Raw genomic sequence first — 55,727 nt, forward strand, 5'->3', positions numbered from 1 at the left:
AAACGCCCGGTTACATTCCGAACCCGGAAGCTAAGCCTTACAGCGCCGATGGTACTGCAGGGGGGACCCTGTGGGAGAGTAGGACACCGCCGAACTCCTTTTATAGCTCCGGTTCCTGGGCACTAGCCCAGGAACCGGAGCTTTTTTGTGTTGAGGTAGGGTCAGGGGGCATCGTTGGAACGTTCCCACAGGAGGCCCCCGGGTGGAGGTCCAAGAGACCCGTGTCCAGACGGAACGGGTGCTCACCATCCCCAACATCCTCAGCATGGCGCGGCTCGCCGGTGTGCCGCTCTTCCTGTGGCTGATCCTGAGGCCCGAGTTCGGTGGTCCGCAGAGCGACGTCTGGGCCCTGCTGGTCCTGATGCTGAGCGGGATCAGCGACTATCTGGACGGCAAGCTGGCACGGCGTTGGAACCAGATCAGCAGCCTTGGCCGGCTGCTCGATCCCGCGGCCGACCGGCTCTACATTCTCTCGACTCTGGTCGGTCTCACCTGGCGTGAGATTCTGCCAATCTGGTTGACCGCCGCACTGCTGGCGCGCGAGTTGGTTCTCCTGGTGATGGTGGGCGTCCTCAGGCGGCACGGCTATCCGCCGCCGCAGGTGAACTTCCTGGGGAAGGCCGCCACCTTCAACCTGATGTACGCCTTCCCGTTGCTCCTGCTCAGTGACGGAAGTGGATGGATCTCGTCACTCGGTGCTATTTTCGGATGGGCGTTCGCAGGATGGGGTACAACGCTGTATTGGTGGGCAGGAGTCCTCTACGTGGTACAAGTCCGCCGTCTGATCCGTGCGGACACCATGGCCGACTGACCCCGCCGTTTGGTGCTGCTCGTCGCTCGATGGCCCCCGGCGGAAAAGTGCGGGACAATCTGACGGGTGAAGTCGGCTAGACCGTCGTCTCTTCGAGGAGGACGCTTCCGACATGAAGGCCGTCGTGATGGCCGGAGGTGAAGGCACACGCCTTCGCCCCATGACCTCAAGCATGCCCAAGCCACTCCTGCCAGTGGTCAACCGCCCGATCATGGAGCATGTGCTGAGGCTGCTCAAAAGGCACGGGCTGAACGAGACCGTCGTGACTGTCCAGTTCCTGGCGTCCCTGGTCAAGAACTACTTCGGTGACGGCGAAGAGCTCGGAATGGAGCTCTCCTATGCCAACGAGGAGAAGCCACTCGGTACCGCCGGAAGCGTCAAGAACGCGGAAGAAGCGTTGAAGGACGACGCCTTCGTCGTCATCTCCGGTGATGCCCTGACCGACTTCGACCTCACCGAGCTCATCAATTTCCACAAGGAAAAGGGTGCGCTCGTCACCGTGTGTCTGACTCGCGTACCGAATCCACTGGAATTCGGAATCACGATCGTCGACGAAGAAGGCAAGGTCGAGCGCTTCCTGGAGAAGCCGACCTGGGGACAGGTCTTCTCCGACACCGTGAACACGGGCATCTATGTGATGGAGCCCGAAGTCTTCGACTATGTCGAACCCGATGTCTCGGTCGACTGGTCCGGCGATGTCTTCCCGCAGTTGATGAAGGAAGGCAAGCCGATCTACGGCTATATCGCCGAGGGCTACTGGGAGGACGTCGGCACGCACGAGAGCTATGTGAAGGCCCAGGCCGATGTCCTCGAGGGCAAGGTCGACGTCGAGATCGACGGGTTCGAGCTCTCGCCGGGTGTCTGGGTGGCCGAGGGTGCCGAGGTGCATCCCGATGCCGTTCTCCGCGGGCCGCTCTACATCGGCGACTACGCCAAGGTCGAGGCCGGTGCCGAAATCCGTGAGCACAGCGTCGTCGGCTCCAACGTCGTCGTGAAATCCGGGGCCTTTCTGCACAAGGCCGTCGTGCACGACAACGTCTACGTCGGGCAGCACAGCAATCTGCGTGGCTGTGTCATCGGAAAGAACACCGACATCATGCGGGCCGCGCGGATCGAGGACGGCGCGGTCATCGGTGACGAGTGCTTGATCGGTGAAGAATCGATCATCCAGGGGAATGTGCGGGTCTACCCGTTCAAGACCATCGAGGCCGGCGCCTTCGTCAACACCTCCGTCATCTGGGAGTCCAGAGGACAGGCGCATCTCTTCGGGGCGCGCGGTGTCTCCGGAATCCTGAACGTGGAGATCACGCCCGAACTCGCCGTGCGTCTCGCCGGCGCCTACGCGACGACTCTGAAGAAGGGTTCGACCGTCACCACAGCACGCGATCACTCGCGTGGTGCGCGTGCGCTCAAGCGGGCGGTCATTTCCGCGCTGCAGGCCAGCGCCATCGACGTACGCGACCTGGAGAACGTACCGCTGCCCGTGGCTCGGCAGCAGACCGCTCGGGGTAGTGCCGGCGGGATCATGATCCGGACCACTCCTGGAGTGCCGGACTCCGTGGACATCATGTTCTTCGACGGGCGGGGCGCCGACCTGTCGCAGGGCAGTCAGCGGAAGCTGGACCGGGTGTTCGCGCGGCAGGAGTACCGGCGCGCGTTCCCCGGTGAGATCGGGGACCTGTACTTTCCCGGCAGCGTCTTCGACTCGTACACGGGTTCGTTGTTGCGGAACGTCGACACCACCGGGGTCGCCGATTCCGGGCTGAAGGTCGTGGTCGACGCCTCGAACGGCAGTGCCGGGCTCGTGCTGCCCAGCCTGTTGGGCAAGTTGGGTGTGGACTCGCTGACCATCAACCCTGGCCTGGACGAGTCCAGGCCTACGGAGACCGGGGATGTGCGGCGGTCGGGGCTGGTGCGGCTCGGTGAGATCGTCGCGTCCTCGCGGGCCGCGTTCGGAGTGCGCTTCGACCCCGTCGGTGAGCGGCTTTCGCTGGTCGACGAGAAGGGCCGGATTGTCGAGGACGACCGCGCGCTGCTCGTCATGCTCGACCTGGTGGCCGCGGAGCGGCGCAGTGGGCGGGTGGCGCTGCCGGTGACCACGACGAGGATCGCCGAGCAGGTGGGGGCGTACCACGGCACTCAGGTGGAGTGGACGACGACCTCGCCCGACGACCTGACCCGGGTGGGCCGTGACGAGACGACCATCTTCGGCGGCGACGGCAAGGGCGGCTTCATCGTCCCGGAGTTCAGCAGCGTCTTCGACGGTACGGCGGCTTTCGTACGGTTGATCGGGCTGGTGGCGCGGACGCAGCTCACGCTCAGCCAGATCGACGCGCGGATTCCGCGGGCGCATGTCCTGAAGCGGGATCTGGCGACTCCGTGGGCGGTCAAGGGACTTGTGATGCGCCGAGTCGTCGAGGCGGCCGGAGAGCGCTTCGTGGACACCACCGACGGTGTGCGTGTGGTGGAGACCGACGGGCGCTGGGTGATGGTGCTGCCGGACCCGGCCGAGGCGGTCACCCACCTGTGGGCCGAGGGGCCGGACGACGCGTCCGCCCAGGCCCTGCTCGACGAGTGGTCGGCGGTCGTGGACAGCGCCGGTCGCTGAAAGACGAAGCACGCGTGCGTGCCGGACAAGTGTCCCCAAGGGGGCCTGTCCGGCACGCCGGTGGGGCCATTCGGAGGTAGTGGCCACGACGTGCGACGATGTGCGGCATGCCGCAGCAGCCCCCCATTCGGAGGACACCCACGCGCCCTTCCCGGCCGGACGCGTCCATGTCGCTGCTCACCAACGTCATGGATCACAGCCTCGACGACGGCTATGCCGAGGCGGCCGACCGGAAGAAGGCCGCGGGGGCCGGCGGTATGCCCAAGACCCTCCGCGCCAGGCTCGGTCTCGCCGCCGGGCTGGTGCTCGCGGCGCTCGTCGTCACCGTGGGTGCGGCGCAGGCGCGCGTGGCGGCTCCCGTCGTCGCCAAGGAGCGCGAGGAACTGATCGACCGTATCGACCGTGAGACCGACGCGACCGACAAGTTGGAGGGCTCCGTCGACAAGCTGCGCGACGACGTGGGCGACCGGCAGCGCGAGGCTCTCAAGAAGAGCGGCGGCGAGGACCAGTCGGAGCTCGTGGGCATCCTGTCGGGTGCCGTCGCCGTCCACGGCCCGGGCGTGAAGCTCGTCGTGAACGACGCCAAGGAAGCGACCACCGGCGGTGACGGCAACCCGCGGGAGACCAACGGCTTCTCCGATACCGGGCGGGTGCGCGACCGGGACATGCAGCGCGTGATCAACGGGCTGTGGGAGTCCGGGGCCGAGGCCGTCTCCATCAACGGACAGCGGCTGACGGCACTGTCGGCGATCAGGGCCGCGGGTGACGCGATACTGGTCGACAACAAGCCATTGGTTCCGCCGTATACGGTGCTCGCCGTGGGGGACCGAAAGCGGTTGAGCACCAGGTTCCAGAACAGTGCCGACGGGCTGTATCTGCATGCGCTTCAGGAGAACTACGGCATCAGGACCGCCATCTCCACCGAGGACGACGTCCGGTTGGCCGCCGCACCGAGTGTGATCGTACGTACCGCACAGCCGAACACCGAGAAAAATGAGAAGGGCACATCGTGATCGCCGTACTGGGCCTCGTCGTGGGAGTCGTGGCCGGCCTCTTGGTCCGGCCCGAGGTTCCGGCGGTCGTCGAGCCTTATCTGCCGATCGCCGTCGTGGCGGCGCTGGACGCCGTCTTCGGCGGTCTGCGGGCCATGCTCGACGGCATCTTCGACGACAAGGTCTTCGTGGTGTCGTTCCTGTCCAACGTGGTCGTGGCCGCGCTGATCGTCTTCCTGGGCGACAAGTTGGGCGTGGGCGCCCAGCTGTCGACCGGTGTCGTCGTCGTCCTGGGGATCCGCATCTTCTCGAACGCCGCGGCGATCCGTCGGCACGTCTTCCGGGCGTGAGGCCGATGAGCGAGAACGAAGAGACACCCGAGACAACGCCTGAGCACAGGTTGCGCAAGGAACTGCCCGAAGAGGTGCCCGCGACGGCCCCCGAGGCCGCGGAGTCCTCGAAGGCCGCGGAGACGCCCTCCGAGCCGGCGCCCGGCCTCACCGGGCGGCAGCGACTGGCGAAGGGCGTCTGGCCGCCGCGCGTCACCCGGGCCCAACTCATCGTCGCCGTCCTGCTGTTCGGGCTCGGCTTCGGCTTGGCCGTGCAGGTCGCCTCGAACAGCGACAGCGACAGTGCCCTGCGCGGAGCACGCCAGGAGGATCTCGTTCGCATCCTCGATGAACTGGACGACCGCACACAGCGTCTTGAGGACGAGAAGCAAGGACTGGAGAAGCAGCGCGACGAGCTGGAGAACAGCTCCGACCAGGCCGAGGAGGCCCGCAAGCAGACCGTCGAGAAAGAGGGGCAACTCGGCATTCTGGCGGGCACCGTGGCCGCGCAGGGTCCTGGCATCACGATGACCATCGACGACACGAAGGGAACGGTCGAGGCGGACATGCTGCTCGACGCGATCCAGGAGTTGCGCGCGGCCGGCGCGGAGGCGATCCAGGTGAACGGCGTACGGGTCGTCGCGGGGACCTACCTCACGGACTCCGACAAGAGCGTGAGCGTCGACGGGAACAAGATCAACGCGCCCTATCGTTTCAAGGTCATCGGCAAGCCGGAGGACCTGGAGCCGGCGCTCAACATCCCTGGAGGCGTGGTGCAGACTCTCGAGAAGGAGCAGGCCACCGTTACCGTCGAGCGGTCGACCAAGATCGTCGTGGACGCCTTGCGAGCGGCGAAGCAGCCTGACTACGCTCGGTCGTCCTCTCAGTGAACCGGCGGTGCATGGGGGCCGTCCGGCAGGGGCATGAGGTTGCGGGGGGTCGGCGCACCGAATGGGTGGTGCGTGGTGGAAACTGTCTGGTGGATACGGACGTTGTGAGGATGTCCGGGTCGGCCGGTGTATGCAATCAGGGTTCGTCCTGCCCCACGGGCGGGTCTGTTTCGGTCAAGGGGAATCGCCCGTGAAGTTGTTTGCGAAGTTGTTCGGCAAGAGCGCGCGAGAGGGTAGCGACAATGCGAACGCGACCGCTCGTCATCGCGCACAGCCAGACGCGGAAGGCGAGCGTCCGCTGTTCCGGGACCAGGTGGGCGGTCAGGGTGGTGACGTTCCCGGAGGTCAGGGCGCGCCGTCTGTTGACCCTGCGCAGTCCGGCGGCATAGGTTTCGGGCAGCCGTCAACCTCAAGTACGGGTGGAGGGTTTTCCCCTATGTCGGCCCTGGTGTGTACGAGGTGCGGCAACCGCAACGCGGAGAACAGTCGCTTCTGTTCCAACTGCGGCGCGCCGTTGCGGGGCGGTGCCGAGCGGCCGTCCGAGACGACTTCGACGATCTCCATCTCCGGTCTCGAGGCGTACGACGCCGAGGTGACCGGGCAGACCCAGATCCCGGCGCTCTCTCCCGAGGCACAGGCCGCGGTGGACGCGCTGCCGCTGGGTTCCGCGCTCCTCGTGGTGCGCAGGGGGCCGAACTCGGGCAGTCGCTTCCTGCTGGACGGCGATCTGACCACGGCCGGGCGTCACCCGCAGAGCGACATCTTCCTGGACGACGTGACGGTCTCGCGCCGGCACGTGGAGTTCCGCCGCGCCGCGGACGGTTCGTTCACAGTGGCCGACGTGGGCAGTCTGAACGGCACGTACGTCAACCGCGAGCGGATCGACTCGGTCGCGCTGAACAACGGCGACGAGGTGCAGATCGGCAAGTACCGGCTGGTGTTCTACGCGAGCCAGCGAGGCTACTGACCCTCCACGGAGAAGGTCCATGCTTCATACACCGAGCGGCGGGGCCGGACACGGCGCCGCCGCCGCGGACAGTGGACTGATGAGCATCGGCACGGTGCTGAACGTGCTGCGCGACGAGTTCCCCGAAGTCACCATCTCCAAGATCCGTTTCCTGGAGTCGGAGGGGCTCATCGAGCCGCAGCGGACCCCCTCGGGGTACCGCAAGTTCAGCCCCGGTGACGTCGAGCGCCTCGGCCACGTCCTGAGGATGCAGCGGGACCACTATCTGCCGCTCAAGGTCATCCGGGAGCACCTGGACGCCATGGAGCGCGGTGAGGCCGTACTGCTGCCCGCCGTGGGGCGTCAGAGGGACGGCGAGACCGCCCTGGAGGTCCCCGAGGGTCCCACGGCGGCCCGGATCGGCCGGGACGAGCTGCTGGCGGCGGCCGGCATCGGGGAGCAGGAGCTCGAGGAGTGGGAGTCGTACGGGCTCGTCGGGCCGTTGCCGGACGGGGCGTACGACGCCGAGGCGGCCACCGTGGCCGTGCTCGTCGTGGAGCTGGGCCGGTTCGGGATCGAGCCGCGCCACCTTCGGGTGATGAAAGCGGCGGCCGATCGCGAGGCCGGGCTCGTGGACCAGGTGGTCGCCCCGCTGAAACGCCATCGCAATCCGCAGACCAGGGCCCACGCGGAGGCCCGTACGAAGGAGCTGGCGGCGCTCACCGTACGGCTGCACGCCGCGCTCGTGCAGACCGCGCTGGGCGTGCGCCTGCCCTGAGCCGGGCGCCACGCGGCGGCCGGATCATCCCCCCGTTCCCTGCCCGACTACCCAAACGTCCCGGGCACGTCCTAGGGTTGCTGTGTGAACGAGCTCGATGTCGTAGGTGTCCGGGTCGAAATGCCCTCCAACCAACCGATCGTGCTCCTGCGTGAAGTGGGAGGCGACCGTTACCTCCCCATCTGGATCGGGCCGGGCGAGGCTACGGCGATCGCCTTCGCCCAGCAGGGCATGGCCCCCGCACGACCGCTGACCCACGACCTGTTCAAGGACGTGCTGGAGGCCGTCGGCCAGGAGCTCACCGAAGTGCGCATCACCGACCTGCGCGAGGGCGTCTTCTACGCCGAACTGGTCTTCGCCAGCGGGGTCGAGGTGAGCGCGCGCCCGTCCGACGCCATAGCGCTGGCGCTGCGCACGGGCACGCCGATCTACGGCAGCGACGGCGTGCTGGACGACGCCGGCATCGCGATCCCGGACGAGCAGGAGGACGAGGTGGAGAAGTTCCGCGAGTTCCTCGACCAGATCTCACCCGAGGATTTCGGCACCAGCAGCCAGTGAGGCGCGGGGCGCGGAGGAAATGCCGGCAATTGCCGGAGGCCACTGCGAGCGTCCTGGGCCTTGCTCCGGGCACATTCGGCTAGCCTTTCCCCGCGGTTGGGTGCGGGAAACCACTCCTAGGGTGATTATCACCCGGCGTGCCGAGTGTGGCGATCGTTGACGCACCCCTGGTGACTGCCTACCGTCGTGAAGGCAGGTCAAGGACGGAGGTCGGCGTGAGAAGCAGCGGCGACGGTACGGCTGGGGGTGCCCCGGGACACGGTCTCGGGGAGAGCGGTCCGTACCCTCCCCCAAGCTCTCAACTGCGTTCGGGTTGGGGGGATCCCCATCACAGCAGCGCGCCCGGTCACGTCCCGCAGCGGCCGGCGGCCGTGCCGAGCAGCGGAGGGGCGGCGTCCATGGCGTCCGAGCAGATCGGCTACCGAGGTCCTACGGCCTGTGCGGCCGCCGGGATCACCTACCGCCAACTGGACTACTGGGCGCGCACCGGGCTCGTGGAGCCGAGCGTGCGGCCCGCCCACGGGTCGGGCACGCAGCGGCTGTACAGCTTCCGGGACGTCGTCGTCCTGAAGATCGTCAAGCGGTTCCTGGACACGGGTGTGTCCCTTCAGAACATCCGCACCGCGGTCCAGCACCTGCGGGCATGCGGGTTCCGCGATCTGGAGCGCATGACGCTGATGAGCGACGGCGCCACGGTCTACGAGTGCACCTCGCCGGACGAGGTCCACGCGCTGCTCCAGGGCGGCCAGGGCATCTTCGGGATCGCCGTCGGAGTGGTGTGGCGGGACGTCGAGAGCGCGCTCTCGCAGCTGCACGGCGAGCGCGTCGACACGGGCGAGACGCTGGTCGGGAACAATCCCGCGGACGAGCTGGCGCGGCGCCGCAACCGGGCCGTCTGAGCGGCTCGGGGCGGCACCCGGCGGTCGTACGGGTGCGTTGTCAGTGGCGTAGTGCAGCATCGGAGATGTGAGAAACGCGCCCACGATCCTGCATCTCGACATGGATGCCTTCTACGCCTCGGCGGAGCAGGCGTCCAAGCCGAGTCTGCGCGGGAAAGCCGTCGTGGTGGGCGGGCTCGGGCCGCGTGGGGTGGTCGCGACCGCCTCGTACGAGGCTCGGGTGTTCGGGGTCAGGTCGGCGATGCCGATGGCCCAGGCGCGGCGGCTCGCGCCGAACGCCGCGTATCTGGTGCCGCGCTTCGGGTTCTACCGGGCGATCAGCGAGCAGGTGATGGGGCTCCTGCACCTGTTGTCGCCGCTGGTGGAGCCGCTGAGCCTGGACGAGGCGTTCGTGGACCTGGAGACCGACGGGGCGGCCTGGGACAGGGCGTCGGCGCGGTTGGTCGGGGAGAAGCTGCGCGCGGACATACGGGCGGTCACGGGGCTGACCGGGTCCGTCGGCCTGGCCGCGTCCAAGATGCTCGCCAAGATCGCCTCCGAGGAGGCCAAGCCGGACGGGCTGGTGCTCATCGAGCCGGGGACCGAGCGGGCGATGCTCGGGCCGATGCCGGTGCGGATCCTGCCGGGGGTGGGGCCGGCGACGGGGGACCATCTGCGGCGGGCCGGGATCACCACGGTCGACGATCTGGCCGAGGCGGGGGAGGACGAGCTGGTGCGGCTGTTGGGGAAGGCGCACGGGCACGGTCTCTACGCGATGGCGTTGGCGCGTGATGATCGGCCTGTCGTCGCTGAGCGGGAGACCAAGTCGGTGTCGGTCGAGGACACGTACGACGTGGACATTCATGACCGGGTGCGGGTGGGGTTGGAGGTGCAGCGGCTGGCGGATCGGTGTGTGGGGCGGTTGCGGTCGGCGGGGTTGTCCGGGCGGACCATCGTGTTGAAGGTGCGGCGGTACGACTTCTCCACGTTGACTCGGTCCGAGACCTTGCGGGGGCCTACGGATGACCCTGGGGTGGTGCGGGAGGCTGCCTTGCGGTTGTTGGAGGCTGTGGATACGACGGGTGGGGTGCGGTTGTTGGGGGTGGGGGTTAGTGGGCTTGCCGACTTCACGCAGGAGGATCTTTTTGCGCAGGCGGCGGAGGCGGAAGCGGAAGCGGGGGCGGTTGTTGGGGGTGGGGTGGGTGTGGAGTACTCGGATGTGGAGGTTGAGGTGGGGGAGGGGGACGCGGAGGCGGTTGAGGAGCAGGTGATTGTTGCTGCTGAGCGGCGGTGGCCTTCGGGGCATGATGTGCGGCATGCCGAATTTGGGCATGGGTGGGTGCAGGGGAGTGGGCTTGGGCGGGTGACTGTGCGGTTTGAGACGCCGGGGTCTGAGCCGGGGAGGGTGCGGACGTTTCGGGTCGATGACCTTGAGTTGGAGCCGGCGGATCCGTTGCCGTTGGTTTCGGGAGGCGGAGGCGGAGGGGCCGGGGTTTCCGTGGACGGGGTTCGGACGTGACCGTCGGTGGGGCTGGGCGGGGGTGGGTCGCGCAGCCCGGCGCTGACGGGGTGCCGCCTGCGCCCACCCGTGCCGCCCCAGCGGCACGACTGCCCGCAGGCTAGGTGGGTTTGGGGGCGCGGCGCGCCGCCGCCTGCCGCGAGGCTGGTGGGTGGGGCCGTCTGGCTGTGGGGTGGGTGGCGCCTCAGCGGCACGACTGCGCGCAAGTTGAGCAAGGAGTGGGTAGATGTCGGCAGACGGCTCAGGCGTCTGCGTCTTCTGTGCCTGCCAGCTTGCCGAAGTTTCTGTCTGGGAACGTTGGTGGGGGTGCTGTGTCGAGGCCGTAGTGGTGGTAGAGCTGGAGTTCTTGTTGGGGGGAGAGGTGGCGGCCTACGCCGAAGTCGGGGGCGTCTTTGATGAGGGCGCGTTCGAAGGGGACGTGGAGGGTGCCTTCGACCAGTTCGCTGGGTTCCAGGGGGACGAAGGCGTCGCGGGAGAAGAGGCCGGTGCGTATGGCGGCCCACTCCGGCACGCCGGTCGCGTCGTCGAGGTAGATCTCGTCGATCGTGCCGATCTTGGTGCCGTTGCGGTCGAACGCCTTGCGGCCGATCAGGTTGCGTGGATCGATGTCGGTCTGCACGGGGCCTCCACGTGGTCGCGACGCACTCGTAAACACTACAAAAGAGCACATTGGTGATGGTGGCCACTCGAAGGCCCGTGCGGTGTGCCCGCTGGTAGGCTGGCAGCGGCTGCTGACCCCGTGCGGGAGAGTCCTCCAGACATCATCGGAGGCGCCGAAGGAGCAAATCCTCCCCGGAATCTCTCAGGCCCACGTACCGCACGGACGAGGTCACTCTGGAAAGCAGGGCGGGTGTCGAAGGCCTCCGCTCTCACCGACGGTGAAAGTCGGGCCCCTTCGGGATGCCCGGTGAAGCTCTCAGGTTGAGATGACAGAGGGGGAGGCCGTCGGGGTACCCGTGCCGTGGTGCCCCTCGAAGGTCGTGACCGACCAGGAGGCCTCCGCAATGACCGCCCATCGCACTCCGCTCTCCGAGCTCGAAGCGGGAATCCCGTTCGAGCAGCGCCACATCGGGCCCGACCAGGAGGCGCGGGCCAAGATGCTCGCGCAGGTCGGCTACGGCTCGCTGGACGAGCTCACCGCCGCCGCGGTGCCGGATGTGATCAAGAACGCCGATGACCTGGACCTGCCCGGTGCGCGCACCGAGGCCGAGGTGCTGGCCGAGCTGCGGTCGCTCGCCGATCAGAACCAGGTGCTCGACTCCATGGTCGGCCTCGGGTACTACGGGACCTTCACGCCGCCCGTCATCCTGCGCAACGTGATGGAGAACCCGGCCTGGTACACGGCCTACACGCCGTACCAGCCGGAGATCTCGCAGGGTCGCCTTGAGGCTCTGCTCAACTTCCAGACCATGGTCGCCGACCTGACCGGGCTGCCCACCTCCGGTGCCTCGCTGCTCGACGAGGGCACCGCCGCCGCCGAGGCCGTGGCGCTGTCCCGGCGGATGGGCAAGAACAAGAAGGGTCTGTTCCTGGTCGACGCGGACGCGTTGCCGCAGACCATCGCCGTGATCCAGACGCGGGCCGAGCCGGCCGGCGTGGAGGTCGTGGTCGCCGACCTCGCCGACGGCATCCCGGCCGAGGTCGCGGAGCGGGAGATCAACGGCGTTCTCGTCCAGTACCCCGGCGCCTCCGGTGTCGTACGGGACATCAAGCCGTTGATCGACCAGGCGCACGGGCTCGGTGCGCTCGTCACCGTCGCCGCCGATCTGCTGGCGCTGACACTGCTGAAGTCGCCCGGTGAGCTGGGAGCGGACATCGCCGTCGGTACGACGCAGCGGTTCGGTGTGCCGATGGGCTTCGGCGGGCCGCACGCGGGCTACATGGCCGTGCACGAGAAGTTCGCGCGGAGCCTGCCCGGGCGGCTCGTGGGTGTGTCCGTGGACGCCGACGGGCACAAGGCCTACCGGCTCGCGCTGCAGACGCGTGAGCAGCACATCCGTCGGGAGAAGGCCACCAGCAACATCTGTACCGCGCAGGTGCTGCTCGCCGTCATGGCCGGTATGTACGCCGTCTACCACGGGCCTGAGGGCCTGCGGGTGATCGCGCGGCGCACGCATCGGTACGCCACGATCCTGGCCGAGGGGCTCAGGGCCGGTGGTGTCGAGGTCGTGCACGGGGCTTACTTCGACACCCTTACCGTGCGCGTGGAAGGGCGGGCCGCCGAGGTCGTCGCCGCCGCGCGGGACAACGGGGTCAACCTGTACCCGGTCGACGCCGATCACGTGTCGATCGCCTGTGACGAGACAACCGCGCGGGCCCAACTGCGTTCCGTGTGGGCCGCGTTCGGGGTCGCGGGGGACGTGGACGCGCTGGACGCGGTCGCCGGGGAGACCATTCCGCAGGCGCTTCTGCGGAGCGACGAGTTCCTGGTCCACCCCGTCTTCCAGGAGCACCGTTCCGAGACGGCGATGCTGCGCTACCTGCGCAAGCTGGCCGACCGTGACTACGCGCTCGACCGCGGCATGATCCCGCTGGGCTCCTGCACGATGAAGCTCAACGCCACCACGGAGATGGAGCCGGTCACCTGGCCCGAGTTCGGGCAGTTGCATCCCTTCGCGCCCGCCGAGCAGGCGCAGGGCTATCTGACGCTCATCCGTGAGCTGGAAGAGCGGCTCGCCGAGGTCACCGGGTACGACAAGGTGTCGCTGCAGCCCAACGCCGGGTCGCAGGGGGAGCTGGCCGGGCTGCTCGCCGTACGTGGATATCACCGTGCCAACGGGGACGAGCAGCGGACCGTGTGTCTGATTCCGTCGTCCGCGCACGGGACCAACGCCGCGAGCGCCGTGATGGCGGGCATGAAGGTCGTCGTCGTGAAGACCGCCGGGGACGGCGAGATCGACGTCGAGGATCTGCGGGCGAAGATCGAGCAGTACCGGGACGAGCTGTCGGTGCTGATGATCACGTACCCGTCCACGCACGGTGTGTTCGAGGAGCATGTCGCGGACATCTGCGCGCAGGTCCACGAAGTCGGTGGGCAGGTGTACGTCGATGGCGCCAACCTCAACGCCCTTGTGGGGCTTGCCAAGCCGGGGCACTTCGGCGGGGACGTCTCGCACCTGAATCTCCACAAGACGTTCTGCATTCCGCACGGTGGCGGCGGTCCGGGTGTCGGGCCGGTCGGTGTGCGCGAGCACCTTGCGCCGTACCTGCCGAACCACCCGCTGCAGCCGGCGGCCGGGCCCGAGACGGGTGTGGGGCCGATCTCGGCCGCGCCCTGGGGGTCGGCCGGCATTCTGCCGATCTCGTGGGCGTACGTCCGGCTCATGGGCGGCGAGGGGCTGAAGCGGGCCACGCAGGTGGCGGTGCTCAGCGCCAACTACATCGCCAAGCGCCTGGAGCCGCACTTCCCCGTGCTCTACACCGGGCCCGGCGGGCTGGTCGCGCACGAGTGCATCATCGATCTGCGGCCGCTGACCAAGGCGACCGGTGTGAGCGTCGACGACGTCGCCAAGCGGCTGATCGACTACGGGTTCCACGCGCCGACGATGTCCTTCCCGGTGGCCGGCACGCTGATGATCGAGCCGACGGAGTCCGAGGACCTGATCGAACTGGATCGGTTCTGCGAGGCGATGATCGCCATTCGCGCGGAGATCGAGAAGGTGGGGGCGGGCGAGTGGCCCGCCGACGACAACCCGCTGCGGAACGCTCCGCACACGGCACGCGCGCTGGGCGGCGCGTGGGAGCACGCGTACACGCGTGAGGAGGCCGTGTTCCCGGGCGGGGTCTCGGTGGCCGACAAGTACTGGCCGCCGGTGCGGCGGATCGACCAGGCCTTCGGTGACCGCAACCTGGTGTGCTCCTGCCCGCCGTTGGACGCGTACGAGGACTGACAGCGCTGAGCGGACGGAAGGGCTCCTGCCGGATGGATGTCGGCGGGAGCCCTTCTGTTTCTGCGTCAGGTCGTCGACAGCGAGACTTCCGTCGACTTGATCAACGCGACGGCCGGGTCGCCGGTCTTGAGGGCGAGGTCGTCCACGGCCTCGCGGGTGATGGCGGCGGTCAGGGCGCCGCCCTCGACGTCGAGTTTGACCGAGGCCATCGCCTCTCCGGTGGTGATCTCCGTGATCGTGCCGGGGAGTTGGTTGCGGACCGAGAGGCCCTCGACCGGGCCGGTGGAGAGGGAGACCTCGGTCGACTTCACCAGGGCGCGGACGGGGGTGCCCGGGGCGAGGGAGAGGTCGGTGACGGCTTCGCGGGTGATCGCTGCGGTGAGGTTCTGGCCGCCGGTGAGGCGGATGCCTACGGTCGCCATCACCTCGCCGGGGGTGACGGTGGTGACGGTGCCGGGGAGCTGGTTGCGGATGCTGAGGGTCATGGCCATCACCGTAGGCCGTGTGGGGCCTTGTGAGGCTTTATGCCGGGTACGCGTGCGTCTGCGTCGCCTTGACCGTCGCCCAGACCGAGGCGCCGGGGTGCAGGTCGAGTTCGGCCGCGGCGACGGTGGTGAGGTCGGCGGCGAGGGGGAGTTCGCCGGTGAGGTCCGCGCGGATCTGGTCGCCGTGGGTTTCCAGGCCGGCGACCTCGCAGTGCCAGAGGTTGCGGGCGCTGGTGGAGGTGGGGCGGGTGCGGTGGAGGGTGACGGCGCTGGGTGGGAACGCGACGAAGGCCTCGCCGGTGAGGTGTTCCGCGGTGGTGATCTCCGGGCCCGTGGCGAGGGTGACCGTGTGGCCTTCGGCCTCGCCCTTGTAGAGGTTGAGGCCTACGAGTTGGGCGATGTAGTCCGTGCGGGGGTGGCGGGCGATGTCGGTGGGGGTGCCTTCCTGGACCACTCGGCCGTCCTCGATGACCACCAAGCGGTCGGCCAGGACCATGGCGTCCAAGGGGTCGTGGGTGACGAGGACCGCTACTGCCTCGAAGTCGGCCAGGTGGTGGCGGAGTTGGGTGCGGATGTCGAGGCGGGTGCGGGCGTCCAGGGCGGCGAGGGGTTCGTCCAGGAGGAGTAGACGGGGGTTGGTGGCCAGGGCTCTTGCCAGGGCTACGCGTTGGGCTTGGCCGCCGGAGAGGTGGCGGGGTTTGGTGGTGGTGTGGGCCTTCAGACCCATACGGGTCAGCCAGGTTGTTGCTTGGGCTCTGGCTTCTTTTTTTGTTGCGCCGTGGCAGCGGGGGCCGAAGGCGACGTTGTCCAGGGCCGTGAGGTGGGGGAAGAGGAGGTAGTCCTGGAATACGACGCCTACGGGGCGGGATTCGGGGGGTGTGCGGTGTAGGGGGGTGCCGTCGAGGTGGAGGTGGCCGGAGGTGAGGGGGGTGAGGCCGGCGAGGGTTCGTAGGGCGGTTGTTTTGCCTGCGCCGTTCGGGCCTAGGAGGGCTACTACGTCGCCGGGGGCGGCGGTGAGTTTGATGTCCAGGCGGAAGGTGTTGAGGTCTACGACGAGGTGGGCGTCCAGGCCGGGGGGCTGGTGCGGGTGCGTGGAGGGTGCCCGGCCTTCGGCCGGGAAAGAGTTCCCACCCGCACCACCCGTGCTGGTTTCGTTGTTGGGTGCGGGTGGCCCCTGTGGGGGCTTCGCGCCGTCGGCGGCTGCGGGAGGAGTGTTCGTCATCAGGCGGTCATCCAGCGGGTGTTCGTCATCAGGCTGTCGTCCAGCGGGTGTTCGTCGAGGCGCCGGCGACCTCAGAGGTGTCTCGGTATGCGTCGGTCCAGCCCGCGGTTGAGCGCGTTCCTGTCGACACACCGGCTAGCCAGCGCCCGGTCCTCGAGGTTCCGCCGCTCCAACCCATCCCCCTCACGCCGGGCTCACCCACCGTTCCCGTAGTGCCGCCAGGACTGTGATCGAGACGGCGAGGAGGACCAGGCTCAGGGCGATGGCGGCTTCCGGGTTGTTCTGGAGGGCCAAGTAGACCGCCAGGGGCATCGTTTGGGTGCGGCCGGGGAAGTTGCCGGCGAAAGTGATCGTCGCTCCGAATTCGCCCAGCGCCCGGGCCCAGGCCAGGACCGCGCCCGCCGCGATGCCCGGGGCGATCAAGGGGAGGGTTACTCGGCGGAACGCCGTGAAGCGGGAGGCGCCCAAAGTCGTGGCCGCCTCCTCGTAGCGGGGGTCCGCCGCGCGCAACGTGCCTTCCACGCTGATGACCAGGAACGGCATCGCCACGAAGGTCTCCGCCACGATGACGCCCGTGGTGGTGAACGGGAGCGTGATGCCGAACCAGGAGTCGAGCCACTGCCCGACGATGCCGTTGCGGCCCAGGGCCAGGAGGAGGGCCACGCCGCCGACGACGGGGGGCAGGACCAGGGGGAGGGTCACCAAGGCCCGTACCAAGCCGCGGCCCGGGAACTCCGTGCGGGCCAGCAGCCAGGCCAGGGGGACGCCGATCACCAGGCTTGCCGCCGTCGCCGCTGTGGCGCAGAGGAGGGACAGGCGGAGTGCCTGCCATACCTCCGTGCTCGTGAGTTGGGTGGGGAGAGTGCTCCACGGTGCTCGGACCAGCAACGCGAGCAGGGGGAGCAGGAGGAAGGCCAGGCCCAGGAGGGCGGGCAGGAGCAACGGGAGGGGGACGCCCCTGTTCAGGCCCTTGCGGACACGCCTTCGCCGCGGGCCGGACTCCAGGGTCTCGGCCGCGGCGTCGGGCGTGTCGCTCGGGGTCACGGCTTGAGGAATCCGGCCTCGGTCAGCACCTTCTGGCCCTCGGCGGACTGCACCAGGGCGATGAAGGCCTTGGCCGCCGCCGCGTTGGGCGCGTCCTTGAGGAGGGTGATCGGGTAGTCGTTGATGGCGTCGGCCGATTCGGGGAAGTCCACGCCCTCCACCTTGTCACCCGCGGCCTTCACGTCCGTCTTGTAGACGACCGCGGCGTCGGCCTCCTTCAGGACCACCTTGTTGAGGGCGGACTTGACGTCTTCCTCGTAGGAGACCGGGGTGAGCTTCAGCTTGCTGGCGTCCAGGGCCTTCTGGGCGGCCGCGCCGCAGGGCACCGTCTTGTCGCACAGGACGACCTTGAGGCCCGACTTGGTGAGGTCCTTGAGGGAGGCGACCTTGTCGGGGTTGCCCGGCAGGGTGGCGATCTCCAGCTGGTTGCGGACGAAGGTGGCGGGCGTGCCGACCCCGTCGCCCTTGTCCGTCACGATCGCCATCGTCTTGGGGCTGGCCGAGGCGAACACGTCGGCCGGGGCACCGCCCGTGATGCTCGCGGCGAGCGAGTCGCTGCCGCCGAAGCTGAAGGTGACCTTGGTGCCCGGGTGCTGCTTCTCGAACTCCTTGCCCAGGGCCGAGAAGCTCTCCTGCAGCGAGGCGGCGGCGAACACGGTGACCGTGCCGGACAGCTTCGGAGACGAGGACGTCGACGCTGAGGAGTCGGACTTGGCGGAGTCGGAGTCCGAGTCGGAGGAGCACGCGCTCAGGGCCAGCAGTGCGGCGGCTCCGGCACCTGCCACTTGCAGGGTCCGGCGGGTCCTGCGCGCGGAACGGGTCATCACGGGTCCACTCCCTCTGTCTTCTCGTGGAGGAACCCGTCGGGTGCCTCCCGTGCGCCGATCATACTGGCGCATTTGCGAGGCATAAGTCTCCTGTCGCATCGCATGAGCTGGAGCGATGTCGGTGTGGGGTGGCATGTGCGTTCGTACGGGAACGATGTGCCGGGTGGGTCCTCTGCGTCACGTGCGGTCGATGTGGACGTTTGTCGACTTGACCCGGGCCGTGGCCTCCATGCCCACCTCCAGGCCGAGGTCCTCGACGGCCTCGCGCGTCAGCAGCGAGACGAGGCGGTGCGGGCCGGCCTGGATCTCCACCTGGGCCGCCACGTCCCCGAGCTTGATCGCGGTGACGATCCCGGGGAAGGCGTTGCGCACGGAAGTGTGGGACGGGGCCTCCTCCTCGCCGTCCGCCTTCGCGAGTTCGACCGAGAAGGCCGCCAGGTCGCGCCCCTCGATGAGCCGGCGTCCGCTGTCGTCGCGGTGGGTGGTCACCCGGCCTGCGTCGGCCCAGCGGCGCGCGGTGTCGGGGCTCACGCCGAGCAGCCGTGCTGCCTGGCCGATTGTGTAGGACTGCATGCGGATCACGATAGGGCCGTGAACGCGCTTTGGCGGACGTGGGGTTGAGCGTCGGGTGTATCGCGATATAGCGTTAGTGGGGTGACTGTGATCGGAGCGGGTGAGGGTATGGCGGACGAGCTGCGGGCCTCGCACATGGACCGGGACCGGGTCGTGGACGTGCTGCGCGTCGCCGCCGGAGACGGGCGGCTGACCTCGGAGGAGCTCGACGAGCGCGTGGAGGCCGCCCTGACCGCCCGCACGCTGGGTGAGCTCGCCGTCCTGACGACGGATCTGCCGGCCGAGGCCCGGGCGGTCGTGCCCGAGGTGAAGGACGTCGTACGCATCGAGCAGCAGGGTGGATCCGTCCGGCGCGGGGACCGGTGGCTGGTTCCCCGGGTGCTGGAGATCGAGTCCGCCTGGGGCGACGTGACGCTCGACTTCACCCAGGCCGTGATCACGCACGAGACCCTGCGCGTCGACCTCGACATGCGGGGTGGCACGCTGCGGCTCGTGACCCGGCCGGGGGTCGTGGTGGACACCGATTCCCTGGTGACCGAGTTCGCCAAGATCAAGGTGCGCGCGGCGGGGGACGCGGAGACTCCGGTCGAACTGCGGGTCGAGATCGGCGGGCGCAAGAGCTATGGCCGGGTGGTGGTACGGCCGCAACGGCGTGGGTTCGCCAGGCGGACTCCGGGGTCCTGACCGGCGTAGCGGAGCAGCATGAGGGCGAGCCCTCAGCCCGTGTGCACCCGCGGTCGGCGGTCCCGGTTCGGTTCCGCCTCGCGGAGGACCTCTCGGGTGACCGGGGCGACCTCGCCCTGGCCGAAGAGGAAGAAGCGCAGGAAGTTGGCGAAGGGGCTGCCCTCGGTCCACTCGAAGTAGATGTGCGGGGTGCAGCCGGTCTCGTCGCGGACGTGCAGGAGCAGGGCGGCCAGGGCGTTGGAGACGGACGACGACTCCAGGGTCAGCACCCGGTAGCGGTTGTGCAGGACCTCGCCGCGGACCGTCAGGCCCGACTCGAACTCGGACGGGTCCGTCACCGTGACCTCGACGAAGACGAAGTCCTCCTGCTCCGGCATGTCGTTGTCGTTGCGGATCTGCTCGATCTTGTCGCGGTACTCGGCCTTGTCGCGCTGGTCGGGCTCGTTGGCGATGAAGCGGATCTTGCGGCTGGCCATGTCCCGGATGAATCGTTCCGCCATCACGTCCAGCTCGACATGGGTGACGCGCAGCTCGAAGGCGCGGGCCAGTCGGGACAGCAGGGAGACGAGGATGATGCCGGCGATGAAGCAGGCGCCGATCTTGACGCCGTCGGGCCGCTCGATGACGTTCACGACGGTGACGTAGAGCATGACCGCCGAGACGGCGGCGAAGGCGATGGTCCAGTTGCGCTGGCCGGCGCGGCGGGCGGCGATGGTCACCGCGATCGCCGCCGAGGACATCAGGACCAGTACGCCGGTGGCGTAGGCGCCGCCCTGGGCGTCGACGCTCGCGTCGAAGATCCAGGTGACCAGGAAGGCGACCAGGGTGAAGACGATGACCATCGGGCGCACGGCGCGGGCCCAGTGCGGTGCCATGCCGTAGCGGGGCAGATAGCGCGGCATCAGGTTGAGCAGGCCCGCCATCGCGGAGGCGCCGGCGAACCAGAGGATGGCGATGGTCGAGACGTCGTAGACCGTGCCGAAGGCGTTGCCCAGGTACTCGTGGGCCAGGAAGGCGAGGGCGCGGCCGTTGGCCTGGCCGCCGGCCTCGAACTCCTTCTCCGGGATCAGCACCGTGGTGATGAAGCTGGTCGCGATCAGGAAGACGCTCATGATCAGGGCGGCGGCCGTGAGGAGCTTCTTCGTGTCGCGGATGCGGCCCTGGGGGTTCTCCTCGGTGTCCTCCGGGTCGCCCTGGACGTGCGGCATGACCGCGACGCCGGTCTCGAAGCCGGACAGGCCGAGCGCGAGCTTGGGGAAGACCACCAGGGACACGCCGATCATGGCGAAGACGTTGCCATGCTCGGCGGTCAGGGCGCTGGACCAGTCGGTGACCACGTGACCGGCCGTGGCGACGTGCCAGATGCCGACGATCACCACGACGACGTTCAGCCCGAGATAGATCACGACGAGTGCGACCGCGACGCCGATCGCCTCCAGGAAGCCCTTGAGGAACACCGCGCCGAGCAGGGCGACCAGGACGAGGGTGATCAGCATCCGGTGGTCGTGCAGGGCGTCGGTGAGGTGCGGGTTCTCCACCAGGTGGGTGGAGGCGTCCGCCGCCGAGAGCGTGATGGTGATCAGGAAGTCGGTCGCGGCGAAGCCCAGCAGGGTCAGGACGAACAGTTTGCCCTTCCAGAAGGACAGCAGCCGCTCCAGCATGGCGATCGAGCCCTCGCCGTGCGGGCTCTCCTCGGCCACCCGCCGGTAGACGGGCAGGGCGCCGGCGAGCGTGACGACGACCAGCACGATGGTCGCCACCGGCGAGAGCAGACCGGCGGCCAGGGCGGCGATGCCGGGCTGGTAGCCGAGCGTGGAGAAGTAGTCGACGCCCGTCAGGCACATCACGCGGTACCAGCGTTGTCCCTGATGGGCGGGGGTGGCCTCGGCGGCCGGACGTTGGCGGCCGGCCTTCCCCATGTCGGACAGTCCCTCCAGCATCCACTCGCGCAGACGACTGGGAGGGTGCTCGGTGGTGGCCATGGGGGTGCTCCTGATGCGTCTCAGCGTGTGGGTTCTGGCCATCACGCGGACGGCCGAACCAGCGTAAGCGGAGAGTGACGTCAGGGCCCGTGCAGGACCGGGGCGCAGGCGTCAAGCTTCCGTTAAGACTGGCTGCGCCGCGGGCCGGGCCGTCTGAGCTGCCGAAACATTCGCCATATCGCGCGAATATTACGAAGCGCCGTCACCAGATCCAGGGCGCATATGGATTCCCCATGTCCAAGGGGTTGCCACCCTTTGGGAGCTGTCTCTAGGGTGCGGCAACAACGCATCTTTCTGGATCTTCTTCGAAACTTTCGGTCACGATGGACGGTCGTGGACGCGCCGTCCCGTACCCCCAAGGAGCGCATGATGGGCGACCGGGCACTGTCCCGCCGCGGCTTTCTCGCGGCCTCCGCCGCGACCGGTCTGGGCGTGACGGCACTGAGCGGATGCGGCGGGGACTCGGACGGAGGGTCGTCCTCGGGGACGACCACCGTCGAGTGGTGGAACATCTCCACCACCCAGCCGACCAAGAGCGTCTGGGCCGCCCTGGCCAAGAAGTTCGAGGCGCAGAACCCCAAGGTGAAGCTGAAGATCGTCCAGCTGGAGAACGACGCCTACAAGTCGAAGATGACGGCCCTCACCGCCTCGGGGAAGCTCCCGGACGTCTTCCACACCTGGGGCGGCGGTGTCCTCAAGCAGCAGATCGATGCCGGGCTCGTCGAGGACCTCACCGACCGGACCAAGCCGTGGGCCGACGGACTGCTGCCGGTGGCGAAGCAGCCGTACCTCATCGACGACAAGGTGTACGGGATCCCGTTCGATATCGGCATGATCGGGTTCTGGTACAACAAGGCGCTGTTCAAGCAGGCCGGCATCGGCGAACCCCCCACCACCTGGGGCGGTTTCCTCGACGCCGTGAACAAGCTCAAGGCCAAGAACATCACCCCCCTCGCCCTCGCGGGCAAGGAGACGTGGACCGGCATGTACTACTGGGCCTACCTCGCCATGCGCACCGCGGGCATCGACGCCCTGCAAAAGGCCGACGAGGACAAGGACTTCACCGGAGCCGGGTTCGTCGAGGCCGGGCAGCACTTCAAGGACCTCATCCAACTCCAGCCGTTCCAGAAGGGGTTCCTCGGGGCCGCGTACTCCACACCGACCGGACAGGCCGCCACGGTCGGTAACGGCAAGGCGGCCATGGAACTCATGGGCCAGTGGGCCCCGGTGGTCGAGGCGGACGCGGGCAAGGGGCTCGGCGCGAACCTCGGGTTCTTCCCGTTCCCCGCGGTCGAGGGCGGAAAGGGCGTCATCACCGAGGTGTTCGGCGGAGGCGGCGGACATGCCCTGCGCAAGGGCGCCCCACAGGCGGCCGTCGACTTCCTGAAGTTCTTCGCCTCCGAGGCCACCGACCTCGAACTCGTCAAGAAGACCGGCGCCCTGCCCGTGGTGCCCGCCGCCGCGAGCGCCCTCTCCGACCCCAACACCAAGGCCGTACAAGCCCAGTTGACGAGCGCGACCGGCTTCCAGCTCTACCTGGACCAGGCCTACGCCCCCGCCGTCGGCCAGGAGGTCAACGACAGCGTCGGCGCGCTCATCGCCGGCTCCAAGTCCCCCGAGCAGGTCGCGCAGTCGATCACCAAGGTCGCGAAGGAAGAGCAGTAGCCGACGATGACCTCCACATCCCTCCCGGACCGCCGATGACCTCCACTTTCCTCCGGGACAAGCGGACCGGTCCCGATCTCGCCCTCCCGCCCCCGACCAAGGCCTCGGCCCGGGGGCGGGCCCGGCGGCGCACGCTGAACTGGCTCACCGCGGTCGGCTTCCAACTGCCCGCGCTGATCCTGTTCGTGGGCCTGGTGCTGCTGCCGATGCTGTTCGCGGTGTACGCGGCCTTCTTCCGCTGGGGCGGCTTCGGCATGCCCTCCGACTACACCGGCACGGACAACTTCACCCGGCTCTTCCAGGACCCGGTGTTCCTCGGCGACCTGTGGCGCTGTTTGGTCCTGGTGCTGCTGTCGCTCGTGCTCCAACTGCCGTTCGCACTCGCCATGGCGGTGCTGCTCAACCAGCGGCTGCGCGGACGGGCCGTGTACCGGATGCTGTTCTTCGCGCCGTACGTCCTGTCCGAGGCCATCACCGGCGTGCTGTTCAGCATGGTCTTCGCGCCGGACGCCGGGCTCGCCGACCATGTCCTCGGCGGGATCGGCCTGGACGGTCTGGGCGGGGAGTGGTTCGCCGACCCCTCCTCCGTCATGGCGACCCTCTTCCTGGTCATGACGTGGAAGTACTTCGGCTTCCACATGATGCTCTACCTCGCCGGACTCCAGTCCATCCCGGCCGAGTTGACCGAGGCGGCGCTGATCGACGGCGCCAACGCGTGGCAGCGGTTCCGCAACGTCACCCTGCCGCTTCTCGCGCCCACCCTGCGCATCAGCGTCTTCCTGTCCGTCATCGGGTCGATCCAACTCTTCGACCTGGTCTGGGTGGTGACCCAGGGCGGCCCCGACCACCACTCCGAGACGATGGCCGTGACCATGTTCCAGTACGGCTTCAAGCGCTACCAGGTCGGCTACGCCAGCGCGATCAGCGTGGTCATGTTCGGCATCTGTCTCGTCTTCGCCCTCGCCTACCAGCGGTTCGTGCTCCGCCGCGACCTCGAAGGGGCGACCACCACGATGAGGGGAGACGGCAAGTGACCCGCAAAGCAGGCGCGGTACGGACCCTGCCGCTGCACGTGATCCTCCTCGCGGTCGGCGCGGTGATGGTCGTCCCCCTCGTGTACGCGGCCCTGTCCGGCTTCAAGTCCACCGACGAGCTCTCCCGCAACCCCTTCGGACTGCCCGAGCACTGGCTGACCGGCAACTACACCGACATCCTCGGCTCGGGCGACTTCTGGCGCCTGGTCGGCAACAGCACGCTGATCGCGGTGGGTACGACCGTGCTGGTGGTCGCCGTGTCGGCGCTCGCCGCGTTCTCCTTCGCCCGATTCGCCTTCCGCGGGCGGGAGGTGCTGTTCACCGTGTTCACGATGGGGCTGATGTTCCCCTTCGCGGTGGCGGTCCTGCCGCTGTTCCTGCTGCTGCGCTCGCTCGGTCTGCTCGACAACCCGCTCGGCGTGATCCTTCCGCAGGCCGCCTTCGCGCTGCCGATGACGATCATCATCCTGCGCGCCTTCTTCCGGCAGATCCCGGGCGAGTTGGAGGAGGCGGCCACGCTCGACGGGTGCAGCGCCTTCGGGTTCTTCTGGCGGATCCTGCTGCCCATGGCGCGGCCCGCGCTCGGCACGGTCTCCGTGCTGGCCGTCGTCACCAGCTGGAACAACTTCTTCCTGCCGCTGCTGGTGTTCACCGACGCCAAGTGGTGGACCCTACCCATCGGCGTCCAGCAGTTCCAGGGCCAGTACTCGGCGGAGTACGCCCGCGTCTTCGCCTATCTGGTCCTCGCGATGGTCCCCGCCCTCGCCTTCTACTCGGTCGCCGAGCGCCAGCTCGTCGGCGGCCTCACCGCCGGCGCGACGAAGGGATGACCCGCGCCGACGGACGTACGGCTCACCCACACCCCCGCACGTGAGGAGTCGCACCATGCGCAAGAACCGGCTCGGACCGGCCGTAGCCCTCACGGTTGCGCTGATCGCGGTCACGGCCCCGGGAGTTCAGGCTCACGAGAAGCCGCTCACCCTCGCCGACCTGGCCCAGCGCCACGGCCGCTACTTCGGCAGCGCCACCGACAACCCCGAACTCACCGACACCGCCTACAAGGCCCTGCTCGGCAGCGAGTTCGACATGATCACCCCCGGCAACGGCATGAAGTGGTACGCCACCGAACCCCAACAGGGCGTCTTCGACTGGACCAACGGGGACGAGATCGTCGACCTCGCCCGCAGCAGGCACCAGCGGGTCCGCGCCCACACCCTGGTCTGGCACAGCCAGTTGCCGAGCTGGCTCACCGACCGAGAGTGGAGCGCCGACGAGCTGCGGGCCGTACTGAAGAAGCACATCCAGACGGAGGTACGGCACTACCGCGGCAAGGTCTACGCGTGGGACGTCGTCAACGAGGCGTTCAACGAGGACGGCACCTACCGCGAGACCCTCTGGTACAAGACGCTCGGGCCCGGTTACATCGCGGACGCGCTGCGCTGGGCCCACCAGGCGGACCCGCACGCGAAGTTGTACCTCAACGACTACAACATCGAGGCGGTCGGCCCGAAGAGCGATGCCTACTACGTCCTCGCCAAGGAGCTGAAAGCCCGGCACGTCCCGCTCGACGGCATCGGTCTCCAGGCCCATCTCGCGCTCCAGTACGGCTATCCCGCGAACCTTGAGGACAACCTCCGCCGCTTCTCCCGGCTGGGCCTCGACACCGCGCTCACCGAGGTCGACGTACGGATGATCCTCCCCGCGACCGACGAGAAGCTCGCCCAACAGGCCGACTGGTACCGGGATCTCACCGAGGCGTGCCTCGCGGTGCGCCGGTGTGTCGGAATCACTGTCTGGGATTTCACAGACAAATATTCGTGGATCCCGGCGTTCTTCCCTGGTGAGGGCGCGGCGCTGCCGTGGGACGAGCAACTCCAGCCCAAGCCCGCGTACTTCGCGATCAGGGACGCGTTGAGGTAGCACCCACGCGCACGCGTCGCTACCCGGAGTGATCGACCCCGGACATGCGTCGGGGCCGGCTCGCAGTGTTCCTGCGACCGGCCCCTCAAGTCTCCGGGCGATGCGCCATACCACCCGGTGGCGCTCAGGCGGCGGTCATCACCGGGTTGGTGCCCTCAGGGCGGTGCGGGGCGATGATCTGCCCGTCCGGCAGGAGCTCACCGGTGTCCTCGAAGAGCAGGACACCGTTGCACAGCAGGCTCCAGCCCTGTTCCGGGTGGTGCGCCATGAGGCGGGCGGACTCCCGGTCGGCTGAGTCGGCTGAGGGGCACGGTGACTGGTGCTGGCACATTGGTGGGATCTTTCGCTGTGTCGTGAGGTGTGTGGTGGCTGTCGTGTCTGTCTCGCGGCTGGATGTCTCGTCCATGGCCGCCCCCCGTTGTGATAAGTCGGTCAGAACCCAGTGTTGCCCCACGGGCGTCAATCCGCAGGGATTTAGCGGCACCGCTTCCTCACAGGTTGATGACGCATCACCCGGCCGGACGGTTCATTCCAACTGCACTGTCATTTCGGATGGTTCCGGGTGGCCGGATGGGGCTAGTCCGTCCAGGTCAGACGATACTTCAGGCTCGTACGAGCGATGAATTGCTCGTACGAGCAGAATGTGGTCCGGAAATGCGACGTACCCCGCTGCCGGGAATTCCGGGGCGGGGTACGGGCGCCGTCGCGAAAGCGGAACGTCAGGCGGGCGAGCCCAGGAGAGGTGCGGGAGTCACCCGATGGGTCAGCACCGGGAGCAGTTCGGCGACCCGGTGCGGACGGTGGGCCGCGATGCCGGGCGGGGCGGGCGCCAGCGGGACGAGCAGGTCGGTGGCCGCGGGGTGGCCGGTGGCGCCGTCCGCGCCGCAGTCGCCGTGCAGCCACAGGGTGAGCATGTACAGGGCGGGCACGGAGAGCAGGCGGGGCTGGTAGTGCTGGTTCATGGTGTCGGCCTGGCGCAGGGCGCGCTCGGTGGCGGCGATGTAGGGCCCCTCGAAGAAGTGCGAGAAGGCCCAGCCGTCCGGGGTCAGCCGGGTCTCGGCCGCGGCCACCGCGCGCTCGCCGCAGCGGATCAGGAAACGCCATCCGGCGAGCCGGGTGGCGGATGCGCCTGCCGGGGTGATCTCGTCCAACACGTGCACGGGCAGAGGGAGTTCGGGTGTGGCGGGCCCCTGGGAGCACAGCAGGGCGGGGGTCCTGGCCTCGCGGACCGCGGTGGGCGAGGCGAGTGCGGTGAGAACGGTGCGAAGGGCGGGCGCGGGAGCCGGGGGGACATGCAGCGGCATGGTGGGTCGCCTCTCATTTGGCAGGCACGGTGGCGCGAGGGCGGGGGCGGACGGCGCTGTCTGCTCGCGGGGCAGAGAGGCGAGGCCGGGTCTGGGAACGAGGAGTGTGGGTGAGGCCTGCCGCACGTCACCTCGACGGCAGGTTCCAGGACCGCGGGCGCCACCCCTCTGCCTTGTTCGCGGAGTTTATACGAGGTGTGTTCTGACGATGTTTCGTCTAGCCGCTTCCGGTGTACCCGGCAAGAGTGCATTCGGCCGGAGATTCGCGGGAAACCTCCCGTTTCCGATCGGGCCCTACGGCGGTGACCTCGGAGAATGCGGGAGAAGCGGTCGGCCCATTCTCGTCGGCGTTTTTCACGAGTCTGTCGGGAACTCGAAACTGCGCGCTGCCCCATGCCCGGTGAATGTGCCGCCGGTCACATCTGGCCAGAGTAGCGGGCGGCGGGCCGGTACGGGGACGTTATCGATCGGCTCGGCTGGGCATCATCCCACGTGACCCGGCACGCCGGCGGCCGATCTTCGGCCCGTCCGTGAGAGGAGGGATGCTCCGATGGGGGAGAAGGTCGTCGCAGGTGGGTTCGATCTGTCCGATCGGCAGCGTTACCGCGCCAAGCTCCGACGGTGTCTGACGGGGCTGGAGCGATTGCTGGAACAGAAGCTGTTCGACCGACCCCAGAACCTCATGGGGGTCGAGATCGAATTGAATCTGGCCGGCCCCGACGGCATGCCGAGAATGCTCAATGCGCAGGTGCTCGAACGGATCGCGAGCCGAGATTTCCAAACAGAACTCGCCATGTTCAATCTGGAAGTCAACATAGCCCCACACAGGTTGGGCGGCCGGGTATTCGACCAGCTCGCCGAGGAACTCCGTACGTCACTGGCATATGCTCACCGTAAAGCGGGGGAACTCGACGCCGGAATCATCATGATCGGTATTCTGCCGACCCTCGACCGGGACGATCTGATCTCCTCCAATCTCTCCGACGTCGACCGCTACACCCTGCTCAACGACCAGATCGTGGCCGCCCGGGGCGAGGACTTCGTCCTCGACATCGACGGTGTGGAACGCCTCACCTGCACCTCGAAGTCCATAGCCCCGGAGGCGGCCTGCACCTCTGTGCAGCTGCACCTCCAGGTCACGCCCGGCCGCTTCGCCGACGTGTGGAACGCCGCGCAGGCCGTCGCCGCCGTGCAGGTCGCCGTCGGCGCCAACTCGCCCTTCCTGTTCGGCCGTGAGCTGTGGCGCGAGTCCCGGCCGCCGCTCTTCCAGCAGTCCACCGACACCCGGCCGCCCGAACTGCAGGCCCAGGGGGTGCGCCCGCGCACGTGGTTCGGGGAGCGGTGGATCGACTCCGCCTACGACCTCTTCGAGGAGAACCTGCGCTTCTTCCCCGCGCTGCTGCCGATCCACGACGACGAGGAGCCCCTCGACGTCCTCGACGCCGGCGGCATCCCGAGTCTGGCCGAACTCGTCCTGCACAACGGCACGGTGTACCGCTGGAACCGCCCGGTCTACGGCATCGCGGACGGCGTCCCGCACCTGCGCGTCGAGAACCGCGTACTGCCCGCGGGCCCCACCGTCACCGACATCATCGCCAACGCGGCCTTCTACTACGGCGTCGTCCGCGCCCTCGCCGAGGAGTCCCGGCCGGTGTGGAGCAGGCTGCCCTTCGAGGCCGCCGCCGCCAACTTCGACGAGGCGTGCCGGCACGGCATCGACGCCCGTCTGGAGTGGCCCCGCGGCCGGTACGGCGGCACCGCGCAGATCGACGCGGTGACCCTCGTACGCGATGAACTGCTGCCGCTGGCCGAGGTCGGGCTGGACGCGTGGGGGGTGGAGCCGGCCGACCGGGATCTGTATCTGGGGGTCATCGAGGAGCGCTGCCGGCGCCGGGTCAACGGCGCGTCCTGGCAGGCGGCGACCTTCCACGAGGCGCTGGAGGCGGGGCTCGCGCGGGATGCCGCGTTCGCCGCGACGACCCGGCGCTACAGCGAGCTCATGCATCAGGGAGAGCCCGTGCACACCTGGCCGGTGGGTCTTCCGGAGCCGGTGCCGCTGGGGTGAGACGCAGGTCAGTCGCCGGTGTCGCCCTGGGCGCCCGCCGCCACGATCGCCTTGAGGATGACCGTGTGGATCTGGGCCGGGTTGCTGACCGACTGGCCCGAGCCTCCGGTGGCCTCGGCGATCTCCTGGGCCTCCTCCTTGTCGGCGTCGGGGCCCACGGCGATCACGATGAGCGGCACCGGGCGCTCGGGGTTGGTGAGCTTCTGCAACTCCGCGATCAGGCTGGTGCGGGAGATGCTGCCGGGGTCCTGGTTGACGCCGTCGGTGAGGATGACCAGGGCGTTGAACTTCCCGGGGGAGTACGACTCGGTGGCCGCCCTGTACGCGGCGAGCGTGGTGTCGTAGAGACCCGTGGCCCCGTCCGGGACCGGCTTCAGGGCGCTGAACGCGGCCGACAGCTTGTCGCGCTGGGTGCCGGCGGCCTTCTGGTCGCCGAGCCGCTCGGTCGGCACCAGGATGCGGTAGTCCTTCTTGCCGTCCAGCTTGGTGGAGAACTCCCACAGGCCGATCTCGTCCTCCGGGGTGAAGGTGGCGAGGGCCTGGAGCAGTGACGCCTTGGTCACGTCCATGCGCGACTGACCGGTCTTCGGCACCGGCTCAGACATCGACGAGGAGGCGTCCACGACCGTGGTGATCCGCGCGCTCTGCACGGTGATCGTCCAGGTGCCGAGCGCCTCCTGGAGCGCCGCGTCCTCGGCCGGCTGCGGGGCGGCCTGCGCGTACGGCTGCGGGCCGGCGCCGCCGGCCTTGGCGACCACGGTCGCCGGCGCCTGGTCGTCGTCCGTGCGGAAGCCGTACTTCTCCAGCAGCCGCAACTGCTCGGGCTGGCGCAGGTAGTTCATGAACCGCAGCGCGGCCCGGCTCTGGTCCGTGGTGAGCTGGTCGACCATCGCGTACGGGTAGTCGAGCCGGGGCGAGCCGTCCTTCGGGTAGAACATGTCCAGGCTGCCGTCGGTGTCGTTCGACGTGTTGTACGCGTACGCCGCCTGCTCGGTGAGGATCAGCGCCTGATTGCGCTTGGGGTTGCCCTGCTCGGTGCCCGAGGAGTCCCGGGGCAGCGTGTCCAGGACCTGGCCGTCGGTGTCCGAGGTGCGCTGCGACAGCGTCTTCATCATCGCCGCCGCCTGGGTGTCGCCGTCCTTGAGACCCGAGGCGGCCGTCCCGATCTGGGTCAGCGCGAGCAGCCCGGTCGCACTGCGCGAGGGGTCGGCCGCGCCCAGCTTGAGCGAGTCGCTCTGCAGGGTGGCACCGGCCAGTTCGATCCAGCTGTACGTCTTCTTCGGCCACCCCAGTGACTTGGCCGCGGCCGGCACCATGGCCACGCCGACCGGGGTGGAGGCCACCGCGCCCGACGGGGTCACGTCGGTCGCGCCGCTGTCGGCGGTGATCCGCTGGATCCAGAGGTCGGCGTCCGGCACCCACACCTGCTCGTCGATCTTCTTGCCCGCGCCCAGCGTGTCGGCCACCTTGTACGACTCACGGGCGTTCACCGTGACGGCGACACAGCGGCCGTCGGAGGTGATGTCCTCGGTGCGGGCCCGCTTCGCGGCGGCCGTCAGGGCGGGGGCGATGTCGGGGGAGGCGGCGAGCGAGATCCGTACCGGGTCGTCCTGGCAGGAGGTGCCGAAGGAGAGCAGGCCGCTCTTGGCGGCGGCCGCGGTGCCGCCGGCGACGGTGAGGACGAGGGCCGTGGCGACGGCCACCGTGCGACGGCGGGCGCGGGGGCGGGGGTCGCTGACGCCCGCCCCATACTGAGTGGGCAAGCTGTGACGTCCCATGACGGTGGTGCCCCTCCCTGTTGAACCTCGTGCCGGATTACAGCCGTACGGCATGGAACGGGGGAGGCACGCCCGTACGGCGTCCGTCCCCCCGACGGCCTGTCACGCACGATCTTCGTATGTTCTTTCGAGACCCTAGCGGGGCGAAGATAGGCGTGAGGCGGGATTGAACAACTGGAGGCAGGTGTGCAGGCAGAGGCGGGTCCGGTGGCCGATTCTTTTCCTCAGGAGCGGCCCACGCGACGGATTCTGCGGGACGAGACACTGCTCGTTCTGGGGCTTTCGCTCGGTGCGAGTGGAGTGTCCGCCCTGATCAGTTTTGTCGGATCGGTCACGAAACCAGGAGGTCTCAAGGACCAGGCGGCGACGCTCAACGCGTCGGCCGCGCCGGGCCGGCCCTGGCTCGATCTCGCCTGGCAGCTGTTCGGGATCACCTCGGCCCTGGTGCCGGTCCTGCTCGTCGCGCACTTCCTGCTGCGGGAGGGGCAGAGCCTGCGCACACTCGGCTTCGACCGCACCCGGCCGTGGCCCGACCTCGGCCGGGGCGCGGGGATCGCGGCGGTGATCGGCAGCACCGGAATCGCCTTCTATCTGGCGGCTCGCGGGCTCGGCTTCAACCTCACGGTGGTGCCCGAGGCGCTGCCCGACGTGTGGTGGAAGTACCCGGTGCTGATCCTGTCGGCGATGCAGAACGCGATCCTCGAAGAGGTGATCGTCGTCGGGTATCTGCTGCGCCGGCTGGGGCAGTTGGGCTGGACGCCCGGGGCCGCGCTGGTGGCCAGTTCCGTACTGCGCGGTAGCTACCACCTCTACCAGGGCATCGGCGGCTTCCTCGGCAACATGGTGATGGGCCTGGTGTTCGTCTTCCTGTACCGCCGGTGGGGTCGGGTGGGTCCCCTGGTGGTGGCGCATTCCCTGCTCGACATCGGGGCGTTCGTGGGCTACGCGCTGCTGGCGGGGAAGGTGGGGTGGCTGCCGACGGCGTGACCGTCGGCAGCGGGTTTCGGTGGGCGTCTCGGGCGGGGTTTTCGAAAGCCTTTAGACGAGCAGCTCGCCCTCGATGACGACGACCGCGCGGCCGTTCAGCAGGGTGCGGTCGCCGCGCAGTCGGGTGCGGACGCGGCCGGAGCGGGGCGAGGCCTGGAGACCGGTCAGGTCGGGGCGGCCCAGGCGCTCGGACCAGAAGGGCGCGAGGGCCGTGTGGGCGCTGCCGGTGACCGGGTCCTCGTCGATGCCGATGCGCGGGAAGAAGCAGCGGGAGACGAAGTCGTAGCCGCGGGCCGGGTCCTCGGCGCGGGCGGTGGCGATGATCCCGCGCTCGGAGAAGGCGGCCAGGGCCCGATGGTCCGGCGCGAGCGAGCGCAACGTCTTCTCGTCCGCCAGCTCCAGCACCAGGTCGCCGACCTTCGGGCCGGTGTCGAAGGCGACGAGCGGCTCGGCGCCCAGCGCCTCGGCGACACCGGCCGGGACCTCGACCGGAGTGAGCGGAGCGGTCGGGAAGTCCAGGGTGATCGAGCCGTCCGCCTCCGGCGTCGCCCCGAGGACACCACTGCGGGTGGCGAACCGCACCGGGCCCTCGTGGGCGCCGGTGGCATGCAGGACGTGCGCCGTGGCGAGCGTCGCGTGACCGCACATGTCGACCTCGGTGGCCGGCGTGAACCACCGCAGCGCCCAGTCGGCCGCGCCGCCCTCGGGCAGCGGATGCGCGAACGCGGTCTCGGCGTGGTTCACCTCCAGGGCCACCCGCTGGAGCCGTTCGTCGTCCGGGAACGCGTCGAGGAGCAGGACCCCGGCCGGGTTGCCGGTGAAGGGACGGTCGGTGAAGGCATCGACGATTCGGATAGGCATGCGCCCGACGGTAGGAGGCCGGGGGACGGGACGGCCAAGGCCAATTCGGGGATGCTGGACCGATTTTGGGGCGGGCGGCGCAGGTGGCGGCTCGTGTTCGGCTCTACCGTGGAGGCGCAGGCGCGCTTCAGCGTGTCGTGCGCGGTCGTGAGTTCAGCACCGTCCCAGGAGGCCGTCATGTCCCAGCCGTCCGTTCTCGCCGCGCTGCTCGCCGGGTTGCGCGGGGGTTCGATCGAGGTCGTCGATCTCACGTCGCCGCTGTCCTCGTCCACACCGGTGATCCAGTTGCCGCCGGAGTTCGGGCAGACCCAGGTGTTCGAGCTGGAGGAGATCAGCCGGTACGACGACCGGGGCCCGGCCTGGTACTGGAACAACTTCCGCAGCGGCGAGCACACCGGCACCCACTTCGACGCGCCGGTCCACTGGGTCACCGGGAAGGACCTCACGGACGTGGCGTCGGTGCCGGCGGGCCGGCTGATCGCGCCCGCGGCCGTGCTGGACTTCTCCGAGCAGGCGGCCAAGGACCCCGACTTCCTCGTCGAGGTGGGCCACATCAAGGCCTGGGAGGCGGAGCACGGGCCGCTGCCCGACGGGGGCTGGCTGCTGCTGCGCACCGGCTGGGACGCCCGCTCGGAGTCGCAGGAGGCGTTCCTCAACGCCGACGAGAACGGCCCGCACACGCCCGGTCTGTCGCCGGAGTGCGCGCGCTGGGTGGCCGAGGAGGCGCCGGTCATCGGCCTGGGCGTGGAGACGGTGGGCACGGACGCGGGCCGGGCGCACTCGTTCGAACCGGCGTTCCCCTGCCACTCGTATCTCCTGGGCAGTGACAAGTACGGGCTGACCCAGTTGCAGAATCTCGGCGCGCTGCCGCCCACCGGGGCCGTCGTCCTCGCCGGGCCGCTGCCCATCGTCAGCGGATCCGGCGCTCCCGCGCGCGTGCTCGCGCTGGTGGAGCGGTCGTGAAGGTCGCCGAGGCCGTCGGGCGGGCGCTGACCGCGGCCGGGGTCGACCACGTCTTCGGCGTGGTCGGTTCGGGCAACTTCCACCTCACCAACGCCATGGTCGCGGCGGGCGCCCGGTTCGTCGCCGCCCGGCACGAGGGCGGCGCCGCCACCATGGCCGACGCGTACGCCCGCACGAGCGGCACCGTCGCCGCCGTGAGCGTGCACCAGGGGCCCGGGCTGACCAACGCCGTCACCGGCATCGCCGAGGCCGCCAAGAGCCGGACGCCGCTCCTTGTGCTGGCCGCCGAGGCGACACAGCCGACCTCCAACTTCCGGATCGACCAGGCGGTCATCGCGCACTCGGTCGGCGCCGTCACCGCGCGCCTGACGACGGCCCACGACGCGGTCGCGCAGGCCCTCGCCGCGCTGCACCGGGCCCGGCACGAGCGGCGCACGGTCCTGCTGGACCTGCCCCTGGAGGTGCAGGCCCTGGACGTGCCGGAAGAAGTGGCGCGGACCTTGGGTGGGGCGCAGGGCGTGGACGCGGAACGGGCCCTGGACTCGGTACAAGCCTTCGCCCCCGAGCCCGAACCGGTGTCGGTCGAGCCCTCGGCGGCCGAACTGGCCGAGCTGGTACGGCTGTTGGACCGCTCGCACCGCCCGGTCTTCGTGGCCGGGCGAGGCGCGCGCACGCCGGACGGCCGGGACGCCCTCGCGGCGCTCGCCGACCGGTACGGCGCTCTGCTGGCCACCTCCGCCGTCGCCCGGGGACTCTTCCAGGGCGGCGACTGGTCCCTCGACGTGTCCGGCGGCTTCGCCTCACCCCTGGTCGCGGAACTGATCCAGGGCGCCGACCTGATCGTCGGCTGGGGCTGCGCCCTGAACATGTGGACCATGCGGCACGGCGGCCTCATCGGCGCCGGCGCCGGTGTCGTACAGGTCGACGACGATCCGGCCGCGCTCGGCGTGCACCGTGAGGTCGACCTCGGTGTCACCGGTGACGTGGCACGGACCGCGCGGCGGGCACTGGAGTCGTGCGGCGGCGAGCGGCGCGAGGGGTACCGGACGCCCGAGGTCGGGACCGCCCTGGCCGCGCGGGCGCGGTGGCGGGACGTGCCGTACGAGGACGAGGGCACCCGGGAGCGGATCGATCCGCGGACGCTGAGCATCGCGCTGGACGACGTGCTCCCGGCCGAGCGGGTCGTCGGCGTGGACTCCGGGAACTTCATGGGCTATCCCAGCGCGTACCTGTCGGTGCCGGACCACGAGGGGTTCTGCTTCACGCAGGCCTTCCAGTCGATCGGCCTGGGCCTTGCGACCACGATCGGCGCTGCGCTGGCCCGCCCGGACCGGCTGCCGGTGGCCGCCCTCGGCGACGGCGGGTTCCTCATGAGCGCCGTGGAACTCGACACCGTGCGCCGGCTCGGACTGCCGATGGTGGTGGTCGTCTACAACGACGACGCCTACGGGGCGGAGGTCCACCACTTCGGGCCCGAGGGCCACCCGCTGGACACGGTCACCTTCCCGGAGACGGACCTCGCCGCGATCGCCCGCGGCTACGGCTTCGAGGCGGTCACCGTCCGCACCGGGGCCGACCTCAAGACGGTCGAGGACTGGCTCTCCGGGCCCCGCACGGCGCCGCTCCTCATCGACGCCAAGGTGACGCGCGAGCACGGCGCCTGGTGGCTGGAGGAGGCGTTCCGGGGCCACTGAGCCGGCCCGCCGAGTCGGTTGTCGGCCTAGCTTCAGGGGTGCGGGGCGTCCGATTGTGCGGCCGGTGCCGGGTGTTGAGAAGACCGGGACCAACTGGCCAGCAGCTTCAGGCGTTCCGCGGAGGCGGACCCTGGTTCGACGGTGGCGAGGCCCAGGATCTGCTCGGGATCGTCGGTGGGGGCGAACGCCTCGTAGCCCAGGACGAGTTCACCGACGACGGGGTGGTGGTAGTGCTTGGTGCCGTGGGTGCGCTGGAACACGTCGTGGTCGGCCCACCAGTGGCGGAAGTCCGCGTCCTGGACGGAGAGTTCGCCGACGAGTTCGGCCAGGGCGGGGTCGTGCGGATGACGTCCCGCGTACAGGCGGAGTGAGGCGACGATGCCTCGCGCGGCGCCTTCCCAGTCGACGTACAGGGTCCGGAAGTGGTCGTCGAGGAAGACCAGGCGGGCCATGTTGCGGCTGCGGGCGGGCAGGGCGTCGAAGTCCGTGTACAGGGCGCGGGCGAGGTCGTTGGCGGCCAGGACGTCCATGCGGCGGCCGTGGACGAGGGCGGGGACGTCCGTGAGGCTGTCGAGCAGCAGGCGCAGACCGGGGCGTACGCGCTGCGGAGGCAGCGGGCGAGGACGGGCGCGGGACGGCTTGGCGATCCGGAACAGATGGGCGCGCTCCAGATCGTCGAGGCGCAGGGCGCGGGCGATCGCGTCCAGGACCGACGCGGAGACGTTGAGGTGGCGGCCGCGCTCCAGGCGGACGTAGTAGTCGACGCTGACGCCGGCGAGCTGGGCGACCTCCTCGCGCCGTAGGCCGGGAACGCGGCGGGTGCCGGGCAGGGGCGCCAGGCCCACCTCCTCGGGGGTGATCTTCGCGCGGCGGGAGCGGAGGAAGTCCCGCAGCTCGCTGTTCGGTTCCTGGGCCATGCCACCACCGTAGACCGGGTGACCTGGGAAGTGGCTGCCCCCAAGGGGGTCTGTCGGACCCCCGGTCGGAGCGGGTCTCCCGGCCCGGCCACGCGTGGTGCTCCTCTGGTGGCAGGCAAGCACGCACCTGGAGGAACCCCTCATGAAACGCAGGATTCTCGGCGGCACCGGCATGTCGGTGAGCGAGTACGCGCTCGGCGCGATGATGTTCGGCGCGATGGGCAACACCGACCACGACGAGTCGGTCCGCATGATCCACACGGCACTGGACGCCGGGATCAACCTCGTCGACACCGCCGACGTGTACTCCGGCGGCGAGTCGGAGGTGATCGTGGGCAAGGCCCTGAAGGGCCGCCGTGACGACATCGTCCTGGCCACCAAGTTCGGGCTGCCGATGGGCGAGGATCCCAACCGGCGTGGCGGCTCGGCCCGTTGGATCCGGCGCGCGCTGGAGGACAGCCTGCGCCGCCTGGACACCGACCACGTCGACCTCTACCAGATGCACCGCCCCGACCCGCACACCGACGTCGACGAGACCCTCGGCGCCCTGTCGGACCTGGTCCGGGCCGGGAAGATCCGGGCCGTCGGCGGCTCGTTCTTCTCCCCCGAGGAGATCGTGCAGGCCCAGTGGACGGCCGAGCGCCGGGGCCACCAGCGTTTCCGCACCGAGCAGCCGCCGTACTCGATCCTCACCCGCGGTGTGGAGAGCCGGGTGCTGCCCACCGCCCAGCGCCACGGCATGGGCGTGCTGACCTTCGGTCCGCTCAACTCCGGCTGGCTCTCGGGGCGTTCGGATCCCACCGCCGGGCACCGCAACGCCGGTCTCGGGGCCAAGATGTTCGATCTCGACCAGCCGGGCGTACGGGCCAAGGCCGACGCCGTGCGCGACCTGACCGCGCTGGCCGCCGAGGCCGGCCTGTCGCTGCCGCATCTGGCCATCGCGTTCGTCCGGGCCCACCCGGCGGTCACCGCGGTACTCATCGGCCCGCGCCGCCCCGAGCAGCTGACCGACCTCCTCGCCGGGGCCGACGTGGAACTCGGCGACGACGTCCTCGACCGCATCGACGAGATCGTCCCGCCCGGTGCCGACGTGAACCCCGGGGACTTCTACATCGACCCGACCCCGCCGATCACCGACAAACGGCTGCGGCGCCGCTGAAGCACGCTCGCCATCACGCCATCACGCCATCACTCCGTCGACTCCAGGAGGCGGTCGAGCGTCCGGTGCCCCAGGCTGCTCATCGTCGGATTGGTGTCGACGTAGTACCAGACAAGGCCCATCGCCTGCTCGAAGGCCCAGGCCCTGCCGCGCTCCCACTCCAGGTCGTCACAGGTCAGGGTTCGCCGGAGCACGTCCCGCGGGCCCGGTTGCAACAGGTGCCAGGCGCTGACCAGGTCCAGCGCGGGGTCGGCCGGGCCGAAGCCGCCGGTGTCGAGTACGCCGCTGAGCCGGTCTCCCGCGACCAGCACATTGCCGGGGATCAGGTCACCGTGGCTCATCACGTCGGCACTCGTGCGGGGCAGCTCCCGGAAATGGCTCCACATCCGGCGCAGCCGGGGCACGTCGAGCATCCCCTCGCTCTCCGCGAAGCACTTCGCCATCCAGTCGTCGTGGTCGGCGAGTACACCGCCGCGATTGTCGCCGTCGAAGAGCCGCCCCCGTGTGTCGGCGTCGCGGAGGGCCGAGATGAAGGCCGCGAGGTCCTCGGCGAAGGCGTTCGATCCGCTCGGGTCGGCATCAGCGGCCGGCGTTCCCCGCAGCCATGTCTGGACCGACCACGGCATGGGGTAACCCGCTCCGGGCTTTCCCAGGGCGACCGGTTCCGGGACGGGGAACGGGGACACCTGTGCCAGCTCCGCGCTCGCCCGGGCTTCCCGTTCCAGCACCGCCAGGGTCTCGGCGGCATCGGCGAGGCGGAGTGGGAAGCGCGCCGAGAGGTCGTTCCCGATGCGGAAGATGGCGTTGACCGTCCCGGTCGACGGCAGGAGTCGGATCGCCTCGTCGCTCCACTCAGGGAACTGTTCCTGGATCAAGGTCGCGACGACCTCGGTGGTCACGTCCACTTGGTCAGCGTGCATGAACAGCCAGTATTCATACGCCGCGGTCCGGAGCCACCGAGATTTCAGGAGGGGCTTGCCAGGCGATCGGTTCCGATATATCGTTGACGCATCGCGACAGATCAACGATGGAATGGAGTGATTGCGATGCGTTCCCATGGGCATGAGCATGGACACGGTGGCCCCGGCTCTCGCGGCCGAGGCGGTTTCGACGGTCGGCGTGGTGCCTTCGGGCCCTTCGGGCCGGGGGGTCCGGGTGGACCCGGTCCCGGTCCCGGCTTCGGTTTCGGTGGACCCGGGTTCGGTCCCGGGCCCTGGGGGCCGAGGGGTCGGGGCGGACCGCGCGGACGGGCACGGCGAGGCGACGTACGCGCGTCGATCCTGGCCCTGCTCAAGGACCGTGCGATGCACGGTTACGAGATGATCCAGGAGATCGCCGAGCGCAGTGGCGGGGCGTGGAAGCCCAGCCCCGGTTCGGTGTACCCCACCCTCCAGTTGCTGGAGGACGAGGGCCTGATCACGAGTGAGTCCGAGGGCGGCAAGAAGCTGTTCTCGCTCACCGAGGCCGGCCGCACCGCGGCCGACGAGGGCCCGGACGCGCCCTGGGAGGAAGCCTCCCGCGGCGTCGACTGGGAGGCCCTCGGCGAGATCCGGCAGGCCGGTTTCGGTCTGATGGAGGCCTTCGGCCAGGTCTGGAAGACCGGCAGCAAGGAGCAGCGCGAGAAGGCGCTGAGCGTCATCAACGACGCCCGCAAGAAGCTGTACCTGATCCTCGCCGACGAAGACTGACGAGGGCTGACGAGAAGCGGTACGCACTGGCGAGAACCGGTACGTGCCGACGGCCTCCCCGCCGTGAGCAAGGCGCCCCGCGGAGCGATCCGCGGGGCGCCTTCGCGTGTCCGATGCCGGTCGGGGCGGTGGCTCGTGCCGCTCAGGCGACCAGCCCGTCCAGCTTCCGCAGCGACTCGTCGAGCGCGGCCGTCGCCGAGTCCTTGAGCTTGCCCGCCATCAGGGAGACGGCGGCACCGGTGAACTCGCCGTCGATGCGCACCGTCGTGGCGTCGCCGTCCGGGACGAGCGTGTAGCGCGTCACCACGGTCACCTGCATCGGCCCCTTGCCGCGAATGGCGAACACCCGGGCCGGCTCCAGCTCCTCGATGGTCCAGTCGACCTCCGCCGGGAAGCCCATCAGCTTCATGTTCTCCTGGAAGGTCCCGCCCACGGCGAGCGTCTCGGGGCCGCCCTTGGGGAAGTTGGTGTGGGTCGCGTTCCACTCGCCGTACGCGGACCAGTCGGTGAGTTGTGCCCACACCTTCTCGGCGGGGGCTCCGATGCGTGCCTCCGCGCTGACTTCGGCCATGCGACCACCCCTTCGTTTCGGGCTCCTGTGCGCGGAACGTAGCCGCAGGGGTCGCAATATTCAATACTGATGAACCGTCAGAAATACTTCAGCCGACCCGTCGTATCAGCGCCGCGTCGAACAGGTCCCACGCGCGCGGGAGTGTGCTCTCGTCGTGGCAGTGCCAGGCGTCCCAGAACAGGTCGGCGGGCAGTGCGTCCTCCGGGGCGTACACCCGGTACACGTACTGCTTGCCGTCGACGGCCGGCAGCGCGACCAGCCAGCACCTGCTCTCCACGTCCCTGTGGGACGAGCGACCCGGGCGCCGCGGTTGCGCACCGGGCGCACCGCACAGTGGCGCGCGCCCCCCGGGTGGGCAACGGCCTGATCTCATCCGTAAGAAGGAGATTTCGGCCGCCCGAGTCCACTCTGCGTGGGACGGGAAGATGCTTCCGTCCGGGGATGACCGAATGCCCTGGGACTGATGGGGTGGGGATGTGCAACCCCGGATCCCTCGGCAGTCGGTCGGCGAGCAGGCCCTCGGCCCTCGCGCGGACACCACTGCCACGCTCAGCGCGGAGCTGGCGGCGGTCGTCACCGCTGCCCGCCGCCGTGCGGTGCGGGACGGGGACCGCCAGATCGACACGGCCCATCTGCTGCACTCCCTCCTCGAGTACGACCCCGACGTGCGCGCCGTCTTCGACGACGGCCCCGAGATCGCCCGGCTGCTCGGCTACCTCGTGCAGCGCAGCATCGGCTACGGACTGCGCTGGCAGGGCAGTGTCGAGGACTCCGGCGCGGTACCCGTGGTGAAGGAGAGCGAGGGGCTGTCGCCGCTCGCCGCCGGGGCGATGGGGTACGCCTGCGACCGCGCCGCCGGCCGCGGCGACGAACCGGCCTGTGGGGTCGACCTGCTCGCGGCGCTCGTGGCGGACCCGCAGGCACGCGCCGTCGAGGTGCTCGACCGGGCCGGGATCGACCGGCACGAGGTGACCGCCCGGGTCGAGGACTTCCTGTCGCAGTCCGGCTCGTCCAGCCGGTGACGGCAGTTCGCATCGTCCGGCCGATGACGGCCTCCGGCTCGTCCAGCCGGTGAGACAGGAGTCATCGGGGGTGACGCTCCTGTCGGGCCCTGTCATCATGTCCGGGTGCAGACGTCGAAGAGCAGTGCGGGCAGTCCCGGCAAGGGCGTCGGGCTCGGTCTCGCGATCGGATCGGCGATCGCCTTCGGGGGATCCGGGGTCGCGGCCAAGCCGTTGATCGAGGCGGGCCTCGACCCCCTCCACGTGGTGTGGCTGCGGGTGGCGGGCGCCGCGCTGGTGATGCTGCCGGTCGCCGTGCGCCACCGCGCGCTGGTGCGCCGCCGCCCCGCGCTGCTCGCCGGCTTCGGACTGCTCGCCGTGGCCGGCGTCCAGGCCTGCTACTTCGGCGCGATATCCCGGATACCCGTCGGGGTCGCGCTGCTGGTCGAGTACCTCGCGCCCGCCCTCGTCCTCGGCTGGGTGCGGTTCGTGCAGCGACGGCCGGTGACGCGTGCCGCGGCGCTCGGTGTGGTCCTCGCGGTGGGCGGCCTCGCCTGTGTCGTCGAGGTCTGGTCGGGCCTGAGCTTCGACGCGATCGGTCTGCTGCTCGCCCTCGCGGCCGCCTGCTGCCAGGTCGGCTACTTCGTCCTGTCCGACCAGGGCAGCGACGCCGGCGAGGACGCTCCCGACCCGCTGGGCGTGATCGCGTTCGGTCTGCTGATCGGCGCCCTGGTCCTGACCGTCGTGGCCCGCCCCTGGACCATGGACTGGTCGGTGCTCAGCGGCTCCGCCGACATGAACGGCACGTCCGTCTCGGCCGCCGTCCTGCTGGTCTGGATCGTGCTGATCGCGACCGTCCTCGCCTACGTCACCGGAGTGGTCTCCGTGCGCCGGCTCTCCCCGCAGGTCGCGGGCGTCGTCGCGTGCCTCGAAGCGGTCATCGCGACCGTGCTGGCCTGGGTGCTGCTGGGCGAGCACCTGTCCGCTCCGCAGATCATCGGCGGCGCGATCGTCCTCCTCGGCGCGTTCATCGCCCAGTCGACCGCCCCTGCCAAGGGCTCCCCGGACCCGGTGGCGAGCGGCGGCCCGGAGCGGGAGCTGTCCGCGAAGGGGACGGCCACCTGAGCGGTCGAGGGGGCGATGGGGACGGCCATCTGAGCGGTCGAGGGGACGGTGGGGCGGTCGCCTGAGCGGCCGGGAGGGGGAGTCGGCCACCTGAGTGGCCGAGAGGGCGGTCGGGCCGGTCAGCCGGCGGGCGTCGCCAAGTAGTCGGGCAGCTCGATGCCAGGGGTCAGGTCCCCGTCGGGCACCGGGGATTCGTAGCCCTTGCGGAGCGGGACCACGCCGGCCCAGTGGGGGAGCGGCATGTCCTCGGGCTCGTCGCTGACCCCGCCGGTGCGGAGCTTGGCGGAGACCTCGTTCAGGTCGAGGCGGATCACGGCGGTGGCGGCCAGCTCCTTCTTGTTCGCGGGCCGGGAGTCCGCCGCGCGGCCCGGGACGACGTGGTCGACGAGGGAGTCGAGGGCCGCGCGCTTCTCCTCCGGGTCCGTCACGTCGTAGGCGATGCCGTGCACGACCACGGACCGGTAGTTGATCGAGTGGTGGAAGGCGGAGCGGGCCAGGATCAGCGCGTCCACGTGCGTCACCGTCAGGCAGACGGCCAGCCCCGGGTCGGCCTTGCCGGTCATCCGCAGCGGGCGCGAGCCGGTCGAACCGTGCACGTAGAGCCGGTCGCCGACCCGGCCGTACAGCGTGGGCAGCACCACGGGCGCGCCGTCGCGGACGAAGCCGAGGTGGCAGACGTAACCCTCGTCGAGTATCGAGTGCACCAACTCCTTGTCGTACGACGCCCGCTCCGCGGAGCGGGTGGGGACGGTGCGGTCGGTCGGCGTGTAGGCGGCGGGCTGAGACGTCGTCGGCTGGGCGGTCCCCGGCATGGCGTTCTCCGTAGGTGTTCGTGGCGTGTTGCGTCCGATATTGCACTAGTGCATAATCTGCTTTGTGCTAGAAGGATATCGGATCGAAGGGCGACGCGCAGCGGAGATTGCGGCCAGCGTCGAGCGAGCGGTGGGCGCCGGGGCGCTGGAACCGGGTCAAGTGCTGCCGCCCATGCGGGAGTTGGCGGTCGAGCTGGGGGTGAATCCCAATACCGTCGCGTCCGCGTACCGGGTCCTGCGGGAGCGCGGGGTGATCGAGACCGCCGGGCGCCGGGGCAGCCGGGTGCGGTCGAAGCCGGCCACCACCGGGCGGGAGTACGTCCGCACGGACGTGCCCGAAGGGGTGCGTGACGTGGCGAACGGCAACCCGGACCCGGCGCTGCTGCCGCCCCTGGGCGAGGCCTTCGCGGCGGCGGCAGCGCAGGCGGACCGGGAGCCGGTGCTGTACGGCGACGCCCTCGTGGAACCGGCGCTGGCGCGGATCGCGCGCGCCGAACTGGACGCCGACGGAGTCCCTGGCGGACCCGTGGCCGTCGCCTCGGGCTCGCTCGACGTCATCGAGCGCGTGCTCGCGGCGCACCTCAAGCCGGGGGACACCGTCGCCGTCGAGGACCCCGGCTGGGGCGGCCTCCTCGATCTGGTCCCGGCGCTCGGGCTGCGGTTCGTCCCGGTCGGCGTCGACGACGAGGGACCGCTCCCCGACGACGTACGGCGGGCTCTCGCCGCCGGGGCGCACGCCCTGATCGTCACGGACCGCGCGCAGAACCCGACCGGCGCCGCGGTGACCGCAACGCGCGCGCGTGCGTTGCGTGCCGTGCTCCGGGAGCATCCGGAGGTCCTGCTGATCGAGGACGACCACGGACTCGGCATCGTCGACCTGCCCCTGCATCCGCTGGCCGGCATCACCCGGCATTGGGCCTTCGTGCGCTCGGTGGCCAAGGCCTACGGGCCCGATCTGCGGCTCGCCGTGTTCACCGGGGACGACGTCACCGTCGACCGGGTGAGCGGGCGGCACCGGCTCGGTCCCGGCTGGGTCAGCCGGATCCTTCAGCGGGCCGTGGTACGGCTCTGGTCCGACGGCGCGCTCGACACGGCGGCGGTGGCGAAGACCTACCGGCGACGCCGAGACCTGCTGATCGACGCGCTCGCGGCACGCGGGGTGGTGGCCCACGGGTGCAGCGGGCTCAACGTCTGGATCCCGGTACCGGACGAGACCGGCGCGGTGTCCCGGCTCCTGCACGCCGGCTGGGCGGTGGCCCCCGGCGCCCGCTTCCGTCTGAACGCGCCGCCCGGTATCCGGGTCACCGTCTCCACCCTGACCGACTCGGAGACGGCTCCGCTGGCGGACGCGATCGCGTCGGCGGTGGGGCCGGCGGAGGGGGCTGTGGGGCGGAGGTATGTGTAACGAGGGCGGGGGCGGAGGCGGAGGTATGAGTAACGGGGGCGGAGGCGGAGGCGGAGGCGGAGTTGCCTAGGCCTTCGAAGTGGCCGCGGACTCAACGGACTTGGCCGTGACTCCGGCCTCGCTCACCGTCCCGGCGGCCTGCTCTCCCTCTCCGGCCTGCTCAACCCTCCGTCCACGCCCCCGCGGCCTCGCCTGCGTGAGCGCCGCCCCCGCCAGCACGACCACCGCGCCGACCGGCGTCGACCAGGTCAGGGACTCGCCGAGGATCGTGACGCCGGCGGCCGTGGCGATGACCGGGATGAAGTACGTGACCATCTGCGCGGTGGTGGGGCCGACTTCGGCGACCAGACCGTACTGGATGAGGACGGCGAGGCCCGTGCCGAGGGCGCCCAGGGCGGCGATGGCGAGGAGGGGGCCGGGGGAGAAGTGATCCGGGAGGGAGGTGAACAGTGGCGTGACGACGGCCAGTTGGAGCGTCGCCAGCAGCAACTGGGCGCCCGTCAGGGAGAGATGCGAGTGGCCGTTACCGGCGAGGGTGCGGCGGACGTAGATCCAGCCGATCGGGTAGCTGAGCGAGGCCAGCAGGGCCATCGCCGTGCCCGTGGCGTCCAGTCCGTGGAAGCCCTGCCAGGCGCCGAGGACGGTCAGGACGCCGAGGAAGCCGATGCCGAGCCCCGCCACGCGGACGCGGGTCGGCCGGTCCTCGGAGAGTGCGACCAGGGACAGGGCCATGCCCCACAGCGGTGAGGTCGCGTTGCAGATCCCGGCGAGGGTGGAGGGGATCGTCAGCTCGGAGTAGGCGAAGAGGGAGAACGGCAGGGCGTTCAAGAGGAAGGCGGCGACCGTCAGATGGAGCCATGTCCGCCGGCCGCGCGGCAGACGCTCCCGCTTCACGGTCATCGCCGCCGCCAGCACCGCCGTACCGAACACCAGGCGCCCCAGGGTCACTTGGAACGGGGCGTACCCCTCCGTGCCGACCTTGATGAGGAGGAAGCTGAAGCCCCAGATCAGGGAGAGGACGCCGAAGCGGAGGCGCCAGTCGGTGCGGGGCGCGGTGGCGGCCCCGGGTCCGGTGGCGGTCGCGGTGGGCGTGGCGGTCGTGGCGGTGTTCATGGCCGTAACGATGCCGCAGCCGATCTCGTAGCACCATCGAGATTTCGGTACCGGTATCTCGTAGGATCGCTTACATGTTGAATCTGGAGCGCCTGCGCACCCTCGACGCCCTGGCCCGGCACGGCTCGGTCAGCGGGGCCGCCGACGCGCTGCATGTCACCACCTCCGCGGTCTCGCAGCAGATGTCCAAGCTGGAGCGGGAGGTGAGCCAGCAGCTGCTCGCCAAGAACGGGCGGGGGGTGCGGCTCACCGACGCCGGGCGGCTGCTCGCCGAGCACGCGGCACGGATCCTGTCGCAGGTCGAGCTGGCCCAGTCCGATCTGGAGGCGCAACGCGGGCAGGTGGTCGGTGAGTTGAGGGTCTCGGCGTTCCCCACGGCCGCGCGCGGGCTGTTCCCCGTCGCGCTCGCGGATCTGCGTGCCGAACATCCGGGGCTGCGGGTGCGCTCCACGGAGTTGGAGCCGGAGGGCGGCATCGCCGGGGTGGTCCGCGGCGACCTCGACCTTGCGGTCTGTCTCGACTGGTACAACAAGCCCATGCCGCTGCCCGACGGCCTGGTGAAGGCATCCGTCCTGGACGACCCGGCCGACCTGGCGATGCCGGTCGGGCACCGGCTCGCCGGGCGGGACGAGGTGGACCTCGGGGAGCTGGCCGAGGACGAGTGGATCACCTGGGGCGAGGGCGAGTTCTGCCACGAGTGGCTGATGTTCACGCTGCGCTCGCGCGGGATCGAGCCGATCGTCGCGCACCGCGCCGCCGAGACCCACACCCAACTGGGCCTCGTCCAGGCCGGGTTGGGTGTCTGCATCGCCCCGCTGCTCGGCCGCCACCCGATGCCGGCCGGTGTCGTCACCGTCCCGCTCGTCCAGCGGGTGCGCCGGCATGTGTACGTCGTCTGGCGTGCGGACGCCGACCGCCGCCCCTCGATCAGGGCGGCGGTACGGGCGTTGCAGGACGCGGCGCGGAAGGTGGGCTGACGCGGACGCTGCCGTCCGGACCGGCCCGGCGCCGCGAACCCCCTTACCGCCCGCCCAGCTTGCGGAAGTCCCAGGACACGATCTTGTCCGGCGTCAGCCGTACCCAGGCGTGCCTGCCGTCGTGCGGCATCTCCTCCAGGTTGAAGTTCTTGCGGGCGAACAGCGTTTCAGGGACGTCGAGTTCGGCGCGCAGCTCCCCGGTGCGGGGGGCCTCGCCCACGAACTCCACGGCACCGGACAGCTCGACACCGCGCAGCTCGTCGTACTCCTCACCGGTGTCGACCACGATCGCGACCCGAGGGTCGCGGCGCAGATCGGTCCACCGCTTGCTGCGCACCACGGAGTACAGCCACATCGAGGTGCCGTCCCAGGCGAACCACAACGTGCTGACGTGCGGCGCACCGCCCGTCGACACCGTGGCCACCCGGCAGTTGCGCTGGGTGGTGAGGAACTCGTCGAGTTCACCCGGTGTCATCATGATCTTCCGGCCTCGACGCTGAGTGACGGTCATGCGGCCCCCTCTTCTCTCACGTCGTGTCAGAGGAACTCCAGTGATCCTCTGACATCACGTCAGAAAAGGATGGGTCGTCTTCCGTCCCTGCGCAATGGTGGCTAGTCTCGCCCGCTCAACACCGCTCGCTCCAGACCGCCCGCCGCGTCGAGGGGGAATCGTGCCGTCGCACGAACAGCTCAGTGAACTGCTCGACCCGGCGACCACGGTGGTACTCACCGTCGAGTGCCAGCAGGGGGTCGTCGGACCGGACAGCGCCCTGCCCCAACTCGCCCACGAGGCACGGTCGTCGGGCGCCCTCGCCAACGTCGCCCGGCTGGTGGCCGCCGCCCACGAGAGCGACGTCCAGGTGATCCACGCGGTCGCCGAGCGCCGCCCCGACGGCCGCGGCGCCAACCACAACGCACGGCTCTTCCGGGCCGCCGAACGGCTCCCCGTCCAACAGCTGTCCGGCACCACGGCGGTCCGGGTGGCCGCCCCGATCGAGGTCGCCGAACAGGACTTCGTCGTACGACGGTTGCACGGGCTGTCTCCGATCCAGGGCACCGACGTCGACGCGCTGTTGCGCAACCTCGGCTGCCGCACGCTGGTGGTGAGCGGGGTCTCGGCCAACGTGGCGATCCCCAACACCGTCTTCGACGCCGTGAACCGCGGCTACACCGTCGTCGTGCCCGCCGACGCCATCGCGGGAGTGCCCTCCGACTACACCCCCGCGATGATCCGCCACACCCTCGCATTGGTCGCTACGGTCGCGACCACGGACGAGGTGTTGGGCTGTCTCCGCGGGCCCCGGCGCGCGCGGGTCAGGCCAGCGTGATCGAGTCCCCGGTCACGGTGATCGTCTGCTCGGGCAGCGGCTGTGTGGCGGGTCCCTTCTTCACGCTGCCGTCCGCCACCGAGAACTCGCTCTTGTGGCACGGACAGACGATGACGTCACCCGTGATCTGGGTGACCGCGCAGCCCTGATGGGTGCATTTGGACGAGAAGGCCTTGTAGGTGCCGGCCGTCGGCTGGGTCACCACCACGGCCGGGTCCTTGAAGATCTTGCCGCCGCCCTCGGGTATGTCGGCCGTCTTCGCCAGGGCGGCACCACCCGCGCCGGACGAGGCGCTGGAGTCCGAGCCGCCGCTCGCGTTGTCCCCGGCCTGGGTGTTGGAGGAGTCGGAGGAGGACGAGTCGTCGCTCGATCCGCACGCGGTGAGCGCGGCGGCGAGACCCGCCGCGCCCACCGCCGCCACGACGGTGCGTCGGGTGGGGGTCGGGGCGGTGTGGAGCGATTCGCTGGTCATGCGGACGTTCCCTTCCATGGCATGCTTCGTCGATCTGTACAGGGGTACGGGCGTCGGTCACCCGTTGTTCATGGGTGTCGCGATCCTGGCGCGGGCGGGCCCAGAGGTGGGTAAAGCCGCGCTGTCGCTTTGCTGTCGGTGTCGGCGTGCCGCGCCGCGGGGGCCGTCCCCGGAGCCGGTCAACACCCCAGTAACCTGGGGCGATGCTCAAGGAAGTCACCGCCACCCGCTACATCACGCCGCTGCGTGAGGGCGGCTCGCTGCCGGGGCTCGTCGAGGCCGACGATCTCGGGACGTACGTCATGAAGTTCAGCGGCGCCGGACAGGGCCGCAAGACGCTGGTCGCCGAGGTGGTCTGCGGTGAACTCGCCCGGAGGCTGGGCTTCCGGATGCCCCGCCTGGTGACGGTCGACCTCGATCCGGTGCTGGGCCTCGGCGAGCCCGAGCAGCAGGTGCAGGAGCTGCTGCGGTCCAGTGGCGGCACCAACCTCGGCATGGACTTCCTGTCCGGCGCCCTCGGCTTCGACCCGCTCGCCTTCACGATCGGCCCCGAGGAGGCCGGCCGGATCGTCTGGTTCGACGCGCTGATCAACAACGTCGACCGCTCCTGGCGCAACCCCAACCTGCTGATGCGCCGCGGCGAGCTGTGGCTCATCGACCACGGCGCCACCATGATCTGGCACCACAACTGGCCCGGCGTCGAGAAGTCCGCCGCCCGCCCCTACGACGCCTCGGACCACGCCCTCGCCCGCTTCGCGCCGGACGTCACCGCGGCCGCCGCCGCACTCGCGCCGCTGGTCACCGAGGAACTCCTCACCGAGGTGACCGCCGAGATCCCCGACGCCTGGCTGACCGGCGAACCCGGCTTCGACACCCCGGACGAGCTGCGACGGGCGTATGCGCGACCCCTGCTCACCCGCGCGGCCGACATCCACGCGCGCGTGACCGGCATCCCCGGCACCGGCAACCCTGTCACCGGCATCGAGGAGGGCAAGTGAGCGAGACCAGCATCTACATGGCCGGACACGTCACCGAGCGCCACATCACGCGGGCCGGCCAGGGCGGCGGCCGGGACGTCTTCGAGTACGCCCTGCTGCGCGTCGTACCCCGTGTCGAGCGCGGCGAGTGCATCAACGCCGGGGTGCTCGTGTACTGCCGCGCGAAGGCCTACGTCGGCGCCCGCACGCACCTCGACGAGGCCCGGCTGCTCGCCCTCGACCCGGACGCCGACGTCGCCGGGATCCGGGCCGCCCTGGAGGCCGTGGAGCGCGTCTGCGGGGGCGGTGAGGCGGCGGGGCAGGCCGCGGGTGACGACCCCGGGCAGCGGTTCCGCTGGCTCGCCGCGCCCCGCTCCACGGTCGTGCAGCCGGGGCCGGTGCACACCGGTCTCACCGTCGATCCGGCGGCCGACACGGAGCGGTTGCTCAACCTGCTGGTGAGGTAATGGATCACACCTGCCTCGTGTGCCGTTGACACCGAGTGCCAGGGCTTCTAGCGTCACGTACGCCGAAGGTACTAAGCGGTCGCTCACCGAAGCGCGACCCGGGGCACCCCGGCCGGCGTACTTTCCCCAGGGCGAGGAGAACCAGCAATGTCCACCACTGAGCAGCGGGTCGCCGTTGTGACGGGCGGCGCGCGCGGCATCGGCGCCGCCACCGCCGTACGACTGGCCGCCGAGGGCCGCGCGGTCGCCGTGATCGACCTCGACGAGGCCGCGTGCAAGGACACCGTGGAGCAGATCACCGCGGCCGGTGGCCGGGCGATCGCGGTCGGCGCCGACGTCTCGGACGAGGCGCAGGTCGAGGCCGCGATCGCGCGCGTGGTCGACGAGCTGGGCGCGCCGACGATCCTGATCAACAACGCGGGCGTGCTGCGCGACAACCTGCTGTTCAAGATGAGCGTCGCCGACTGGGACACGGTCCTGGGCGTGCACCTGCGCGGTTCGTTCCTGATGGCCAAGGCCGTCCAGAAGCACATGGTCGACGCGGGCTTCGGCCGGATCGTCAACCTCTCCTCCTCCTCGGCGCTGGGCAACCGCGGTCAGGCCAACTACTCGGCCGCCAAGGCGGGTATGCAGGGCTTCACCAAGACCCTCGCCATCGAGCTCGGCAAGTTCGGCATCACCGCCAACGCCGTCGCCCCCGGCTTCATCGCCACCGAGATGACCAAGGCCACCGCCGAGCGCGTCAAGATGGGCTTCGAGGAGTTCAAGGCCGCCGCCGCCACCCAGATCCCGGTGGCCCGCGTCGGCGAGCCCGAGGACATCGCCAACGCCATCGCCTTCTTCACGAACGAGGCCGCCGGCTTCGTCTCCGGCCAGGTCCTGTACGTCGCCGGCGGACCGCTCGACTAGGGAACGCGGACATGACTGAACAGCCTGAACTGCCCGAACTCTCCGGCAAGGTCGCCGTGATCACCGGCGCCAGCCGCGGTATCGGCTACGGCGTCGCCGAGGCGTTGCTCGCCCGCGGCGACCGCGTCTGCATCACCGGCCGCAACGAGGACGCCCTCAAGGAGGCCGTCGAGGCGCTCGGCGCCGACCGCGTCATCGGCGTGGCCGGCAAGGCCCACGACGAGGCCCACCAGGCCGTCGTCGTCGAGCGCACGCTGGAGGCCTTCGGCCGCATCGACTACCTGGTCAACAACGCCGGTACGAACCCGGTGTTCGGCGCGATCGCCGACCTCGACCTGAACGTCGCGCGCAAGGTCTTCGAGACCAACGTCATCTCGGCGCTCGGCTTCGCCCAGAAGACGTGGCACGCGTGGCAGAAGGACAACGGCGGCGCGATCGTCAACATCGCGTCCCTCGCCGGGATCTCCGCCTCGCCGTTCATCGGCGCGTACGGCGTCAGCAAGGCCGCGATGGTCAACCTGACGCTCCAGCTGGCGCACGAGTTCGCGCCCGGGGTGCGGGTCAACTCCATCGCCCCGGCGGTGGTGAAGACCAAGTTCGCCGCCGCCCTGTACGAGGGCCGCGAGGCGGAGGCCGCCGCCTCCTACCCGCTGGCCCGGCTCGGCGTGCCCTCCGACATCGGCGGCGCCGCCGCGTTCCTCACCTCGGACCAGAGCGACTGGATCACCGGGCAGACCCTCGTCGTCGACGGCGGCATCTTCCTCAACGCCGGCGTCGGCTGACACCGGCTTTCACCAAAGCTCTCGAAGCGGGCGTCGCCGGACACGGGCGGCGCCCGCTTCCGTGTACATGGAAGGCACAGACCTTTGACAACGTCGTCATAAACCCGCTGATCAAGTGCCCTTTCGCGAACCCGGTTGTGGCGGCCGGAGGCTGCGGTATGGTCTGCCGACCCTTGGCACGGCGGATCGAGGAGCGAGCACGTGTTCAACCGGAATCGCCCCCTACGACGGGTGGCGGCCCTAGCGTCCATATCGTCCCTGGTGACCGGGTGCGGCGTGCTCTCGTCGGACTCCTCGGACGACGCGGGACCCATCGAGGTCGGGACGACCAGCGCCCCCAGCACCCTGGATCCGGCCGCCTCCTGGGACAGTTCCTGGGAACTTTTCCGCAACATCTATCAAACGCTGCTCAGTTACCCCACCGGCGCGACCACCCCGCAGCCCGACGCGGCCGACAACTGCCGCTTCACGGACACCTCCAACACCACGTACCGCTGCGAACTGCGCTCCGGGCTGAAGTTCGCCAACGGGCACGCGCTGGACGCGAGAGCGGTCAAGTACTCGATCGACCGGATCGGGAAGATCAACGTCAACGGCGGACCCGCCGGTCTGCTCGGCAGCCTCGACCGGGTGCAGGCGCTCGGCGACAGGGAAGTCGTCTTCCACCTCAACAAGCCCGACGCCACCTTCCCGTTCGTGCTCGCCACGCCCGCCATGTCGATCGTCGACCCCGCGAAGTACCCGGACAACGCCCTGCGCAAGGGCCACGGGGTCGACGGGTCGGGGCCGTACGCGCTGGCGGGCTACGAGGACGGCAAGAAGGCCGAACTCACCAAGAACGACAACTACCAGGGCTACGCCGACCGCAAGAACGACGCCGTGACCATCAACTACTACCGGGACTCGGCCCCCATGGTCGCCGCGCTCCGGGACGGCGAACTCGACCTCGCCTTCCGGGGCTTGGACCCCGACGACGTCGTCGGACTCCAGCGGCACGACTCGGACGGGCAGCTCCAGCTCGTCGAGGGCTCCGGCACCGAGATCAACTACCTGGTCTTCAACCCGAAGGACCCGTGGGCCGGCCGGGCCGTCGTCCGCAAGGCGATCGCCCAGCTCGTCGACCGTGCCGCGATCGCGCACAAGGTCTACCGGGACACCGTCGAGCCGCTGTACTCCATGGTCCCCAAGGGCCTGACCGGACACACCACCGGCTTCTTCGACGACTACGGCGACCCCAGCGCCGCCAAGGCGCGCACGATGCTCACCGACGCCGGCATCACCGAGCGCGTGCCGCTCACCCTCTGGTACACGACCGACCGCTACGGCTCCTCCACCAAGCTGGAGTTCCAGGAGCTCAAGCGGCAGCTGGAGGGCTCGGGACTGTTCACGGTCACCCTGAAGAGCCGGCCCTGGAAGACGTATGTGACGGGCTACCAGAAGGGCGAGTACCCGGTGTTCGGGCGCGGCTGGTTCCCCGACTTCCCGGACGCCGACAACTTCATCGCGCCCTTCGTCGGCGAGCAGAACGCACTCGGTACGCCCTATCCGGCGCCGGAGATCACCGGCGAACTGCTGCCCCGCTCGCGTGGCGTGAGCGACCGGGCCAACGTGGTCAGGGACTTCGAGGAGGCGCAGCGGATCCTCGTGGACGACGCCCGGCTGCTGCCGCTGTGGCAGGGCAAGCAGTACGTGGCCGCGAGCGAGGACATCTCCGGTGCCGAGCAGGCCCTGGACCCGTCGACGATCATGCTGATGTGGACGCTGTACCGCAAGACCAGCTGGTAGCGCGGGGTTGTGCGGTGAGCGGGCCGATTGTCAGTGCCCGCCTGTAGGTTCTGAGACCTGGCGGTGACCGCGCATCGGTGACCGCCCACCGTTCACCGCACACCGTAAGGAAGTTGACGTGACCGACACCGCCATGCTGCCCGAGTCCTGGCGCGGAGTCCTGGGCGACGAGCTGCAGCAGCCCTACTTCAAGGAGCTCACGGAGTTCGTCGAGGAGGAGCGCGCGCAGGGTCCCGTCTACCCGCCGCGCGAGGAGGTCTTCGCCGCGCTCGACGCCACGCCGTACGACCAGGTGAAGGTCCTGATCCTCGGTCAGGACCCGTACCACGGCGAGGGCCAGGGCCACGGGCTGTGCTTCTCGGTCCGCCCCGGCGTGAAGGTCCCGCCGTCCCTGCGGAACATCTACAAGGAGATGCACCAGGAGCTGGGCACGCCGATCCCGGACAACGGCTACCTGATGCCGTGGGCCCAGCAGGGCGTCCTGCTGCTCAACGCGGTGCTCACGGTCCGCTCCGGTGAGGCCAACTCCCACAAGGGCAAGGGCTGGGAGAAGTTCACCGACGCGGTGATCCGCGCGGTCGCCGACCGGCCCGACCCGGCGGTCTTCGTCCTGTGGGGCAACTACGCGCAGAAGAAACTCCCGCTGATCGACGAGAGCCGGCACGTGGTGGTCAAGGGCGCGCACCCCTCCCCGCTGTCCGCGAAGAAGTTCTTCGGCTCCCGCCCCTTCACGCAGATCGACGAGGCGGTGGCCAAGCAGGGCCACGACCCGATCGACTGGACCGTCCCGAACCTGGGCTGACCACCGCCGGGCCGGTTCCCACGGAACCGGCCCGGTGCCGCCTGACCGGGAATGTCAGTGCCTGCGGTTAGCGTCGGTGAGGACATCGGCGTGGACGAACGACCGGTCGGCGAGTGGGCGGAGTACGTGGTGGCCAAGGGACAGGAGCAGACGGCGCCCGATGCCGTGATGACACGGATCGGACAGGTCGTCATGCTGCATCACGCCGGCGACCGCGAGGAGGCCAGGGACCGCTTCCTCCAGCTGTGGGCGGAGATCGGTGAGCACGGCGACGCCCTGCACCGCTGCACGCTGGCCCACTACATGGCCGACACCCAGGACGACCCCGCGGACGAACTGGCCTGGGACCTGCGGGCGTTGACGGCCGCCGAGGAACTCACGGACGAGCGGCTCGCGGAACACGAAGAGGCGCACCCGGACGGAGGGTTCGTCGACGGCGCCGGCGGCGGCACGAAGCCCAGCGCGCGCGAGGGTGCGCTCGCGGTGCGCGCGCTGTACCCCTCGCTGCATCTGAACCTGGCAGCGGACTACGTGAAGCTCGGCCGCGGCGGCGCCGCCCGCACCCATCTGCGCCGAGCCCGGGGCGCCGCGGGGGCACTCGCGGACGACCCGTACGGCGACGGCGTACGAGCGGCCATCAGCAGACTGGAGCTGCGGCTGGCGGAGGAGGGGCCCAGCGAGGGCGGGGGCTGGGGACCGCCCCGCACCGGGGAAGGCGGCTGGGGACCGCCGCGACAGCGGCCCTGACCCGCGTCCCCCTTACTCCCGCCCGCCCTCAACGCCCGTACGACTGCTTGCAGATCAGCGACTCCGGGCTGTCCGCCTTCCAGCCGCCGTACTTCCGGCCCAGCGCACACACGTCCGCCGTGTTCTTCGGGACCTGCTTGGTCACGTCGGGGATCTCGACACCCGGCTGCGGCTTCGCGTGGTGCGGGTGACGCGGCTTCGGCTGCGCCTGCCGCGGGTGGGGGTGCGGATGCGGATGCGAGCGGGGGACCGGCGGCTGCTGGGCCGCGGACGGTGCCGACCGCTTCTCCGTGCGGGGCGCGGGCCCGGTCGGGTCCGGGCGGCGGGACGGGCCGATCATCTCCAGCGCCTCACGGGCCGGCGCCTGCACGACCTGCGGCTCCGCCCGGCCGTCGGGGCGTGGTGCGGACGGCTGGGTCGGTGCCGCGGGCGGGCCGGACGCGGGCGGGCGCTGGACGGTCACACAGCCGGAGAGGGCCGAGACAGCCACGGTGACCAAGAGCGTTGCGGTGGTCGTCGTTCGATGCACCCGCGCAACAATGGCGTCTTCGACGGCCCGGGCGACAGCGGACGAGCACAGGTTGGCCCGCACGAGTGATCTCCGCCCCGTACGGAGGGGGCGTGCGCGGACGGGGTGACGTCAGTCGCCGGTGGCGCCGTCGAGGCGCTCGCGGAGCAGGTCGGCGTGGCCGTTGTGCCGCGCGTACTCCTCGATCATGTGGGTGTGGAGCCAGCGCAGATTGAACTGCTCGCCGGTGCGCCGGTGCTTGCCCTCGGTGAGGTCGTCCAGGCCGAAGCGGGCCGCGTTGCGCCGGGCCGCCTCGATCTCGGCCTCCCAGGTGGCGAGGGCCTCGGCCCAGGTGTCCGCCTCGGAGACGTGGAAGTCGCCGTCCGGGTCCTCGTCGGTGGAGTAGATCGCGCCCGTGTCCTCGTTCGCGAGCACCCGGCGGTACCAGCTGCGCTCCACCTCCGCCATGTGCCGCACCAGCCCCATCAGGGTCAGCTCGGAGGGCTCCGCGGAGGCGGTCCTGAGCTGGGCGTCGGTCAGGCCCTCGCACTTCCAGGCCAGGGTCTGCCGGTGGTAGTCCAGCCAGCCCTCCAGCATGGTGCGTTCGTCGGCGGTGGTCGGGGGTTCGTGGCGCTCGATGCTCGTCATGGCCGCCATCCTCGCCCGGCGCGAGCCCGCGGACCAACGGTTTTGCGCCGCCGCCGTATGCTTCCGGGCAGGTAGAGGCAGGCGCAGGCAAGCGACAGGGGAGCCCAAGTGAAGGTCGGCTGCATCGGACTCGGTGACATCGCGCAGAAGGCCTACCTGCCCGTCCTGGGCGCACTCGCCGACATCGAGCTGCATGTGCAGACCCGGACACCCGCGACCCTCGCCAGGGTCGCCGACAGCCTCCACC

Annotated in this window: 56 protein-coding genes, 1 rRNA gene and 1 riboswitch (1 of these 58 running past the window's edge); of the genes, 36 read left to right on the top strand and 21 right to left on the bottom strand. The window is 69.9% G+C overall.

Annotation, left to right across the window (positions count from 1 at the left end; genetic code table 11):
* The 11 genes from rrf to ACIP6U_RS33195 form a co-directional block, all read left to right on the top strand.
* Positions 1-95: ribosomal RNA gene (rrf, locus tag ACIP6U_RS33145) — 5S ribosomal RNA — on the top strand; the annotation flags it as partial.
* A gap of 107 nt (positions 96-202) precedes the next feature.
* Positions 203-811 carry a CDP-alcohol phosphatidyltransferase family protein gene (locus ACIP6U_RS33150; protein ID WP_401725633.1) on the top strand — a complete coding sequence of 203 codons (609 nt, stop codon included), beginning with the start codon at positions 203-205 and terminating at the stop codon, positions 809-811.
* Positions 812-923: 112 nt separating this feature from the next.
* The gene (locus tag ACIP6U_RS33155) at positions 924-3,419 is read left to right on the top strand and encodes a mannose-1-phosphate guanyltransferase (protein ID WP_124000478.1); all 2,496 of its coding nucleotides are present in this window, start codon (positions 924-926) and stop codon (positions 3,417-3,419) included.
* Positions 3,420-3,517: 98 nt separating this feature from the next.
* The gene (locus tag ACIP6U_RS33160) at positions 3,518-4,432 is read left to right on the top strand and encodes a DUF881 domain-containing protein (RefSeq protein ID WP_401725636.1); all 915 of its coding nucleotides are present in this window, start codon (positions 3,518-3,520) and stop codon (positions 4,430-4,432) included.
* Complete coding sequence (locus tag ACIP6U_RS33165; protein ID WP_003988855.1) at positions 4,429-4,761, top strand: small basic family protein; 333 nt, start codon at positions 4,429-4,431, stop codon at positions 4,759-4,761. Before ACIP6U_RS33160 ends, ACIP6U_RS33165 begins: the two co-directional genes overlap by 4 nt.
* 5 nt (positions 4,762-4,766) lie before the next feature.
* Complete coding sequence (locus tag ACIP6U_RS33170; protein ID WP_401725639.1) at positions 4,767-5,630, top strand: DUF881 domain-containing protein; 864 nt, start codon at positions 4,767-4,769, stop codon at positions 5,628-5,630.
* 61 nt (positions 5,631-5,691) lie between these two features.
* A complete protein-coding gene (locus tag ACIP6U_RS33175; protein ID WP_124000481.1) occupies positions 5,692-6,597 on the top strand; it encodes an FHA domain-containing protein in 906 nt (301 codons plus the stop codon).
* Positions 6,598-6,616: 19 nt separating this feature from the next.
* Positions 6,617-7,354 carry a MerR family transcriptional regulator gene (locus ACIP6U_RS33180; protein ID WP_401725643.1) on the top strand — a complete coding sequence of 246 codons (738 nt, stop codon included), beginning with the start codon at positions 6,617-6,619 and terminating at the stop codon, positions 7,352-7,354.
* Between the two features lie 84 nt (positions 7,355-7,438).
* Positions 7,439-7,912 carry a bifunctional nuclease family protein gene (locus ACIP6U_RS33185; RefSeq protein WP_004002801.1) on the top strand — a complete coding sequence of 158 codons (474 nt, stop codon included), beginning with the start codon at positions 7,439-7,441 and terminating at the stop codon, positions 7,910-7,912.
* 215 nt (positions 7,913-8,127) lie between these two features.
* Positions 8,128-8,811 (top strand): MerR family transcriptional regulator, encoded by a 684-nt coding sequence (locus tag ACIP6U_RS33190; protein WP_401725645.1) that lies wholly within the window; start codon positions 8,128-8,130, stop codon positions 8,809-8,811.
* Positions 8,812-8,878: 67 nt separating this feature from the next.
* Positions 8,879-10,309 carry a DNA polymerase IV gene (locus ACIP6U_RS33195; RefSeq protein WP_401725648.1) on the top strand — a complete coding sequence of 477 codons (1,431 nt, stop codon included), beginning with the start codon at positions 8,879-8,881 and terminating at the stop codon, positions 10,307-10,309.
* Between the two features lie 241 nt (positions 10,310-10,550).
* Here the strand turns inward: ACIP6U_RS33195 and ACIP6U_RS33200 are convergent, their stop codons facing one another.
* Complete coding sequence (locus ACIP6U_RS33200) at positions 10,551-10,928, bottom strand: PRC-barrel domain-containing protein (protein WP_401725651.1); 378 nt, start codon at positions 10,926-10,928, stop codon at positions 10,551-10,553.
* 113 nt (positions 10,929-11,041) lie between these two features.
* Positions 11,042-11,137, top strand: a riboswitch (glycine riboswitch).
* Positions 11,138-11,313: 176 nt separating this feature from the next.
* On the opposite strand from ACIP6U_RS33200, the gene gcvP reads away from it, so the two are divergent.
* Positions 11,314-14,199 (top strand): aminomethyl-transferring glycine dehydrogenase, encoded by a 2,886-nt coding sequence (gcvP, locus tag ACIP6U_RS33205; protein ID WP_401725654.1) that lies wholly within the window; start codon positions 11,314-11,316, stop codon positions 14,197-14,199.
* 65 nt (positions 14,200-14,264) lie between these two features.
* On the opposite strand, the gene ACIP6U_RS33210 is transcribed toward gcvP, so the two are convergent.
* The 5 genes from ACIP6U_RS33210 to ACIP6U_RS33230 all read right to left on the bottom strand — a co-directional run bounded on the left by ACIP6U_RS33210 (position 14,265) and on the right by ACIP6U_RS33230 (position 18,350).
* Complete coding sequence (locus tag ACIP6U_RS33210; RefSeq protein ID WP_401725657.1) at positions 14,265-14,684, bottom strand: molybdopterin-binding protein; 420 nt, start codon at positions 14,682-14,684, stop codon at positions 14,265-14,267.
* A gap of 37 nt (positions 14,685-14,721) precedes the next feature.
* A complete protein-coding gene (locus tag ACIP6U_RS33215) occupies positions 14,722-15,906 on the bottom strand; it encodes an ABC transporter ATP-binding protein (RefSeq protein ID WP_401725660.1) in 1,185 nt (394 codons plus the stop codon).
* Positions 15,907-16,089: 183 nt separating this feature from the next.
* The gene (gene modB, locus ACIP6U_RS33220) at positions 16,090-16,950 is read right to left on the bottom strand and encodes a molybdate ABC transporter permease subunit (RefSeq protein WP_401725662.1); all 861 of its coding nucleotides are present in this window, start codon (positions 16,948-16,950) and stop codon (positions 16,090-16,092) included.
* Entirely contained in the window at positions 16,947-17,774 is an 828-nt protein-coding gene (modA, locus tag ACIP6U_RS33225; RefSeq protein ID WP_401725665.1) for a molybdate ABC transporter substrate-binding protein, read from the bottom strand. Before modA ends, modB begins: the two co-directional genes overlap by 4 nt.
* A gap of 180 nt (positions 17,775-17,954) precedes the next feature.
* Positions 17,955-18,350 carry a helix-turn-helix transcriptional regulator gene (locus ACIP6U_RS33230; RefSeq protein WP_124000491.1) on the bottom strand — a complete coding sequence of 132 codons (396 nt, stop codon included), beginning with the start codon at positions 18,348-18,350 and terminating at the stop codon, positions 17,955-17,957.
* An 81-nt stretch (positions 18,351-18,431) separates the two neighbouring features.
* On the opposite strand from ACIP6U_RS33230, the gene ACIP6U_RS33235 reads away from it, so the two are divergent.
* Positions 18,432-19,034: a DUF1707 domain-containing protein gene (locus ACIP6U_RS33235; RefSeq protein WP_401725667.1), complete on the top strand. Its 603-nt coding sequence runs from the start codon at positions 18,432-18,434 to the stop codon at positions 19,032-19,034.
* 32 nt (positions 19,035-19,066) lie between these two features.
* Here ACIP6U_RS33235 and ACIP6U_RS33240 read toward each other — a convergent pair whose 3' ends face one another.
* The gene (locus tag ACIP6U_RS33240) at positions 19,067-21,016 is read right to left on the bottom strand and encodes an APC family permease (RefSeq protein WP_401725670.1); all 1,950 of its coding nucleotides are present in this window, start codon (positions 21,014-21,016) and stop codon (positions 19,067-19,069) included.
* A 369-nt stretch (positions 21,017-21,385) separates the two neighbouring features.
* On the opposite strand from ACIP6U_RS33240, the gene ACIP6U_RS33245 reads away from it, so the two are divergent.
* The 4 genes from ACIP6U_RS33245 (at position 21,386) to ACIP6U_RS33260 (ending at position 25,635) form a co-directional block, all read left to right on the top strand.
* Positions 21,386-22,681, top strand: coding sequence for an extracellular solute-binding protein (locus tag ACIP6U_RS33245; RefSeq protein WP_401726173.1), 1,296 nt, complete (start codon positions 21,386-21,388; stop codon positions 22,679-22,681).
* A gap of 35 nt (positions 22,682-22,716) precedes the next feature.
* A complete protein-coding gene (locus ACIP6U_RS33250; RefSeq protein ID WP_401725673.1) occupies positions 22,717-23,715 on the top strand; it encodes a carbohydrate ABC transporter permease in 999 nt (332 codons plus the stop codon).
* 65 nt (positions 23,716-23,780) lie between these two features.
* Positions 23,781-24,545 (top strand): carbohydrate ABC transporter permease, encoded by a 765-nt coding sequence (locus ACIP6U_RS33255; protein WP_401726175.1) that lies wholly within the window; start codon positions 23,781-23,783, stop codon positions 24,543-24,545.
* A gap of 55 nt (positions 24,546-24,600) precedes the next feature.
* On the top strand, positions 24,601-25,635 hold the full coding sequence (locus ACIP6U_RS33260; RefSeq protein ID WP_401725675.1) for an endo-1,4-beta-xylanase: 1,035 nt from the start codon (positions 24,601-24,603) through the stop codon (positions 25,633-25,635).
* A 124-nt stretch (positions 25,636-25,759) separates the two neighbouring features.
* Here ACIP6U_RS33260 and ACIP6U_RS33265 read toward each other — a convergent pair whose 3' ends face one another.
* Together ACIP6U_RS33265 and ACIP6U_RS33270 are read right to left on the bottom strand one after the other, a co-directional pair.
* Positions 25,760-25,966, bottom strand: coding sequence for a DUF5999 family protein (locus tag ACIP6U_RS33265; RefSeq protein ID WP_124000496.1), 207 nt, complete (start codon positions 25,964-25,966; stop codon positions 25,760-25,762).
* 388 nt (positions 25,967-26,354) lie between these two features.
* A complete protein-coding gene (locus tag ACIP6U_RS33270; RefSeq protein ID WP_401725678.1) occupies positions 26,355-26,939 on the bottom strand; it encodes a hypothetical protein in 585 nt (194 codons plus the stop codon).
* Between the two features lie 550 nt (positions 26,940-27,489).
* On the opposite strand from ACIP6U_RS33270, the gene ACIP6U_RS33275 reads away from it, so the two are divergent.
* Positions 27,490-29,004, top strand: a complete 1,515-nt coding sequence (locus tag ACIP6U_RS33275) for a glutamate-cysteine ligase family protein (RefSeq protein ID WP_401725681.1) — start codon at positions 27,490-27,492, stop codon at positions 29,002-29,004.
* Between the two features lie 8 nt (positions 29,005-29,012).
* On the opposite strand, the gene ACIP6U_RS33280 is transcribed toward ACIP6U_RS33275, so the two are convergent.
* Positions 29,013-30,782 (bottom strand): substrate-binding and VWA domain-containing protein, encoded by a 1,770-nt coding sequence (locus tag ACIP6U_RS33280; protein ID WP_401725684.1) that lies wholly within the window; start codon positions 30,780-30,782, stop codon positions 29,013-29,015.
* Between the two features lie 186 nt (positions 30,783-30,968).
* Here ACIP6U_RS33280 and ACIP6U_RS33285 point away from each other — a divergent pair, with 186 nt between their 5' ends.
* Positions 30,969-31,769, top strand: coding sequence for a CPBP family intramembrane glutamic endopeptidase (locus tag ACIP6U_RS33285; protein ID WP_401725686.1), 801 nt, complete (start codon positions 30,969-30,971; stop codon positions 31,767-31,769).
* 51 nt (positions 31,770-31,820) lie between these two features.
* On the opposite strand, the gene ACIP6U_RS33290 is transcribed toward ACIP6U_RS33285, so the two are convergent.
* A complete protein-coding gene (locus ACIP6U_RS33290) occupies positions 31,821-32,630 on the bottom strand; it encodes a PhzF family phenazine biosynthesis protein (RefSeq protein ID WP_401725689.1) in 810 nt (269 codons plus the stop codon).
* Between the two features lie 177 nt (positions 32,631-32,807).
* On the opposite strand from ACIP6U_RS33290, the gene ACIP6U_RS33295 reads away from it, so the two are divergent.
* Positions 32,808-33,593 carry a cyclase family protein gene (locus ACIP6U_RS33295; RefSeq protein ID WP_401725691.1) on the top strand — a complete coding sequence of 262 codons (786 nt, stop codon included), beginning with the start codon at positions 32,808-32,810 and terminating at the stop codon, positions 33,591-33,593.
* Entirely contained in the window at positions 33,590-35,287 is a 1,698-nt protein-coding gene (locus tag ACIP6U_RS33300) for a thiamine pyrophosphate-binding protein (RefSeq protein ID WP_401725694.1), read from the top strand. Before ACIP6U_RS33295 ends, ACIP6U_RS33300 begins: the two co-directional genes overlap by 4 nt.
* A 32-nt stretch (positions 35,288-35,319) precedes the next feature.
* On the opposite strand, the gene ACIP6U_RS33305 is transcribed toward ACIP6U_RS33300, so the two are convergent.
* Positions 35,320-36,204, bottom strand: coding sequence for a helix-turn-helix transcriptional regulator (locus ACIP6U_RS33305; RefSeq protein ID WP_401725697.1), 885 nt, complete (start codon positions 36,202-36,204; stop codon positions 35,320-35,322).
* Between the two features lie 142 nt (positions 36,205-36,346).
* Here ACIP6U_RS33305 and ACIP6U_RS33310 point away from each other — a divergent pair, with 142 nt between their 5' ends.
* Positions 36,347-37,363, top strand: coding sequence for an aldo/keto reductase (locus tag ACIP6U_RS33310; protein ID WP_401725699.1), 1,017 nt, complete (start codon positions 36,347-36,349; stop codon positions 37,361-37,363).
* 29 nt (positions 37,364-37,392) lie between these two features.
* Here the strand turns inward: ACIP6U_RS33310 and ACIP6U_RS33315 are convergent, their stop codons facing one another.
* Positions 37,393-38,283 carry an aminoglycoside phosphotransferase family protein gene (locus tag ACIP6U_RS33315; RefSeq protein ID WP_401725702.1) on the bottom strand — a complete coding sequence of 297 codons (891 nt, stop codon included), beginning with the start codon at positions 38,281-38,283 and terminating at the stop codon, positions 37,393-37,395.
* 126 nt (positions 38,284-38,409) lie between these two features.
* Between ACIP6U_RS33315 and ACIP6U_RS33320 the strand changes: the two genes are divergently transcribed.
* Positions 38,410-39,051 (top strand): PadR family transcriptional regulator, encoded by a 642-nt coding sequence (locus ACIP6U_RS33320; protein WP_401725705.1) that lies wholly within the window; start codon positions 38,410-38,412, stop codon positions 39,049-39,051.
* A gap of 142 nt (positions 39,052-39,193) precedes the next feature.
* On the opposite strand, the gene ACIP6U_RS33325 is transcribed toward ACIP6U_RS33320, so the two are convergent.
* Complete coding sequence (locus ACIP6U_RS33325) at positions 39,194-39,622, bottom strand: SRPBCC family protein (protein ID WP_401725708.1); 429 nt, start codon at positions 39,620-39,622, stop codon at positions 39,194-39,196.
* Positions 39,623-39,710: 88 nt separating this feature from the next.
* Entirely contained in the window at positions 39,711-39,899 is a 189-nt protein-coding gene (locus ACIP6U_RS33330; RefSeq protein WP_401725711.1) for a hypothetical protein, read from the bottom strand.
* 199 nt (positions 39,900-40,098) lie between these two features.
* Between ACIP6U_RS33330 and ACIP6U_RS33335 the strand changes: the two genes are divergently transcribed.
* Positions 40,099-40,644, top strand: a complete 546-nt coding sequence (locus ACIP6U_RS33335) for a Clp protease N-terminal domain-containing protein (protein WP_401725713.1) — start codon at positions 40,099-40,101, stop codon at positions 40,642-40,644.
* 105 nt (positions 40,645-40,749) lie between these two features.
* Positions 40,750-41,748 carry an EamA family transporter gene (locus tag ACIP6U_RS33340; protein WP_401725716.1) on the top strand — a complete coding sequence of 333 codons (999 nt, stop codon included), beginning with the start codon at positions 40,750-40,752 and terminating at the stop codon, positions 41,746-41,748.
* 119 nt (positions 41,749-41,867) lie between these two features.
* On the opposite strand, the gene ACIP6U_RS33345 is transcribed toward ACIP6U_RS33340, so the two are convergent.
* Entirely contained in the window at positions 41,868-42,560 is a 693-nt protein-coding gene (locus ACIP6U_RS33345) for a pyridoxamine 5'-phosphate oxidase family protein (protein ID WP_401725719.1), read from the bottom strand.
* Between the two features lie 64 nt (positions 42,561-42,624).
* On the opposite strand from ACIP6U_RS33345, the gene ACIP6U_RS33350 reads away from it, so the two are divergent.
* Entirely contained in the window at positions 42,625-43,965 is a 1,341-nt protein-coding gene (locus ACIP6U_RS33350) for an aminotransferase class I/II-fold pyridoxal phosphate-dependent enzyme (RefSeq protein ID WP_401725722.1), read from the top strand.
* Between the two features lie 66 nt (positions 43,966-44,031).
* Here the strand turns inward: ACIP6U_RS33350 and ACIP6U_RS33355 are convergent, their stop codons facing one another.
* Entirely contained in the window at positions 44,032-45,078 is a 1,047-nt protein-coding gene (locus tag ACIP6U_RS33355; protein WP_401725724.1) for a DMT family transporter, read from the bottom strand.
* Positions 45,079-45,152: 74 nt separating this feature from the next.
* On the opposite strand from ACIP6U_RS33355, the gene ACIP6U_RS33360 reads away from it, so the two are divergent.
* Entirely contained in the window at positions 45,153-46,055 is a 903-nt protein-coding gene (locus tag ACIP6U_RS33360) for a LysR family transcriptional regulator (RefSeq protein WP_401725727.1), read from the top strand.
* A 43-nt stretch (positions 46,056-46,098) separates the two neighbouring features.
* Here the strand turns inward: ACIP6U_RS33360 and ACIP6U_RS33365 are convergent, their stop codons facing one another.
* Positions 46,099-46,566, bottom strand: coding sequence for a pyridoxamine 5'-phosphate oxidase family protein (locus ACIP6U_RS33365; protein WP_401725730.1), 468 nt, complete (start codon positions 46,564-46,566; stop codon positions 46,099-46,101).
* A 160-nt stretch (positions 46,567-46,726) separates the two neighbouring features.
* Between ACIP6U_RS33365 and ACIP6U_RS33370 the strand changes: the two genes are divergently transcribed.
* Positions 46,727-47,383 carry a cysteine hydrolase gene (locus ACIP6U_RS33370; RefSeq protein ID WP_401725732.1) on the top strand — a complete coding sequence of 219 codons (657 nt, stop codon included), beginning with the start codon at positions 46,727-46,729 and terminating at the stop codon, positions 47,381-47,383.
* Here ACIP6U_RS33370 and ACIP6U_RS33375 read toward each other — a convergent pair.
* Positions 47,370-47,855 carry a Rieske (2Fe-2S) protein gene (locus ACIP6U_RS33375; protein WP_401725735.1) on the bottom strand — a complete coding sequence of 162 codons (486 nt, stop codon included), beginning with the start codon at positions 47,853-47,855 and terminating at the stop codon, positions 47,370-47,372. The genes ACIP6U_RS33370 and ACIP6U_RS33375 overlap by 14 nt on opposite strands.
* A 203-nt stretch (positions 47,856-48,058) precedes the next feature.
* Between ACIP6U_RS33375 and ACIP6U_RS33380 the strand changes: the two genes are divergently transcribed.
* From ACIP6U_RS33380 to ACIP6U_RS33410, 7 genes are all read left to right on the top strand, one after another.
* Positions 48,059-48,853 carry a HipA family kinase gene (locus tag ACIP6U_RS33380; protein ID WP_401725737.1) on the top strand — a complete coding sequence of 265 codons (795 nt, stop codon included), beginning with the start codon at positions 48,059-48,061 and terminating at the stop codon, positions 48,851-48,853.
* On the top strand, positions 48,850-49,299 hold the full coding sequence (locus ACIP6U_RS33385) for a DUF3037 domain-containing protein (RefSeq protein WP_401725740.1): 450 nt from the start codon (positions 48,850-48,852) through the stop codon (positions 49,297-49,299). Before ACIP6U_RS33380 ends, ACIP6U_RS33385 begins: the two co-directional genes overlap by 4 nt.
* Before the next feature lie 147 nt (positions 49,300-49,446).
* Entirely contained in the window at positions 49,447-50,208 is a 762-nt protein-coding gene (gene fabG, locus ACIP6U_RS33390) for a 3-oxoacyl-ACP reductase FabG (protein ID WP_124000521.1), read from the top strand.
* Positions 50,209-50,219: 11 nt separating this feature from the next.
* Positions 50,220-50,990 (top strand): SDR family oxidoreductase, encoded by a 771-nt coding sequence (locus tag ACIP6U_RS33395; RefSeq protein WP_401725743.1) that lies wholly within the window; start codon positions 50,220-50,222, stop codon positions 50,988-50,990.
* A gap of 201 nt (positions 50,991-51,191) precedes the next feature.
* Positions 51,192-52,775, top strand: coding sequence for an ABC transporter substrate-binding protein (locus ACIP6U_RS33400; RefSeq protein WP_401725746.1), 1,584 nt, complete (start codon positions 51,192-51,194; stop codon positions 52,773-52,775).
* Between the two features lie 118 nt (positions 52,776-52,893).
* Entirely contained in the window at positions 52,894-53,577 is a 684-nt protein-coding gene (gene ung, locus ACIP6U_RS33405) for a uracil-DNA glycosylase (protein ID WP_401725748.1), read from the top strand.
* A 129-nt stretch (positions 53,578-53,706) separates the two neighbouring features.
* Complete coding sequence (locus ACIP6U_RS33410) at positions 53,707-54,324, top strand: hypothetical protein (RefSeq protein ID WP_401726176.1); 618 nt, start codon at positions 53,707-53,709, stop codon at positions 54,322-54,324.
* Positions 54,325-54,352: 28 nt separating this feature from the next.
* On the opposite strand, the gene ACIP6U_RS33415 is transcribed toward ACIP6U_RS33410, so the two are convergent.
* Both ACIP6U_RS33415 and ACIP6U_RS33420 read right to left on the bottom strand, forming a co-directional pair.
* Positions 54,353-54,814, bottom strand: coding sequence for a hypothetical protein (locus ACIP6U_RS33415; RefSeq protein ID WP_401725751.1), 462 nt, complete (start codon positions 54,812-54,814; stop codon positions 54,353-54,355).
* 150 nt (positions 54,815-54,964) lie between these two features.
* Complete coding sequence (locus tag ACIP6U_RS33420) at positions 54,965-55,480, bottom strand: DinB family protein (RefSeq protein WP_401725753.1); 516 nt, start codon at positions 55,478-55,480, stop codon at positions 54,965-54,967.
* Between the two features lie 108 nt (positions 55,481-55,588).
* On the opposite strand from ACIP6U_RS33420, the gene ACIP6U_RS33425 reads away from it, so the two are divergent.
* Positions 55,589-55,727, top strand: the beginning of a protein-coding gene (locus ACIP6U_RS33425) for a Gfo/Idh/MocA family protein (protein ID WP_401725756.1). The gene runs 767 nt beyond the window's last position; the window shows 139 of its 906 coding nt (coding positions 1-139); its start codon is at positions 55,589-55,591; its stop codon lies beyond the right edge, outside the window.

Source organism: Streptomyces sp. NPDC088794 (assembly GCF_044750545.1).
GTDB lineage: Bacteria > Actinomycetota > Actinomycetes > Streptomycetales > Streptomycetaceae > Streptomyces.

Coding starts and splice junctions, on each gene's coding strand:
- ACIP6U_RS33155 (WP_124000478.1), top strand. CDS start 924: ATGAAGGCCGTCGTGATGGCCGGAGGTGAAGGCACACGCCTTCGCCCC.
- ACIP6U_RS33160 (WP_401725636.1), top strand. CDS start 3,518: ATGTGCGGCATGCCGCAGCAGCCCCCCATTCGGAGGACACCCACGCGC.
- ACIP6U_RS33170 (WP_401725639.1), top strand. CDS start 4,767: ATGAGCGAGAACGAAGAGACACCCGAGACAACGCCTGAGCACAGGTTG.
- ACIP6U_RS33175 (WP_124000481.1), top strand. CDS start 5,692: ATGGGTGGTGCGTGGTGGAAACTGTCTGGTGGATACGGACGTTGTGAG.
- ACIP6U_RS33180 (WP_401725643.1), top strand. CDS start 6,617: ATGCTTCATACACCGAGCGGCGGGGCCGGACACGGCGCCGCCGCCGCG.
- gcvP (WP_401725654.1), top strand. CDS start 11,314: ATGACCGCCCATCGCACTCCGCTCTCCGAGCTCGAAGCGGGAATCCCG.
- ACIP6U_RS33210 (WP_401725657.1), bottom strand. CDS start 14,684: ATGACCCTCAGCATCCGCAACCAGCTCCCCGGCACCGTCACCACCGTC.
- ACIP6U_RS33215 (WP_401725660.1), bottom strand. CDS start 15,906: ATGACGAACACTCCTCCCGCAGCCGCCGACGGCGCGAAGCCCCCACAG.
- modA (WP_401725665.1), bottom strand. CDS start 17,774: ATGACCCGTTCCGCGCGCAGGACCCGCCGGACCCTGCAAGTGGCAGGT.
- ACIP6U_RS33230 (WP_124000491.1), bottom strand. CDS start 18,350: ATGCAGTCCTACACAATCGGCCAGGCAGCACGGCTGCTCGGCGTGAGC.
- ACIP6U_RS33240 (WP_401725670.1), bottom strand. CDS start 21,016: ATGGCCACCACCGAGCACCCTCCCAGTCGTCTGCGCGAGTGGATGCTG.
- ACIP6U_RS33245 (WP_401726173.1), top strand. CDS start 21,386: ATGGGCGACCGGGCACTGTCCCGCCGCGGCTTTCTCGCGGCCTCCGCC.
- ACIP6U_RS33250 (WP_401725673.1), top strand. CDS start 22,717: ATGACCTCCACTTTCCTCCGGGACAAGCGGACCGGTCCCGATCTCGCC.
- ACIP6U_RS33255 (WP_401726175.1), top strand. CDS start 23,781: ATGGTCGTCCCCCTCGTGTACGCGGCCCTGTCCGGCTTCAAGTCCACC.
- ACIP6U_RS33260 (WP_401725675.1), top strand. CDS start 24,601: ATGCGCAAGAACCGGCTCGGACCGGCCGTAGCCCTCACGGTTGCGCTG.
- ACIP6U_RS33265 (WP_124000496.1), bottom strand. CDS start 25,966: ATGTGCCAGCACCAGTCACCGTGCCCCTCAGCCGACTCAGCCGACCGG.
- ACIP6U_RS33270 (WP_401725678.1), bottom strand. CDS start 26,939: ATGCCGCTGCATGTCCCCCCGGCTCCCGCGCCCGCCCTTCGCACCGTT.
- ACIP6U_RS33275 (WP_401725681.1), top strand. CDS start 27,490: ATGGGGGAGAAGGTCGTCGCAGGTGGGTTCGATCTGTCCGATCGGCAG.
- ACIP6U_RS33280 (WP_401725684.1), bottom strand. CDS start 30,782: ATGGGACGTCACAGCTTGCCCACTCAGTATGGGGCGGGCGTCAGCGAC.
- ACIP6U_RS33290 (WP_401725689.1), bottom strand. CDS start 32,630: ATGCCTATCCGAATCGTCGATGCCTTCACCGACCGTCCCTTCACCGGC.
- ACIP6U_RS33295 (WP_401725691.1), top strand. CDS start 32,808: ATGTCCCAGCCGTCCGTTCTCGCCGCGCTGCTCGCCGGGTTGCGCGGG.
- ACIP6U_RS33305 (WP_401725697.1), bottom strand. CDS start 36,204: ATGGCCCAGGAACCGAACAGCGAGCTGCGGGACTTCCTCCGCTCCCGC.
- ACIP6U_RS33310 (WP_401725699.1), top strand. CDS start 36,347: ATGAAACGCAGGATTCTCGGCGGCACCGGCATGTCGGTGAGCGAGTAC.
- ACIP6U_RS33315 (WP_401725702.1), bottom strand. CDS start 38,283: ATGCACGCTGACCAAGTGGACGTGACCACCGAGGTCGTCGCGACCTTG.
- ACIP6U_RS33320 (WP_401725705.1), top strand. CDS start 38,410: ATGCGTTCCCATGGGCATGAGCATGGACACGGTGGCCCCGGCTCTCGC.
- ACIP6U_RS33325 (WP_401725708.1), bottom strand. CDS start 39,622: ATGGCCGAAGTCAGCGCGGAGGCACGCATCGGAGCCCCCGCCGAGAAG.
- ACIP6U_RS33345 (WP_401725719.1), bottom strand. CDS start 42,560: ATGCCGGGGACCGCCCAGCCGACGACGTCTCAGCCCGCCGCCTACACG.
- ACIP6U_RS33355 (WP_401725724.1), bottom strand. CDS start 45,078: ATGAACACCGCCACGACCGCCACGCCCACCGCGACCGCCACCGGACCC.
- ACIP6U_RS33360 (WP_401725727.1), top strand. CDS start 45,153: ATGTTGAATCTGGAGCGCCTGCGCACCCTCGACGCCCTGGCCCGGCAC.
- ACIP6U_RS33365 (WP_401725730.1), bottom strand. CDS start 46,566: ATGACCGTCACTCAGCGTCGAGGCCGGAAGATCATGATGACACCGGGT.
- ACIP6U_RS33375 (WP_401725735.1), bottom strand. CDS start 47,855: ATGACCAGCGAATCGCTCCACACCGCCCCGACCCCCACCCGACGCACC.
- ACIP6U_RS33380 (WP_401725737.1), top strand. CDS start 48,059: ATGCTCAAGGAAGTCACCGCCACCCGCTACATCACGCCGCTGCGTGAG.
- fabG (WP_124000521.1), top strand. CDS start 49,447: ATGTCCACCACTGAGCAGCGGGTCGCCGTTGTGACGGGCGGCGCGCGC.
- ACIP6U_RS33395 (WP_401725743.1), top strand. CDS start 50,220: ATGACTGAACAGCCTGAACTGCCCGAACTCTCCGGCAAGGTCGCCGTG.
- ACIP6U_RS33420 (WP_401725753.1), bottom strand. CDS start 55,480: ATGACGAGCATCGAGCGCCACGAACCCCCGACCACCGCCGACGAACGC.